This is a genomic window from Nitrospirota bacterium, assembly GCA_016180645.1.
Classification (GTDB): Bacteria; JACPQY01; JACPQY01; order JACPQY01; family JACPQY01; genus JACPAV01.
In genome coordinates this window covers 1-57,671 of sequence record JACPAV010000016.1, presented here as the reverse complement: position 1 = coordinate 57,671, position 57,671 = coordinate 1, and the positions used below count along the sequence as shown (strand labels likewise).

The following is a 57,671-nucleotide window of genomic DNA, read 5'->3' as shown; positions in this document are numbered from 1 at the left end:
GAGATGCGCAGGGATTCGAAGTGTCCTCCGCCGCCTCGATCACGGCCCTGGAGAATGTCGCCTTCCAAAACGCGCAGGCGTCAAGCTGCCCGTGCGCACATATGAGCATCACCCGTTCGGGCAATTTCACCAAGAACCTCATGGGGCTGTCGTTCGACGCGGCGAACGCGTCGGGAACTCCGTACAACATCTCGCTGACCAACAGCGGCGCGGCCGGCACGATCGCCAAGCTGCAAGTGGCCAAGGCTGCGGTGCCGGGAGCCGGTTGGGGCGAGAATTTCGAGCGGGAGATCAACGATTGCCCGTCGGGCGACCCGAAGGCATGCGTGAACTGGCTGGAGACGATCTCCAATGACGTGGCGGGGAAGACACGAGGTTTCCCGGCGCCCATCCTGGACTCCAGCGGGAATCTCCTTGGGATCATCGTGGCGGATGATCGCGGCGTCGGGAGCGACTGGATCGTCGCGATGGATGCGAACGGAACCAAGACGAGCGAGCAACAGGTCAGCGGTGACATCACCACCGCGCCATATGTCTTCAACAGCTCGGCCTTCGGCGGAGCCCAAATCTGGATCGGGACGAATTCGGGCAACCTCTACAGGTTCCTTTGGAGCGGAGGCACACTCACTCTGGCCACCGGGTTCCCGGTGGCGGTCGGCAACTCCATTACCACCGGCCTGTCGGGTGGGATACCCTCCGGATGGACGTCGCCGTCGTGCGCGGCCGACGATCCGACCGGAAGCGGCGGGACGTTCTTCTTCGCCGGCACGTTCAACACGGACAGCGGCGTGAAGCCCGCCGTGTTCGGCTACAACATCTGCGGGGGCTGCCAGCTTCGCTATTACGATTGCATCGGGGGATCGTGGACGACGGCCTCCACGCCCACACTGCTCAACAACAAGATTTGGATCGGGACCGACAGCGAGGGCGTCCTCCGCATCAGCAACGGCGGCGGAACGCTGGATGAAGGAACCGGATGCGGTGTCTCGACTTGCCCGTACTCCGGAACAGCGACGATCAGCGGCTACCACGACGCCGGCCCGGGGGGCCGTGGGGCCGCCAACAACAGCGTGGTCAATGGAGCCATGGTGGCCAATGCGGGTCTGGTGGAGTTCTTCTTCGCCTCAGGCGACGATGCGCCGACAGATTCGAGATTGTACTCGATCGATGTGGCGACGCTGAATTCCTCCGCCAATTTCCCCGTCAACTACGCGGACGGGGCGAACAGTGGAGTGGAATCGAGCGTCGGGCGGATCGGCGGCAATATCTACTTCGGCGCCAACAACGGAATCTTGTACGGATACACGTTCAGCACGGGCGCGGTGATCTCCGGCGGGGGAAGAAACCTGAACGCCACCAACCCCAGCGCGCCTCAGTCTTCCGGTGGGGCGGACAACGCCGTCAAATCCACGCCGCTCCTTTACAACAACATCGCCTACTTCGGGTCGAACAACGGCAAGTTCTATGCGGTGGACATCGGCGCGGGTTCAGCCCTTGGCCAGGTCTGCAAGAGCTGGGACCTCGGTAACCCGATTTCGTCGCAGCCTTCCCGCATGACCATCGGCGGGAATCAGAGAATCACCATCGGCACAGACAGTGGCGGCTGGTACTCCCTCGCCCCCGCCACCTGCCCGTAGCTTGACTTTCCGTCAGTAGGCCGACATTCTCAGCGCCATGTCGCTTCCGCTGTTTGCCGTCGTGATGCTGGCGCTTCTGATCGTCGGCTACACGCTGTACGGTCGAATCATCTCGCGGCAGTACGCGCTGAGCGATGCTTCGAAAACACCCGCCGAGGAGATCAACGACGGCGTGGATTTCGTTCCGACGAAGCCCTTCTATCTCCTGGGCCAGCATTTTAGTGCGATCGCGGCGGCGGGGCCCATCGTCGGGCCGATCGCGGCTTGCATCACCTTCGGATGGCTGCCGTGCATCCTCTGGATCGGCGTCGGAGTCATCTTCATCGGCGCGGTTCACGATTTCTCAGCCCTGGTGGCCAGTGTGCGCCATGGGGCCAAGTCGATTGCGGAAATCGTCCGTCAGAACCTCGGCAAACGCGCATGGCTCGCGATCATGGTCTTCATCTGGATCGCCCTCGTGTACGTGATTGTCGCGTTTGCGGACGTGACGGCCTCCACGTTCGTCGGGCAGACGGAGGAACTGGAGGGCACCACGGCCTTCAACCCTGGGGGAGCGGTGGCGGCTGCCGCCTCGATGTACCTCGTGATTTCCATCGTCATGGGACTCATTCAACGGAAATGGAATCCGCCGCTCTGGCTCCTCACGCTGATCTTCGTACCGGCCACTCTGGGCGTGGTGTTTCTGGGCACAAAACTTTCCACGCTCCTGATCTTCACCCAGAAAACGTGGGGGGTGACGATTCTCGCGTACTGCTTCGTCGCTTCCATCATTCCGGTTTGGCTCCTCCTCCAGCCGCGGGGCTACCTGGGCGGATTCATTCTCTACCTGGCGCTGGCGGTCGGTGTGATCGGCGTGTTTTTCGGCGGCCACGAAATACAGCAGCCGGCGTTCAAGCAGTGGACGGGCGCCAAGATGACCGATGCCTTGTTTCCGTTCCTGTTCGTGACGATCGCGTGCGGGGCATGCAGCGGATTCCACGGACTCGTGTGCTCGGGCACAACGTCGAAGCAGATCGCCCGCGAGTCGCACTGCAAGCCGGTGGGGTACGGAGGCATGCTCTTGGAGGGATTCGTGGCCGTGATTGCGCTTGCCACGGTGATGATCCGCGGCGCCGGGGAAGCGCTTCCAGGCCCGGGAAAGATCTACGGAGAGGGCATCGGAAGGTTCATGACCGTCATTACGGGGGAGGGGAGTCTCCGGTTCGCCATGACGTTTGGCGCGATGGCTTTTTCGACCTTCGTCTTTGACACACTCGACGTGAGCACCCGGCTCGGCCGACTGATCCTCCAGGAGTTGTTCGGGAGCCGCGGGGCCGTGTCCTCGGCCGTGGCCACGCTTCTCACCTTGACGGTGCCGTTCCTGTTCATCGCGATCCAGGCGCCGCCGCTCCCGGGACAGAAACCTTCCTATATGATGTATTGGACGCTTTTCGGAACGTCGAACCAACTCCTGGCGGCACTCACCCTGCTGGGCATTACGGTGTGGCTGAAGCGGAGCGGGAAACGGGTCTGGTTCACCGTGCTCCCCATGCTATTTGTCATGGTGGTTACCCTTTCGTCGCTCGTGATCCAGATCCAGGCCGCTCTCCAGGAACCCCCTTCGTTTTCGGCGGGTTTCGTCAATGGGATCGTGGCGATCCTGTTGACGGCTCTCGCTCTCCAGCTCGTCCTCGAATCCGCCCTCGTGCTTCTGAGGGCAAGGCCCCAACCCTCTCCAGCGCGGGGATAGGGCGGCCGGCTCCGCGTCAACGGGGCGCTCCGTTTGTTTGGGAACAGTGAGCACTCTATAATGTTGAAGGTGACGGCACGTCTAGCAGTCTATGTGGCTTGTCTCATCCTCCTCGCCCCGCGCGCGTTCGGCAAGACGGCGGAGGACTACACGGTTTACTCGACCGGGATCGCGGGCCAGGCGGGGCTGCTGCGTGTGCTGACGGCCACCAAAACTCCCGATGGCACGCTGACCAACCGGGGAAGCATGGGATACTTCAGGTGCCCCGGTCTCTGCGGTCGCAACACCTTCTTCAGCACTTCGGAAGGTCATGAGAGAATCGACGGGACGTTCTCCGCCACCTTTTCGCCCGACTTCGTGAAGAAACCGTTCGATCCCGCGGATGGATTCGAGTTTTCGTTTTCCTACATCGGGGCGTACCACGTGGTGGATGACATCAGCGCCGACACCCATCGCCCTTCGGCGGCCGTGGGGGACATCGAAGGGGGAGTGAAATACGTTCTGCCGAGACCGTGGCTGCCGGAGTTCCTCCACCTGGGAGTGAGCACCTTTGGGAAACTCTACAGCGCCCTCGGCGACGTCGGAATGCAGGCCGATTCGATCAGCCCGTCGGTCCGTCTCCTTACCACCGTGGATCTCCTCAAGTACGCCCCCGTGCAATTCCACTTGAACCTCGGTTATGGGATGGATAATTCCATGAAGATCTTCGATCCCAAGTCGCCGATACCGGACCGATCGCGGAGATTCGCACAGGGCGTGACGGGCGAGGACAGCGTCATCTTTGGGGCCGCTTTGGCCGCACCCCTGCCACGGGTGGTGCCCTACTTGGAGATCTACGGCTTGATCGACGCGGATGGCAGCGGGATCGACAGTTCCGGCGCGGCCGTCCCGATTCGGAACTTCCGCGAGAATCCCTGGACGATCACACCGGGGGTCCGGGGGTATTTCACGAAACGCGCCGCTGCCGAAGTCGCGGTGGACCTCGGCTATCTGAGCGATCGATTTCCGAGCTCGAGCGCCAACGCATCCAAGGCGCTGCTCGAGGACATCGTGCCTCCTATCCGGCTGAATGTGGCCGTCAGCTACAGCTTCACGCCCAAGATTCCGAAACTGATTCGGAGAGCACCCGTCGGCCGCATTCTTGGAAAGGTCGTCGATGCCGCTTCCAAGGAGGCCGTGGGTTTCGCGGTCCTCTCCTTTCCGGGGCGCGACATGGCCAATATCGCCTCGAACCGTGACTCTGGAGAGTTCGAGATCGAGAAGCTCAAGCCGGGGCCGTACACGCTCGTGGTTTCCCATCCCGGATACGAAAATGTGAGCTTGGATGCCGAGGTGAAGGCCAATCAGAACACCGAAGTCCAAGTCGAACTCAAGAAAGTCTTTACCATCGCCACGGTCACCGGTCGATTGACCGATCCGACGGGCCACCCCGTCCAGGGCGTGGTCCATTTTTTGAAGGCAAAGGAAAAGGTGCCGTCGACCTTCTCCACGGACCCCGCAACGGGCGTGTACTCCGCCTCTTTGCCGGAAGGGGAATTCAAGGTCCACGCGCAGGCCCCCGGCTTTCTCCCTTCGACGGATCAGGCCGCGGCGCTGAAGGCGGGCGAATCCTTCGAATTCAATTTCGTCCTCCAGCCCAAGCCCGAGCCGAAACTCGCAAAAGTCACCGAGAACAAGATCGAAATTCTCCAGACGATTCACTTCGAAACGGGCAGAAACATCATCAAGCCGATCTCTTTCCCCGTGCTCGACGATGTCTCGCAGATTCTTGTCGATCGAAAGGAGTTCAAGGTCCGGGTCGAAGGGCACACGGACAATGTGGGCGGGTTCCAAATCAACATGAAACTTTCTCAGGCGCGCGCGGAGTCGGTGATGCGGTACCTCATCGGAAAGGGCGTGGCTGCGGACCGGCTTGTGGCGGTGGGACTGGGGCCTCAGTTTCCCATTGCCGACAACACCACCGAGCGGGGGCGGGCGCAGAACCGCCGGGTGGAATTCATCATTCTGAGTGGAAACGTCAAGCTCCCCGTTCAGCTCCCGAAGCCGGCGGCGGCGCCGTCCTGGGTCACCACGGCGAAAGAGCCGTTTGCCCTGGTCTATGACGCGAAGGAGGGCAAGGCCGTGGCGCGTGCGAAAAAGGGACGGCGGTTTCGCTTTGTGGCGCGGGACGGGGATTGGATATCGATCCGCCTCCCCAGCGGGAAGACCGGATGGGTCAGGGAGGCCGACATCACGCTGGAGTAGCGGCGCGGCGCGGGCTGAAGCCCGCGGCTACCAAAACAGTTAGCATCGAGGGAAGCCAAGGGTAGGCGCAGGCTTTAGCCTGCGGCCTTGAGGCTCCGCCGGGCAATGTCCAGATTCCGCCTGAATCCCTCCCATTTCGGCCGTTTAACCGCACTGGTCCGGAAGATCTTGGAGAAACCTGCCTCGTCAAGGTTCTCCAGAGCAACGTCGCTCCATTCCATCGGCGCGTCCGAAAAGGCGGATTCCCGGCCACGGGGCGCCCGAGTGTTCCACGGGCATACATCCTGGCAGATGTCGCACCCGAAGATGTGAGTCCCCATCTTTTCCCGGAGCCCCGCCTCGATCTCGCCCCGGTGCTCGATGGTGAGATAGGAGATGCAGCGATTGGAGTCGACCACGTACGGCTCGACGATGGCCCCGGTGGGGCAGGCGTCGATGCACAGCGTGCAGTGCCCACAGGCGTCTTCCCCGGGTGGATCGGGGTCCAAGTCGATGGTGGTTAGCACCGCCCCCAACAGAATCCAGGAGCCGATCTCGGGGTTGATCAAGTTCGAATGCTTGCCGATCCATCCAAGCCCTGCCCGCTGCGCCCACGCCTTTTCCAACACAGGGCCGGTATCGACGTAGCCGAGCGAGGTGGATTGGGGTTCCTGCTCGCGGAGCCAGGCGCACAGATCGTCAATCTTGGGGCCCAGCACGCGATGATAGTCCGTCCCTTGGGCATACTTTGAGATGTGGTAGGCCCCCGTGCAGGCATCGGGATGAGAATAGTTCATGGCGAGGCTGATGATGGAACGGGCGCGGGGGAGGACCCGTGCCGGATCGCCGCGTTTCTCCGCCGTTCGGTCCAACCAAGTCATCTGCCCCTGACGGCCGGCCTCGAGCCAGGCGCGAAGCCGATCGGCCTCGGGCGTCAACGCATCGGCGCGGGCGATCCCCACGAGGTCGAATCCGAGTTCCTGGGCGCGTGCTTTGATTCGGTCGCGGAGAGGGGAGCGGGGCAGGGGGGACATGATCGCCGACTCGCGTCAGCGCGTCATGTACTTGATCTCTTTCTTCGCGCGATCCTCCATCAGGCGCACGTTTCGGCTTTCGCGGTCGGTGATCTGCTTGGTCGTTCCGATGGTGACGGTGACGCGGGGATAGAGCATCTCACGAACGAGCACGCTGCACTTCGAGGTGTCGACTTTCTTGCTGTCCAGCTCCGCGAGCGCCTCCGCGAGGGGGCGTTCCGTTTCCTTCAAGTTCCTCCAGGCCTCGATAATCTTCTGAATGGCGGGGCGCTTGGCCTCGGGCACCTTGGACAGATCGCCCGACTGGAGGATGGGAAGGGGCATGCTGGATTGGATGCGCTCGAGTTGGGCCTTGATGGAGTTCATCTGGGCCTGTTTTTCCTGGAGATCCCGTTCAAGAAAAAAATCCCGCCCCACCTCAATGGCCGTGGAAGATGAGAAATCGCTCCCGATCTTCTTGGCCTCGATGCCTTGGACCGCCTGGATCAAACCGCCCATGATTTCGCCCTTCCCTCCGATCGCCCGGACCCACCCTCCGGCCACGATCTTGGACTCAAGGATAACGTTCTTGACCTCCACGTTTCCCCGGGATTCCACGCGGGCCCGCTCGACGTACATGGCGGATACGTCTCCCTCGGCGATGATTTCACCCTTGTCTCCCCCCTTGACCCCGCTCTTAAGAACGACGTTGCCGCCTGCGTGAATCTTTCCCCCCTCTACGGTTCCCTCGACCAGGATGTCGCCCTCCGCATGAACTTCGAATCCGGCGCTGACACTTCCGCGAACGTGGACCGAACCCTTGGAGCGGATGTTGCCCGTGCTGTAGTTGACGTCCCCCTCGATGACCGCGGTCTGGGTCACCTCGATCCGATCGGCGTGGTGCGTTGGCGTTCCGTCCTCCTTGGCTCGGTACTCCACGGTCCCATCATCCTTCGGACTCACCACCACGCCCTTGCCGGCAACGAGTTTCGAGTCCTTCGCTTTTTCCATCTTGACGGCCTCGCCGTTGACCTTCCGCCCGTCCACGGCCTGAACAGGCGGCCGGCGAATAGCGAGAAGGTCCCCCCCGCGCACGCTCTTCAGAAAATCTCTCTCCTTGAAATCGATGTTTCCGGTCTTCTCATTCACTCGGCCCGCGGAGGAGGCCGAAATGTCGATTTTGAATTCGATCTCGGCGTCCCGCCCCGCTTTGGCCCTCTGGCCGACGGCCAGGAGGAGGCCCTCGAATCCGACGCCCTGCTCGATTCTTGAAATTGCGTCCTGGAGGGCTTTCTGGTCGATCCCGAAGGTCACGCTTCTTGCCTTCAAGGCAGCGGCGACCTGATCGCGGCCCAGCTTGCCTGCGGCCGCCTGCGGAGAAAACGAGAGGTAGGCCTGATAACCGTCGTCGCTCACGTTCAACGCGATGGGTTCCGAAGATCGCGGAGCGGCGGCAGGCGTCGCGGCTTTCTCGGTCTCGGGCGCGGCCGTCCGGGTGGATTTTGGCGCGACCTTGACGACGAACTTCTCACCCGCTCCGTGCGGCTCGGCAACGAGTTGGATGTCGACCTGATCGCGGGGGAGGTTGATCTGCTTGAGACCGGCCTTGACGGCCGCCGAGTACGTCTCCCCCTCACCCAGGATGAAATCGAGACCCTGATCGGGGGTATCCGGCATCGTGGCTTAGTAGAAGAAGGAAATCGTCAGACCCGAGGCCAGGATGATCCCCTTCGCTGTGAACGAGGGGTAGCCCGGATTATTCTCGAGGGCCTTTTCGATGTCGTCCTGGTTCTCTTCCTTTTCCAAATCGGCGGCGCTCATGCCTTTGAGTCCCATCGAGCTGGCGATGAGTTCCGACCGGCTCTTGTTATTCCTCCATGCGGGAAGCACCCGGAGTTGTCCGTGGAGATCAAGGCGCAGTTTCTGGTCCGGCGCGAACAGGTCGAGGACATGTACCCCCAGACCGATGGCCATGACATGCTCATCCGGCCAGAGCACGTTCGTCTCACCCGACTGTTTGGGGGCCGGTGAAGGCTCGAAGGAGTACCCCGTTCGCAAGGCCCACGCCGGGGCGGGCCGATACTCGAAACCGACGCGGGGCACCAAGGTATTCTTGAAATGAAACTCGATCGGGGGTCCGGCCACGTAGGGATCGATGACTTTGAGGAGATCGATTCCCGGGCCGGGTGGTAATTCCGGCTGCCCAAGAACGAGAATGGTCGGCGGGTAGGCCTTGTATTGGTAGTAGGTTACGTCGCCGGCTACCAGTACCTGGGTGGTTTGGAAGGCGAATCCCGCGGCGAGCTGTTCAGGTTCGTAGAATGTTTTCCCTTTCACCGGGAGATTGACTTCCAACGTTGAGGGGAGGCCGCTCAGAAGGGAGGATGGAATGGCCGATTCCTCGCCCTCCGGTGGCTTCAAGGCCGACGTGAGCGGAATTCCGATGTCCGTCTTTACGGGGCTGTCGATGCCCAGATAGATCTCATCCCGCCAGGCGATTCCGAGCCGCCAGTGCTTCGAAGGATACAGTTGGATGCCGAGAGCCGGGGCGATGGAGTAGTTGAGATCGATCTGAAAATTGTCGTCGGCTACGCGATTGTAGTGCGGGCTGTTGGGATCGCGTGTGCCGGACTGGATGGGAACCGTCGCGGCGATCGGTCCCCCGAACTTGGCAAACTGGTGCACGGCCACGCCCACGCTGAAGAACTTTCCCACCTTCCCGGCCAGGGCAAGTCCGGCGAAGATCCGGTTGATGTTCAAGTAGCGGGGATAATGTTCCTCTGTGCGCTGCGGCATCTTGACGAGAATGATTCCGGAGGTGGGCAGATTGACGAGGAAGCCGAACGCCAACCGGAATCGCTGCTGTTGCACAAACGTCTGAGTCCCGCCGAGGAGAAAGCCCTCCGGTCGCTGCTTGTATTCGATCTCCCGCGAATTGAATTTCAGGTTGGGCGTGGAACTGTAGTAGCTCAGTCCAACGTGGGCCTTCTCGATCTGGGTCAGTGCGCCGGGATTGTAGTAGACTCCGGAAAAGTCATCGCTCAGCGCCGTGTAGGCCCCGCCGAGGCCGATGGCCCGCGAACCGACGCCGAAGACGCTCATCGTGTCCGCCCGGGAGCGGGCGGGAGCAGCGCCGAAGGCCAGGAGCGTTGCGAGTGCGATAAGTCGTTTCACGCGGTTACGGTTCCTCTGAACCGGGATATAATGACATGCTTCTTGGGATCTTCAACAAATTTCACTTGTCTGAGCGCATCGTCGGTGACGAGCTTGGCATGACCGAGGCGGAGCTCGACCCTCGGCTCGATCTCTTCGAGGACGTCCACGGTCGCCGAAATCACGGTGTCCCGGTTGCCCATGAGGGCCACACGCTTGTCGATGTGTTTCTGTTTTTCGGCCAGCAGGTCCTTCCACGTTTTCGCCGCTTTCAGAAAGAGGCGTTGCTGGTATCCGGTGAATTTGCTCACGGCCGCATCGCCCTGGGACAGAAGATCCTTGGCGAAGCGGGCCTCCACGGCGTCGACCTTGACTTGGAGCTGTTCGATGACGCGTTCCAACTCCGCGATTCCGCGTTCCACGAAATAGTCGATCCCCGCCTCGATGACGGTGGTCACGCTGGTCATCTGGCCCGATCCGATCCGCTTCGCGACCACCCCCTTGGTGGCCGAAATGAATCCGCCCATGATCGACCCTTTTCCGGTGACGACCTTGACGGAACCGCCGCAGAGGACATGGCTGTCCAGAATGTCGTTGGCCACCAGCACGTCTCCCTTGGCTTCGACCTTGGACCTTTCGATGTACTTGGCGATCACATTCGCCTCTGAGTAGATGTAGCCTTTCCCGGCACCCTTGATTCCACCCTTCAGGATAATGCTCCCTTTGGCCTTGATGGTGGAGGCTTCGACGAAGTCGCCGACCTCCACGTCTCCTTCCGCCTCAATCGTAAATCCTGCAGCCACGCGGCCTTCGATGATGACCGGCCCCTTCGCTCGGATGTTGCCTACGGAATAGTCGAGGTCGCCCTTGATCTGCACGGCGGGCTGAACTTCGATCAGATTGCCGAGATTGACCGGCCGGCCGTTGACGAGCGAGACGTATTTGAATACGCCGTTTTCTTCCAGGACCTCGATGTTCTTCCCGGCGGTGAATTTCTTATCCTGGCCTTTGCGGGCCTTGAGCACCGAACCCGTCACGCTTCGGCCGTCTTTCCCGGCCGTCGGCATGGTCTTGGTGGCGATGACGAATCCCTGTCCCACCGACTTGACGAGGTTCCGTTCGCGGAAATCGATTTTCCCCGATTCATCGTTGACGATGCCGGCGACCGGATCGAAATCCATCTCCATGTTGACCAGGGCGTCCTTGCCGTCTTCAGGCAATTCCCCCTTGGCGATCAGGCGGTTGTTGACCTCCTGACCCTCGCGGGCGAGCTTGACCACCTCTTCCAGAACGGTCTGGTCGATTCCATGGGCGACGCGAGCCTCCTTCAGCTTGTCGAGGACGTCGTCCTTTGAGAGGTCCTTCATCAAGTCCGGATCCTTCTTGATGGAGATGTACGCCTCGATGTCGTCGGTGGAGACGGTGACGGTGATCGGATCGAGACCAAACGCCTCATCCACTTGGGTTGAAAGGTTGACCTCAGGGGCCGCGCCCCCTCCGCCGGGCTGCGGGGACGACGATGGGTTTTGCGATGGGGCCTTTGCATCGGGCGTGTTCCCCGGCTTCAGCAAGTCCGTCACCCGTTCATAGTAGCGGGGCAAACCGTGAAAATCCAGCATGGGAATTCCCGGGGAGATCCAAAAAGAAACATTTCGCCTCTTCTCCGTTGCGAAATGGGGTGCAACTTGGTATGGACACCCCGGCGGATCGAAAAAGTGACCACTCTCGACAACGTTCAGAGCCTCAGGCAACTGGGTCCCGAACTCATTCTTGGAACGGCCGCCCTGCTCTCGTTTTTCCTCGGTCTGGGATCGAAACGCACCGCGCTCGCGCCGGGGGTTGCGCTGGCGGCCCTCGCCACTGCCTTTATTCTCGTCTTGAGACAGTGGAATTCGGGAATCCCCATGGATCTGTTTGAAGGCCATTTGCGAATGGACAGTTTCACGCTCTTCTTCAAGGTCGTTGGCATTCTGGCCGTGGGATTGACGGTCCTCTTGTCCGTCCATTGCCGCGAGATGGAATCTGTCGCCCGCGCCGAATACTACTCTCTCCTCCTGGCCCTGGCCCTCGCCCTGTGCGTTCTCCCGGCGAGTGTTCACCTCGTTTCGATCTACCTCGCCTTCGAGTTCATCAGCTTGACGTCCTACATCCTGACCGGCTTCCTGAGGAAAAATCGCTGGTCCGCCGAAGCGGCTCTCAAGTACGCTCTCTACGGCGCGGCCGCCTCCGGCACGATGATTCTTGGGTTCTCCTACCTGTTCGCGCTCACGGGCACGCTCAAACTCCCCGAATTGTCCGCGGCCCTGGGCTCCGGACCCATCCCGACGCTCCCCTTGATGGCGGCCCTGGGCCTGATCGTGGCGGGAATGGGCTTCAAAATTGCCGCCGTGCCTTTTCATATGTGGTCGCCGGACGTTTACGAAGGGGCACCCACGCCGATCACGGCGCTTTTTTCGGTCGGACCGAAGGCGGCGGGCTTCGCTGTGCTGGTCCGGTTTGTCCTTACGGCCTTTCCCGTCGGTTCCGAAGCGGCGGGGGTGACCGATTGGCGCGCGCTCATGGCCGTCCTGTCCGTCGCTACGATGACGGTGGGAAACCTGCTTGCGATTCAGCAGACCGACCTCAAGCGTCTCCTCGCTTATTCGAGCATTGCGCACGCGGGCTACATGCTCATGGGATTGGCGGCGGCGAGCCAAGAGGGAGTGACGGCGATCCTCTTCTACCTCGTCGTTTACCTCATCATGAATGTCGGCGCCTTTCTCGTGGTGATCGTTGTGGGGAATGCGCGGGGCGACATGACGCTGAAAGCGCTGGAGGGGCTTGGCTGGGTGCCCTCGGGAAGTCTCCTTGCGGTCGGCTTCGTGATCTTTCTATTTGCGCTCACCGGCCTGCCGCCGACAAGCGGCTTCATCGGGAAGGTGTACCTGTTTGCCGCGGTGATCCATCAAGGGTACTACCTGCTCGCCGTTCTCGGGGCGCTCAACACGGTGCTCTCGTTGGTGTACTATGCGCGGATCGTCAAGATGATGTTTCTCGTCCAACCCAAGGAGCCGGTGGAGGTGGCGATTTCGCCGGTTCAAAAAGGTTCCCTCTGGGCGCTCGCCGGCCTGACCCTGGCCCTCGGCCTCTACTGGCGCCCGCTGATCGAGTGGGTCGGCCGGATCCGGTTGCAATAGGATTGCAGGCCGTTTTCTGCTAGGACACTTGCCGTGGAAGAAAAACACATTCGACTCGATGGAGCCGATATCTGCTACCTGGATGAGGGCCAGGGGGAACCCGTCCTCTTTGTCCACGGTCTCGGCGGCTACAAGGAGAACTGGGAACTGAATGTCCCCTATTTCGCGCGCGGCCGCCGCGTGGTGGCGCTCGATTTGCCGGGCTTCGGCCATTCTGAAAAGCCCCGCCGGGAATATTCCATGGATTTCTTTGTCGCGACGGTGAAAGGGCTGCTGGAGAAGTTGGGCATCGAGCGGGTCCACCTTGTGGGCAATTCGATGGGAGGGATGATTTCCGAAGCTTTTGCCCTGGCCCATCCTCTGAGGATCTCCAGTCTCACGCTGGTCGATGCGGCCGGGGTCAACATCTTCCCGGAGAAGCTTCTGTTTGGCGACCTCCAGGAGGGAGGAAGTGCCGCGAGAGGGCACCCTGAAGGAATCTATGGAATCGGGCAGGGTACTTCGCAGCCTCCCGGAGCGGCGGACTTTCTCGCGCAGGTCTTCGCCGTGGCCTCGGGCGTGGAGAAGGATTCCAAGAAGCGGGAGCAGGTTGTACGCGACTATATTCGGAGGCTCATCTTCTACACCGAGCCGCCGGTCCTGGAGAAGATGGTCCGGCACGCCCTCCAGGAGTTCTTCGGTTCGGATTTCGGAAACCGGGCCCATGCTTTCATGTCCTCGGCCCAAAATGCGCTCTTGACGCCCGTTCGGGCGCGCCTTCGTCAGATCGAAGCTCGAACCTGGATCGCATGGGGGGATCACGACGCGCTGCTCCCGATTGAGAACGCACACGTTTTTCAGAAAGAGCTTCCCCATGCCCGCCTGACCGTTTTCCCTTCCTGCGGGCACTGTCCCATGCTGGAATACCCGGATGATTTCAACCGGCAATTGTCCGCTTTCCTGGGCGAAAGGAACTGAGCGGGACTAGATCATGGAAGAGACACCTACGGCGATACTCCCGATCCGGTTCGAAGACGAACTAAGGAGGTCGTTCCTCGACTACTCGATGAGCGTCATCGTCAGCCGCGCGCTCCCCGACGTTCGCGACGGTCTCAAACCCGTGCATCGAAGAGTTCTTTACGCGATGTACGAGCTCGGAAATCTCCACAACAAGGCCTACAAGAAATCGGCCCGCATCGTCGGCGATGTCATCGGTAAGTACCATCCCCACGGGGACGTGGCCGTGTACGACACGATTGTGCGCATGGCGCAGGATTTTTCGTTCCGCTATCCGCTCGTCGACGGCCAGGGCAATTTCGGGTCGCTCGACGGAGATCCGCCGGCGGCCATGCGATACACCGAAATCCGGATGGCGCGGATCGCCGAGGAGCTCCTGGAGGACATCGAAAAGGAGACCGTCGATTTCGGGCCGAACTACGACGGTTCACTCAAGGAACCGAAGCTGCTCCCGGCGCGCATTCCGAACCTGCTGGTGAACGGGTCCACCGGCATCGCCGTCGGCATGGCCACCGAAATCCCACCGCACAACCTGAGGGAAGTGACGGAGGCCCTCGTTCATTTGATCGCGCACCCCGAGGCGGAAGTGAAGGACCTGCGGAAGTTCGTGAAGGGTCCCGATTTCCCCACGGCGGGGATCATCCACGGTCTGGAAGGGCTCAAAGAGGCGTATGAAACGGGGCGGGGAAAAATCCGCATCCGCGCCAAGGTCCACATCGAGAAGCAGGAAAAAGCCGGACGAGAGAGCATCGTGGTCACGCAGATCCCCTATCAGGCCAACAAGGCGAAGATCCTCGAGAACATCGGCCACCTCATCACCAACAAGAAGATCGAGGGCGTGGCGGACCTTCGGGACGAGTCGGACCGCGACGGGATTCGCATGGTCATCGAGCTGAAGCGGGACGTGCCCGGAAAGACGCTCATGAACCAACTCTTCCACAGCGCCGGGTTGGAGATCAGCTACAACATCATGATGGTGGCTCTCGTCAAGGGCCGTCCGGAAACCGTCAATCTAAGGAGCCTCCTGACGAATTTCCTCGATTTCCGGAAGGAGATGGTCACGCGCCGGTGCCTCTTCGATCTCCGCAAGGCGGAGGAGCGGGCGCACATTCTCGAAGGACTGAAGATTTGCGTCGACCATCTGGACGCGGTGATCAAGTTGATTCGAGCCAGCCAGGATGCCGAGGAGGCGCGCAACGGCCTCATGACGAAGTTCAAGCTCACCCTGGTCCAGGCGCAGGCGATCCTGGACATGCGGCTTCAGCGGCTCACCCAGCTCGAGCGCGAGAAACTCCTGAACGAGTACAAGGAGACCATCAAGGAGATCAACCGATTGAAGGAAATTCTGTCGAGCGAGAAGCTGATCATGAACCTCGTGCGCGAGGAATTGATCAAGGTGCGGGACACCTTTGGGGACGACCGACGCACGGAGATCCTGGAGAAGGTCGAAGAGGTTTCGTTCGACGATCTCATCGTGGAAGAGGACATGGTTGTCACGATTTCCCACCAGGGCTACATCAAGCGGAATCCTGTCTCGATCTACCGCGCGCAGAAGCGGGGCGGTCGAGGCAAGATCGGCATGAAGACGAGGGAAGAGGATTTCGTAGCCGATCTGTTTGTGGCGTCTACGAAGGACTATCTCTTGATCTTCACCGACCAAGGGCGCGTGTACTGGCTCAAGGTCCACAAGATCCCGCAGGCCGGCCGCGCCACGAGGGGAACGCCCTTTGTCAGCCTCGTGAGTTTCCAGCCGGGAGAGCGCGTTCAGAGTGTCGTGAACGTCCGCAATTTCGACGAGGACAAGTTTGTGTTTCTTGCGACTCAGAACGGCGTCATCAAGAAGACCGAACTCCGGGCGTTCTCGAACCCCATGTCGCGTGGCATCATTGCGCTGAACCTGAAGGACAAGGATTCGCTTGTGGGCGCCCAGATTACGGACGGCAAGCATGAGATCATCCTGGCCTCGGACCAGGGTAAGGCGATCCGGTTCAATGAAGAAGACGTCCGCCCGATGGGACGGGCCGCGGCGGGGGTGAAAGGCTTTAACCTTCCGAAGGGGGCCAAGGTGCTCGGTATGGCCGTCACGAAGGAGGCCAAGAGTACCGTGTTGACCGTCGCCCAAAAAGGTTTCGGAAAGCGGTCGATGCTGGAAGACTATCGGCTCCAAACGCGCGGCGGCTCCGGCGTCATCAATATCAACATCACCGATCGGACCGGCGGCGTCGTGGATATCCGCGTGGTCACGGATGAGGACGACCTCATGATCATCACCAACAAAGGAACGGTGCTGCGGGTTCCCGTGAAGGACATCCGCGTTACGAGCCGGGGCACGCAAGGCGTCAAGGTCATCTCCCTCGAAGAAGGCGAAACCGTCGCCGCCGTTGCCAAGCTGGCCGAAAAGGACGAAGAAGAGAACGGCGATTCCGCGTGACGCGGATCGCACTTTCAACCTCTCAGGCGGGCATGGATGCCCGCGATAGCGCAGAAAGTGCGAGCCGACGGCGTAGCGTAGTGCTTCTGTCCCGGGTGGCGATGTTGCCGCCGTTCTGGGAGTAGGATAGAGTGTGTTTATGAAAGCAAGGAGAGAGATGAAGGTCATTGTCCAGAGGCGTTTTCAAGCTCTCCTGTCCAAGATTGCGGAGGAAAAGGGCAAGCCCGCCGGAGCCCTCGTTTCTGAGGCCATCCGGCGCTACGTAGAGGGATATTTGGAAGAGAAGGAGGAAGCCGAATTCATCCGGCTCGCCCGGCATGGCGCGCGGAGACTTCGAATCCGCACTGAGGGAGACATTGAAAGGTTGATCGATTCCATCCGAGAATGATCCTTCAGGACGGCTCCGGGCCGTCCTTGACACAAACGTTCTGATCTCTGCGTTTCTGAATCGAAAAGGGATTCCCTACCGCCTTTATCGGGCCGCGAGAAGACGCGCCTTCACCCTTGTACTGAGTGAATCCGTTTTGGAGGAGTTGCGCCGCGTTTGGTTGGAGAAATTTCTTATCCCCAGGCAGAACGTCGAAATCAGGCTGAATCGACTCCGGGCGCGCTTCGAGTTGGTCGCCCCTCTCATCCGCCTGAGTCTTGTCAGGAGAAAAGATTCCGACAACCGTATCTTGGAAGCGGCGGTGGCGGGAAGAGCAGACTACCTTGTGACGGGTGATAAGAAGGACCTACTGACTTTGAAGCAGGTTGAGGGCATTCCCATCGTATCACCGATGGAGTTTCAGCGTATCCTCAACGAGTCGATCCCACGAACTCGCGTGAAACCATAGGTCGCAAGGTCCACGACGCACACACCTCCGGATCTTCCCGTTTCTGAAACGGAAGCCGCTCAGCCGCGGCGGGCGCGGAGTTGGTCGATGAAGGTGGTGTCGAACTCTCCGGAGCGGAACTCGCGCGTGTCCAGGAGTTCGAGCAGGAAGGGGATATTGGTCTTGATCCCGACGATCACGGTTTCGGACAACGCCCGTTTCATGATGTTGATGGCCTCCGGGCGCGTGGGCGCGTGCGTGATGATCTTGGCGACGAGCGGGTCGTAGTGAGGCCAAATAACCGTGTTGGCGGTGACAGCGGTGTCCACACGCACGTGGGGGCCTCCGGGGAGATGGAGGTACGCGATCGTTCCCGGGCAGGGCGCAAAGGTCACGGGGTCCTCGGCGTTGATCCGGCATTCGATGCTGTGTCCATCCACCTTCAAGTCGTTCTGGCCGAACCCCACGCGCTCGCGCGCGGCGATGCGGATCTGCGCCTGCACGAGGTCCCTCCCCGTGATGCTTTCTGTCACCGGATGCTCCACTTGGAGCCGCGTATTGGCCTCAATGAAATAGAATCGGCCTGAGGCGTCCACCAGGAACTCCACCGTTCCGGCATTGACGTACTTGGCCTCGCGGGCCACGGCGACCGCGGCCTGCGTGATCTGGTTCTTCAACTCCGGCGAAAGACTGGGAGAAGGGGCTTCTTCGATGACCTTCTGGTGGCGGCGCTGGAGCGAGCAATCGCGCTCGAAGAGATGGAGGATCCCTGCGCTCCCCGTCCCGAGAATCTGGACTTCGATGTGCCGGGGTCGCTCCAGATATTTCTCCAGATAGAGGTCGCCGTCGCCGAACGCGTTTTGGGCCTCCTGGTGCGCCTTGGCGAAGGAGGTTGCCAGGGCTTCCGGCGAGCGGATGATGGCCATCCCCCGGCCCCCCCCTCCGGCCTTGGCCTTCAGGATCACGGGGTAGCCGACCCGGCCGGCCCATCGGAGGGCTTCCTGGTCATCCACCAGTTTCCCGTCCGTGCCCGGCACGGTGGGAACGCCGGCCCTCGCGGCGGCCTTCTTGGCCTGGATCTTGTCGCCCAGCATGGACATGGTCTCCGGAGAGGGACCGATGAATGTGATTCCGTAACTTTCACAGACTTCTGCAAACGCGCTGTTCTCTGCCAGGAATCCGTAGCCGGGATGTACCGCGTTCGCCTTTTTAATCTGGCACGCGGCAAGAATCGGAAGTGCCGAGAGATAGGAGTGGGGCGGGTCCGGGGGGCCGATGCAGACTTTTTCATCAGCCAGAAGAACCGGAACGGAGTCCCGGTCGGCTTCCGAGTAGACCATCACGGTCTTCACGCGAAGCTCGCGGCAGGCGCGGAGCACTCGCAACGCAATTTCACCCCGGTTGGCGATCAGGACTTTCTCAAACATTCTGGATGAGGCAGGCTACCCGCCGTTGGGGCAGATGACCAGGCGTTGGGTCAGCCCCGCTTGATGATCATGAGGGGCTCCCCGAATTCGACGGTGGCACCGTTTTCTCTCAAGATCGAGACGATCTCTCCGTCTACTTCGGCCTCCACCTCGTTCATGAGTTTCATCGCCTCAACGATGCAGAGCGTCTGCCCCTTTTTGATCTTCTCTCCCGCCTCCACAAAGGGTTTGGCGTTGGGGGAGGGGGCGCGATAGAAAGTCCCGACGAACGGCGAGGTGACGAGAATCTGGCCGGGTTCGATCTCAAGGCGGGCGGGAAGGGGGGATGTCGCGGCGGGCCCGGCGGAGGGAACGGTCGACGCAAGAGGTGTCGCCGGAGCCTGCACGACCACGGCTTGGGCCGCCCCCGCCTTTCGGATCCGGATGCGGAGCTCGCCCCGGCGGACATCCAATTCCACCAGATCTGTACCTTCCATCAGCCGGGTCAGTTTCTGAATGGTGTCGATCAGGGGATCCGTTGAAGCGGAAGCGAAGCGAATTCTCCGAGGCTTGGTTGAGGCCGGGTCCCGGGATTTGGGCATTCGGCGATGCTATCGGCGGCCCCATCGAAAGTCAATGAAAGCGTGCTACACTTGAGGCGGGTAACTGGGTGATCGCTCTCCCCGATCGTGGCCCCGTGAGCCGTGACCCCGAAAGCCGGCCGCAGTCGGTGGTCGGAACCTCGGGCTCACCGGGTCACGGGTTCACGATTCGGGGGGGGAGGAAAGTCCGGACTCCGCAGGGCAGGGTGCTCCGTGTCAAACGGAGGCGGGCTCCCCGCTTAGGAGCGGGATCGGCTCGACGAATAGTGCCACAGAGACGAGTAGCCCCGCCCTTTCTTGGAATCAGCGTGCGGGCTAAGGATTGAGGTCAGGAAGACGTTTGGGACACAGGAAGTGGCGGCCGCACAAGCGTGCAGGCTGTTCTAGGAAAGGGCGGGGTGACGTGAAACGCGGTAAACTCCGCCCGGAGCAAGTCCAAGCATGCCCCGCTCCCCCCACCCCTTGGGGAATTTGAGATTCTTAATCTCAGATTTCAGAAGGGGTGGGGGGGAAGAGCGGCCCGCTCAAGTTTTCCCGCCGGCTGGCGGGGAGAGGCGGGGCGGGTAGGACGCATTAGAGGAATGATCACCGGGCAGGATGCAGACCCTTCGACACGCCATCCATGGCTTGCTCAGGGTGTCGGCTCCTGCCGACAGAATCCGGCTTACAGGTTGCCCGAAGGATTGGGGGCTCTCCGCTGAGAGGCGGGGGGTCCCCGCCGTTTTCTTGCGCTACGCCGGGACGGGGGTGGAAGGCTTTTCGCCCGCTTCGCTGCGGGCGGCGGCCATGTTGGCGAGGCGATCCGCCTCTTGATTCGCCTTCCGGGGGATGTGTACGATTTCCCACTCGAAAGGGCGAAGGAGCGATTGGATCTTGTCCCAGAGTGGGAGGATTCGAGGGTGCCGTACGCGATAGATGCCCGTGACCTGGTTCACCATGAGAAGCGAATCCGAGAAGACCTTGATCCGCTTGGCCTTTCGAATTTGGGCCTGTTCAAGGGCGGCAATCAGCGCGCTGTACTCGGCCACGTTGTTGGTGGTTTTCCCCAACGGGAGGACAATTTCCTGCGTCGTTTTTCCGGCGGCGTCCTTGAGGACGGCCCCCCCCCCGGCGGGTCCAGGGTTGCCCCGCGATGCCCCGTCCACGTAGATGATCAGGTCGGGCGCGGGTGGGGCGGCGGATGTGGGGAGGTCGGCCACTTAAGCCTGTGAGGCCGCTTTGGATGGGGCCGCCTCAGAGGGCCCTTCGTAATACAGGATCCGCTGGCAGTTGGGACACGCGATCAGCGTGTCGTCCTTCAGAATCTCGTTGTAGAGCTGGGGGGGGATGTTCCGATGACAGGCGAGGCAGAGTTCGTTGGCTGCTTTTGAGACCGCGATGCCTTCCCGTTTCTGCCGGATCATGTCGTACTTCTGAAGGAGCGATCGATCGACCTGGGCGGCCAGCCGGTTCCGACCGTCCACGACGCCATTGATATCCTTGTCCACTTCGGCCAGCTTTCGCAGAAGTTCCGCTTCCTTCTCTTTGAACTCCTTTTCTTTTCCGGCCGACTCGCCCTGTCTTTGGGTCACCAGGCGACGGCTTTCATCGAGGAGCATCATGGTTTTCAGAAGTTCATCCTCGCTTTCCTCTTTCATTTTTTTCGCGACCGAGATCTCCTTCAGCATGGCCTGATATTCCTTGTTCGTCTTGATCTGGCTGACGCGCTCTTCGTAGCGTTGAATCTGTTCCTTCTCAAGCTGGATCTCGTGCTCGATGGCTTTCTGTTCCGCCTCGTGTTTCGCAAGAGCCTGCCTGGCGTCTTCGGTGGTCTGGGAACAGAGCTCCAGCTCGCTCCGGTTGATATCGAGCTCGCGGGGGATCCGTTCTTTTGCATCGCGCATTTGCTGGATCCTGACGTCCACTTCCTGAAGCTGAAGGAGGATTTCGATCTGGGCGCGGATGTTCTTCATGCGGGGGATGTGGTGTCCAAGGCTGGCACTTGGCGTTGGAAGGGCAGGCTTCCTGCCTGCCGTATTGCGCCAAGTACCGCACCCTCCATGGCTGGTCCCATGCCAGGAAGGCCATGGGGCCACGAAAGGAAGCGGTCCAGGATGGACCGCATGTCACGTGGTCCCGCCTGGAGTCGAACCAGGATCAGCCGCTTATAAGGCGGCCGCTTTAACCGTTGAGCTACGGGACCCTCTGGATTCGCGCTCATTCCTGGCTGAAGGTTTTCAATTTTCGGCTCCGGGTGGGATGGCGAAGTTTGCGGAGGGCCTTCGCTTCGATCTGGCGGATGCGCTCGCGGGTCACCTGGAAGTCCCGCCCCACTTCTTCGAGCGTGTGGTCCGAGTCCACCCCCAGGCCGAAGCGCAGACGGAGCACACGCTCCTCGCGCGGGGTGAGCTGCCCGAGCGCCCGCTGAATCTGATCGTGCATGTCCCGCTTTTCCGAGGCCTGCTCCGGGCTGAGAATCTTGGGGTCCTCGATGAAATCTCCGAGGTGCGTATCCTCCTCGTCGCCGATCGGGGTTTCAAGCGAGACGGGTTCCTTGGCGATCTTCAGGATCTTCCGCACCTTGTCTTCCGGCATGTCCATCTTCTCCGCGATCTCGTCCGGTGTCGGTTCGCGACCCTTTTCCTGAACGAGCTGGCGGGAGACCCGAATGAGCTTGTTCAGGGTCTCGATCATGTGCACGGGAATGCGGATGGTGCGGGCCTGATCGGCGATGGCGCGGGTGATCGATTGCCGGATCCACCACGTGGCATAGGTGCTGAACTTGTATCCCTTCCGGTAGTCGAACTTCTCCACCGCTTTCATCAAGCCGATGTTGCCTTCCTGGATGAGGTCCAGGAAGGAAAGTCCGCGGTTGGTGTATTTCTTGGCGATGCTGACCACGAGGCGAAGGTTGGCCTGGATGAGATCCTTCTTGGCCGTGCGCGCCCGGTGCTCCCCATCCGCAATCCGGTTGATGGTTTGTTCGAGCTGTCCGGCCGAAAGTTCCGTCTCGGCTTCCACGCGCTTGATCCGCCGGCGTGCCCGATGGATCTGGTTCTCCAATTCGATCAGCGCGTCCATGCTGTAAAGCCCAAGGTCCCCCAGTTTGTCCAACTGGCTTTTCTTGGGCAGCCGCCGGATTTTTCGGAGCTGTTTGGCCAGTTGGTCGATGGGGATGTTCTTGGTTTTCTCCATGACTTGGAGCTCTTCCTTGCCCTTGTCGATCCGTCCGACGAGATCCTTGAGCTGTTGGGTGATCCGGCCCACCTGCTTCCAGTTCAGATGGATCTCCTTGAGCAGGTGGACGATCTTGTCATTGTTGGCGTCGACCTTGGACTTCAGTCTCGAGCGGGTGCGCTCCGAGAGCCCGCGTCTCCTCAGCCGGTCGTACCCCTTCTTGTTGGTCTTGTAAATGTTCTCGATCTTTCCGGTGCACCGGAGGATCCGCTTCATGTACACCTTCTCGTCGATCTCCTGATCCTCGTCGTCGATGTCCTTGATCACATCCCGGAGCTTGAGCTTCCCCTCCTTGAGCTTCCGTCCGATGCGGATGAATTCCTCGCAGGTGATGGGGCATTCGATGACGGCTCGGAGGACCTCATCCTCGCCCCGTTCGATCTTTTTTGCGATTTCGATTTCCCCTTCGCGCGTCAGGAGCGGGATGGCGCCCATTTCTTTGAGGTACATGCGGACGGGATCGTTCCGAACGAGGTCGTCGTAGTCTTCCGCCGGTTGGGCGGTGGTGGGGCCTTCGGGAGCGCCTTCGACGGGCGGCTTGGGAGCGGCCGGGTGGGACAGGGGATCCACCAATTCGAGCCCTTTGTCGCTGAGTTCGCTGATGATGTCGTCCAATTGGTCGGTGGTGAAATCTTCGATGGGTAGGAAGTCCATGAGTTCGTCCACGGTGATGTAGCCGCCCTTTTCGCGGGCGCGCTGGATCACCGCCTTCATGGCGTTCTTGTTCTTCTGCTCGTTCGGCTTGGCCGGTGTTTCCTTTTTCTTTTTCTTTGCCATGGTCATGCTCGCCCGGAAAGGCCGTCCAACGGCTCGGGTTCCTTTTCCGCGAAAAGATCCGGCGTTCGATCCAGCGGCCATTCGAGCTGCGAATTTTCGACGCGCTTCTTCGCGAGCAATAGCCGCTTCATTTCTGCATCGTCGTTGTGCTTGCCGGCTTTCTGAATAAGGTTCCTTACATAAACCAATTTCTCCTTTTTGGCAAGGTCAAAGAGTCCGTTGAGGGCGTTGTGCAGGCGCTCGTCCGGCGATGCCGTGACCGCTGAAGGTCGCTCCAAGGCGAGCCGGCTGAAATTCTCGCAATCGTCCTTCTCGGTGAAGAGCGTTGCGAACGCCTCGGGGCTCGGGGACCGACCTTCGAACCGGCGATGGGCGGTGTCGATCAGCTTGGCGCGCCACGGATCCTTGAAAAAAAGGCCGGCGTGAAAGAGAACGGACCAGAGGCGGGGATCGTCGAGTGCGGCTTGGAGGGCGGTCTTTTCCATGAGGTCGCGCTGCTTTTCGCGAAGGGAGGCGAGACGGCCGGCGCCCGGCATGGATCGGGGTGGAACGGGGGAGGGCCGAGGATCCGTGCCCGCTTGAACCGCCGGGGGGAGAGAACGCCAAAGCGCATCCTCGCGAATCCCAAGTCGGGGGGAGATCATCCGCACATAAGTGTCGAGAATGATGGAATCTGTTACCGGTCGAAGAAGGGCGAGGAGGCGGTCCGCGGCCGCTTTCTTGCCCTGGGGCGTGGTTGGGGGAGTGGCCTTGAGGACCACGTCGATGGCCATTTCGAAGAGATCCTGATCCGAGGCGAATAGGGCTCGGAGGGCATCCGCGCCACGCTCCCGAACGAAGGCGTCCGGGTCCAGACCCGCGGGCAGTCGCACGGCTCGTGCGAGGATGCCTTCCGCCAACAGCAGGGGGAGTGAGCGGAGGGCCGCCTTGACGCCGGCCTCGTCGGGGTCGAAGAGGATGCGAAAGGCGGGTGAGAAACGCTTGAGGAGCCGGATGTGGATCGTTGTGAGCGCCGTGCCGAGTGGAGCCACCGTGTTCGATAGACCGGCTTGATGGAGGCTGATGGCGTCCATGTACCCTTCTACGAGGGTGACTTCACCCTGCTTGAGGATCGAATCCCGCCCCGCCTGGAGGCCAAAGAGGATTTCGCCCTTGCGGAACACCTCGCTGTCCGGCGAGTTGAGATACTTGGGCTCCGCCCGGGAGGTGGGAGGCGGCCGCTCCGGGAGGCTGCGAAGTACCCTGCCCGATTCCATCGATTCCTTCAGGGTGCCCTCCCGCGGCACTTCCCCCGTCGTGGGGGTCGAGGGGCGAGAGGCGTGAGCTTCGGGAAGGACCCGGCCGCCGAAGCCGGAGAGTCGCCCTTGCGCATCCCGGATGGGGAAGATGATCCGAGCCCGGAAATAATCGTAATGGCCGGAGGCTTTTTTTCGCACGAGGCCGCAGGCTTCGGCCAGTGTGAGATCGATTTTCTTCCGCCGCAGATGTTGGGCCAGCGATTCCCACTCCGCCGGCGCCCAGCCGACCTCGAAGCGGTTGATGGTTTCCTCCGTCAGGCCGCGGTCGCGCAGGTAGGAGAGGGTGGCCGATCCCTCCCGCGAGTCGGACAGCTTCTCCCGAAAGAACGCCAGGGCCTCGCCCAGAGCCCGACGCATCGCGTCCCGCCGACTTTCGCGTCGGGCGTCCTGGGGAGAGGATGGAATCTCCACGCCCGCCCGCCTCGCGAGCTCTTTGACGGCCTCGGGGAATGTGACCCGCTCCATCTGCATGTAAAAGGTGAACAAATTACCGCCGGCACCGCAGCCGAAGCAGTGGTAAAGCCCTTTTTCGGCGCTGACGCTGAACGAGGGTGTCTTCTCCGAGTGGAAGGGGCAGAGCCCCGAATGCTGTCTACCGGAGAGCTTGAGGGGCGTGTATTTCTGGACGAGGTCGGGAAGCGAGAGTCGGTTGAGAATCTGGTCGAGAATTCGCTGCTGGTCCAAGGGGTCTAAAGCCGGCCTTGAACAGGAACCCTTCTCCTCGTCGGGCCGGGACGCAGGGTGGGCGGGCGCTCAGGAGCGGTGACGCCGACGATGTCTCTTCTTGCGTGCGGCGATGCTCTTCTTTTTTCGACGGACGCTGGGCTTGTCGTAATGCTCCCTCCGCTTGATTTCAGACAAGACCTCGGCGCGCTCGATCTGGCGCTTGAATCGTTTCAGCGCGACTTCGAGCGGCTCGCCTTGTTGAACCTTGATACCCGGCATTGTGATGTGGAGGTCGCATTGTAGTGGCGAAAGGGGAAAAGTCAAATGAAAGCGTTCAGCGGTCAGCTATCAGCCGTCAGCCTCGGATCAAAAAGCGACGCAAGACGCGTGGCGTGGGCCGTAATGAAAGACGCTCGCGTGGCGCCGATCGATCCTGCCTGCATCTTGCGTTACGCGTCTGTGTCTGAAGGCTGACCGCTGAGAGCTGAATTGAATGCTTGCCGACTGAAACTCACAATTGACTTCACATTTCCGCGCCGAAGTAGTATTAAAGTGAAAATGTTTGTCAAATTTGCACTATATAATGAATGTAACTGAATTACTTTGAAAAATTTTGTAACTATTTTGTTTGACAACATATCTTCAGTGCGGTAATCTTGTCACTCGGTGCTTAGCAGAGGAGTAGTCTAAGGATGGACATAGCAACCTTATTGGGCGCCGCCGCGGGCGCTGGGATGATTCTCTTCGGAATCTTGCTCGGGAGTCCTCTCTCGACTTTCTATGATTTGCCGAGCGTGTTCATCACACTCGGCGGCGCAACCGGATCCACCCTGATCAATTTTACCGTCGGCGAGGTGGTGGGGATCATGAAAGTTGCCGTGAACACGATTCGGAGCCAGCCGGCGTCGTCCGCCGTGCTGATTCCGCAGTTTGTGGATATGGCCCAGAAAGCCAAACGAGAAGGCATCCTCGCATTGGAGGCGGTGGTGGAACAGACGAACGACAAGTTTCTGGCCACGGGCGTTCAGCTGGCGGTGGATGGATACGATCTGGAGGCCATTGCGGACATTCTGGAGTCGGACATTGAACACATGCACATGCGCCACCAGTCCGGCGTCGACATATTCAACAAGATCGGCTACTACGCGCCGGCGTTCGGTATGATCGGAACCCTGATCGGTCTTGTGCAGATGCTCAAAAGCCTGAACGATCCCTCGGCGATCGGTCCCGGCATGGCGACCGCGCTCATCACCACCTTCTATGGAGCGATCGTGGCCAATCTGATCTGCCTCCCCGTTGCGGGAAAACTGGCGAACCGGTCGGATGGGGAAGTCATGACGAAACGCCTTATCGTTCAGGGCATCCTGTCGATCAGCTCGGGCGACAACCCGCGCGTGGTGGAGCAAAAACTGTTGACGTTCCTTCCCCCGAAGGAACGAAAATCATCGTTTGCAGGGAAGTGAGCGATGTCCGCAAAGGAGAGCGCATCATCGAGACCGACGCGGGGGGCCTGAGTGGCCCGGGCCAAGCACAAGGAGCTCGAGAAGCGGGGCGCCATCGAGACGCCCGGCTGGCTTCTTACCTTCGGCGATCTCAACAGCCTTCTCCTCACGTTCTTCGTGCTCCTGATTTCGCTCTCCGTTCCCAACCAGCCTAAGATGAAAGACGTCATCAGCTCCATGAACAACGCCTTCGGGCCGTCCCGCTCGAAATCGGCGGACATGACGAAGAGCCGGATGCCCCTTCACAAGGCCTCGGGTGTGGTGGACATGCCGGTCCACAAGAGGCAGGAGTTCCAGCGCAAGGTGGAGGATCGCGTTCACACCAAGGCCTTCGGGCCTTACGCCCAATTCGAGAAGACCCCCGAGGGGTTCAAGCTGCGTCTTGCGGAAAATCTGCTCTTCCCCGGCGGCTCGGTGGATCTTCAGCCTTCCGGAATCGCCTTCCTGTCGGAACTGGCGCCCCTTCTGCGCGATTCCAACGTGTTCCTCCGCGTCGAGGGCCATTCGGACAACGTTCCCTTCAGATCGGATACGGTCGGCTCCAACTGGGAATTGTCGGCCTTGCGAGCCGTGACGGTCCTGACCGCGGTTCAGAAATTGGGCGAAATCGACATGAGCCGTTTGTCGGCTGTCGGATACGGGTCTCACCGTCCTGTCGCTCCGAACGATACGGCGGAGAATCGCGCCAAGAACCGCCGGGTGGAGCTCAATTTCATCGAACCGCAGCCCGTGATCCTCCCACCGGAACAACGCTGGGCGCCGGGATCGAGCCTGCCGCTGCCCACATCCAAGAACTGACATGGCCAAACGCGAACCCAAGCCATTGCCCAAGAGGAAGAACATGGAGACTCCGGGCTGGCTGCTCACCTTCGGCGATCTCAACAGCCTCCTCCTCACGTTTTTCGTGCTCCTTCTCTCGCTCTCGACGATCGATCGGGAGAGGACGAGCAAGGCGATGATTTCACTCGAACGGGCGTTCGGCATTCAGATCGGCACGTGGTCCGTGGAGCCGGCCCCTGCCAAGGTTGATGGGATCACCAAGACGGGCGCGTTTGACTTTCCGGCGTTCCGTGCGCATGAATATCAGAGGAAGATCGATGAGGCGGTGAAGAAAACGGACCTGGGGGAATTTGTGGATGTGGAATCGGGCCCCGGGGGCATCCTGTTGCGCTTGAAAAGCGAGATTCTGTTCGATGCCGCCGGGATGAATCCGGGAGGCGAAGGATTGGCCTTCCTGGGCAGGCTCGGAGACATCATCAAGGACTCCCCCTACGAGGTTTTTGTCGAGGCTCATACGGACGACCGCCCCATTCACACCGATTCGATCCGGGACAATTGGGATCTCTCGGCCCGGCGGGCGACCCGCGTCGCGGGCATTTTGGAAAAGTTTTCGGGGATCGATCCGAGCCGGATGGGCGCCGTCGGTTACGGCGAATCGCGGCCTCGCGTTCCGAATGTTTCGGATGAGAATCGCCGGATGAACCGGCGGGTGGAAATTCTTCTGAGGGAGCCGCAGGCTCCTCGGTAGTGGAAAGGTAGGTATGACGAATGGCGGATGAGGAACCCCAGGCGGAAGCAGAAGCGGCGGCGGCGGCAGGGCCGGGCGTCGGCGCGAAAATCCGCAAGATCGTCATCATCGCCGTTTCGGCGGTGGTGGGGCTTGCGGTGGTGGTGGGTGGCGGATTTTTCGCCTACAAGAAAATGCTCAGCCAGAAGGCGAACCCCGAAGATGTCATCCAGGAGATCGGGCCGACTTTCAAGCTGGAGAACATCATCGCGAACCTGGGCGACGAATCCGGTGATCGCTTCGTGAAGCTGACGCTCGAACTTGAAATGAGCGATGGCCTGTTGCAGCCGGAACTCGAGAAACGCCTGCCCCAGATCAAGCAGATCATTCAGCTCACGCTCCGCAGCAAGAAGGCCGCGGAGCTCAACACGCCCACGGGGATGAGCCTGTTTGCGGAGGAGATCCTGCACCAGATCAATTCGGTGCTCACCGGAGAGAAAACCGTGCGGCATGTATACGTGCCGGAACTGGCCATCCAGTAGGAGAGGACATGACCGATAAGCTGCTCACCCAGGACGAGATCGATTCCCTCCTCAAGGGAATTTCGTCCGGTGAGATCGGCGACATGTTGGAGACGAAGAAGGAGACCAAGCCCAAGGCGGGGCGACCGGCGGCGGCGGCGGGGCCGGACGCCCAGAATTACGATTTCACGCATCATGAGCGTTCCGTGGTGGGGAAGTTCCCCGGCATGGAGCGTGCCATGGAACGGTTTTCACGGGCCTTTCGCACCACCCTCTCGAATTCGCTCAGGGCGGTGGCGGACATCAACGTCAGTTCCCTCAAGGTGGGCAATTTCGGCGAATTCATGTCCAAGTTGCCGCTTCCCTCCAGCATCCATGTCTTTCGGCTCGATCCGCTCAAGGGTAACGGTCTTGTCGTCCTGGAAACCAATCTCGTCTTCGCCCTGGTGGATATCTTTTTCGGCGGCTCTGGAAAACCCTCGATGAAGATCGAGGGCCGGGAATTCACAACGATCGAGAGCCGGATCATCCAGCGCGTGGTTTTCATGCTCCTGGAGGATCTCGAACGGAGCTTCAGCGATGTATCGAAAGTGAAGGCGCATTATCAGCGCAGTGAGATGAATCCACAGTTTGCCAAGATTTGCCACGACAATGAGCCGGTTTTCGTCATCCAAAACGTCATGGATTTGGACCAGCATTCCGGCAAGATGTTTTTCTGTTTCCCGCAATCGTTATTCGATCCCATCCGCGACCGGTTGAAAATCCAAATGGCCGAGGAGGAGGGATCGGACGACAGGTGGAAGCCGGCCATGCAGAAGGAAATGCAACACGTGGCGGTGGACGTTCGCGTGGAGCTGGGCCACGCGCACACGACGGCCCGGGAACTTCTCAGCCTCAAGGTGGGAGACATCGTTGAGCTGGACCGACTGCACAACGAAGAGCTGACCATCTTGGTGGGCGGGGTTCCGAAAATGAGGGGCGTACCGGGCGTTTTCCGGGGCAACCTGGCAGTCAAGGTATCCAAGCTACTCGAAGAGGAGAAGAAGACCAATGGCGGATGATCCAACCAAGGAAGGCGAAATCCCGTCGCTGGACGATTTCTGGTCCACCGGAGGGGAGGAAGCCAAGCCCGAAGGCGGAGGCGCTGCGGCGCCCGCGGAGGGTGCCGCGGCGGCCGCGCCCCCGGGTGATGTGAAGATGGACGCGGGATGGGACTCGATGATGCAGGAAGTGTCGGGATCGGAGGCCAAACCTGCGGGGGCCGCGCCGGTCTCGGACCGGCAGGTCCAGGCCAAAACGTTCGCCACGATCGAGGCCTCCGGTGGCGGGCTGGGGGAGCCCCGGAACCTGGAAATTATCCTGGATATTCCGCTGGAGGTTACGGCCGAATTGGGGAAGGCGCGGGTCATGGTACAGGATTTCCTCCGGCTGGGCCTGGGGTCCATCGTTGAACTTCAGAAACTGGCCGGGGAACCGGTGGAAGTCATGGTGAATGGAACCCTGGTGGCGAGGGGCGAGGTGGTGGTGGTGAACGAGAAGTTCGGAGTTCGGTTGACCGATATTATTTCTCAAGCGGAGAGGGTGAAGAAACTGGTCTAGGACGCGAAAGGGGATGACGAACATGGGGGTCAAAGGGTGGATCTTGGTCTTGGTGTTGGCGGCGACGCCCGCGTGGGCGCAGGAAGCCGACTCCGATTTCTTCGGAAGTCCGACGCCGTCCCCTTCGTTCCGTTTCGGAGAAGGCGATTCGAGCGGCCACCCTGTCGCCGCGCCGCAGGCGGAACCCGCAGCGGCGCCGGCCGACACGGGGGAGGCCTTGGGGATCAATCCGAGGTTTGAATCGTCCGCTTTTCCCATGGCGGAGGATGGGGGCCTCCTCAGGAGCGCCCTGCGCACCGTAACCGCCGTCGGCTTTGTCCTTGCGCTGATCTTCGGACTGGCGTTTTTCGCGAAGAGATACATCCTGAAGGGAACGGCCGTGGGGTCGCGGGGTAAGTTCATACGGGTGGTCGATACCCTGTTCCTCGGCCCGCGAAAGAATCTGATGGTGGTGGAGGCCTTCGGCGACAAGTTCCTGCTGGCGACCGTCGGGTCGGGCGTGCAATTTCTTTCCCGCGTGAACGAGCATCGCCGTGAGGCGCGACCGGTGGCGATTGAAGAAGAGGCGCCTGCGGCGGCGAAGCCGACCGAACGGCGGGCGATGGGAGGCGGCGCAGAGTCCCGATGGTCTGTGGGGTCACCGTCTCCGAAGCGTGGAGAAGGCGGCGGGATGCCGCTGGCCGCCTGGAAGAAAACCATGCTGGAGGAAATTCAGAGGCTCAAGAGACAAGCGTAGGCCAATCGGAGAAACGTCCCGGCCCCCAGCGAAGACACGAGGGGTAGAGAGGGGTGGCGGGACCGGAGGTAGGGTCATCATGCGAAGGAACGCACTGAGATCGGGGTTGCTCCTGATGCTGCTCCTGCCCGGAGCCGCATGGGCGCAAAACGTTCCCATCCCCAAAATCACGTTCGGTCTGGATGCGGCGCAAAATCCGCAGGATGTCGCCATGACGCTCCAGATCGTCCTGTTGATGACGGTGCTCAGCCTCGCTCCGTCCATTCTGGCCATGATGACCTCCTTCACCCGCATCATGGTGGTGCTGCTTTTCATGCGGCAGGCTCTGGGAACGCAGCAGATGCCGCCGAACCAGGTCCTCGCCGGCCTGGCCATGTTCCTGACTTTTTTTACGATGGGGCCCGTGTGGGACGAAATCAATGAGAAAGCCCTCCAGCCGTACATGAAGAAGGAGATCTCGCTCAAGGAGGCCTATGACGAAACCATGGGGCCTCTCCGGAATTTCATGTTCAAGCAGACGCGGGAGAAGGACATCGGGCTTTTCGTTTCGGTGGCGAACCTCGAACGGCCGCACACCAAGGACGATGTCCCCAACCGTATCCTGATCCCGGCCTTCATCATCAGCGAGGTCAAGACCGCGTTTCAGATCGGATTCCTCATCTACATGCCGTTCATCGTGATCGACATGGTCGTGTCCAGCATCCTGCTTTCCATGGGCATGCTGTTCCTTCCGCCCGTTCTGATTTCTCTCCCGTTCAAGCTCATGCTGTTCGTCTTGGTGGACGGGTGGCATCTCGTCATCACGTCCCTCGTGAAAGGTTTCCGGATGTGACTCTGAAATTTCACATTTCAAATTGGAAATGCACCGGAGGTGGCGGGTGACCCAGGAATTCGTCATGACCATCGCCCGGCGCACGATGGAGATGACCTTTCTGGTCGCGGCGCCCGCCCTGGCCGTGGCCATGATCGCGGGGGTGCTCATCAGCCTTTTCCAGGCCGTCACCCAGCTCCAGGAAATGACGTTGACGTTTGTGCCGAAAATCGCCCTCACCGGCATCGCACTCATCGTATTCGGTCCGTGGATGCTCCAAATGCTTCTGGACTTCATGGTGCAGATGCTGAGCACGTATCCGCTGATGTTGGCGCAGTAGGCGGACATGGATCTGATCACGGTCGATCTCTCCCAGGTTGAACGGTTTGCCCTGGTGGTGTTCCGGATCAGCGGCATTATGTTCGTGGCGCCCATCCTGGGGGCCCGGAATCTTCCGCTCCTGGCAAAAACCGGACTGTCCTTGGTGCTCTCTTTTCTCATCTTTCCGACGGTCGATCCCGAGAGCATCCGTCCTCTGGGGGGACCGATCGACCTCCTCCTCGGGCTGGGCTCGGAGTTGTTGGTGGGCGTGACCGTCGGCATGGTCATCGAGTTCTTCTTTGCCTCCGTCGAAATGGCGGGCGAATGGCTGGGCGTCCAGATCGGGTTCGGCATGGCCAACATCTTGGATCCTCAGGGCGAGCGGCAAATCACGATTCTGGCGCAGGTCAAGATTCTCATTGCCTTCATGTTGTTCCTGTTGGTGGACGGTCACCACATGATCATTCGGACCGTTGCGAAAAGTTTCACCCTGGTGCCGCTCATGAGCGCCCATTTCAGCGGGCGCATCATCTCCTATCTGTTTTCGCTGGCGGGCGATCTGTTTGTGTTGGGAGTCAAGCTTGCGGCGCCCGTCATGGGAATTCTGCTGATGGTAGAGGTGGCCATGGCGTTGGTGGCGCGCACCGTGCCGCAAATGAACATCCTGATGGTCGGTATTCCCGTCAAGCTGATGATGGGTGTCATCGCTCTCGGCGCGATGATTCCGGTGGTGAGCTTCATGATCTTGAAAAACATGCCGTCGATCGAACGGAATTTGGCGATGGCCTTCCGGCTGATGGGGCAATAACCGATGCCGATTTTCGGTCGAGATCCATCCAAGACGGAGGCCCCTACCGCCAAACGCCGCTCGGAGGCGCAGAGCCAGGGCCAGGTGGCCCGGAGCAAGGAAATCTCCAATGTCGTTGTACTCTTCGCCAGTCTTCTGGCGCTGTATTGGTTCGGCTCCAAGATGTTCGAGGGATTGGGCGCCTTCATGGGGCAGACCTTCAGTCACCTCCACCAGCCGGATTTCACCCTTCAAGGTTTCTACTCGTACGCCATCGGCATCGCGACCATCTCCGCCAAGATCATCGCCCCCATCCTGATCGTTCTCTTGATCGCCGGCGTCCTCGGCAACATCGCCCAGGTAGGCTTCATCTTCAGCACGGAGTCGCTTACGCCCAACCTCGCGAAGCTCAATCCGCTGATGGGACTCCAACGTCTCATCTCCCTGAATGGATTTGTGGAATTGGCGAAATCCTCGGTGAAACTGGTCGTCGTCGGCGCCGTCGCGTACCTGGTGGTGAAGAAGGAACTGAAGCTCATTCCTTACATCACGGACATGTCCGTTCCCGCGATCGCGGCCTACATCTTGAAGGTGGCCACCAAGTTGTTCATCTACATCGGTCTGATCATGGTCGTGATCGCCATCCTGGACTACGCCTACCAGAAATGGGAGCACGAGCAGAGCCTCAAGATGACCAAGGAGGAGGTCAAGGACGAATTCAAGCAGAGGGAAGGTGACCCGCAGGTCAAATCGAAGATGCGTCAGAAACAGCGCGAGGCGGCCATGAAACGAATGATGCAGGAAGTTCCCAAGGCCGACGTCGTGATTACGAATCCGATTTTTCTCGCGGTGGCCATCAAGTATGACTCAGGTTCCATGACGGCCCCGGTGGTCGTGGCCAAGGGCGCGCGACTGATCGCCGAGCGCATCCGGGACCTCGCGAAGGCCAACGGGGTTCCCATCTGGGTGGACCAATACCTCGCCCGTGAACTGTACGATCGGGTGGATATCGGCGGCCAGATCCCCGTGGAAGTCTTTGCCGCCGTGGCGCAAGTTCTGGCGCACATCTACCGGATGAAAAACAAGGCGGCGTAAGATGTTCATGGTTTTTCATTTCGCTGTCCCCGAAGTAGAACGGAGAGGGGCGGCGTAAGGAATGGCAACCCCCGTTCCCGCACCGTCCCTTCCCGGGATCATGACTCCGAAGTGGATCACCCGGAATTCCGACATCATCCTGTCCCTCTTCGTGGTCGGCAGCATCAGCGTTCTCATGATTCCCCTCCCGGCTCCGGTGCTGGACGTGCTCCTCACGATCAACATCACCACGGCCCTCCTGATCCTCCTCGTGACGATGTACACGTTCAAGCCGCTCGAGTTCTCCGTTTTCCCGACGCTCCTCCTGATGACGACGCTGTTCAGGCTCTCCCTGAACGTGGCCTCCACGCGGCGAATCCTTCTTTACGGCGATCAAGGACTCGATGCGGCCGGGACCGTCATCATGGCCTTCGGCCAGTACGTGGTGGGGGGCAGTTACATCGTCGGCATCGTCATCTTCATCATTCTCAACGTCATCAACTTCGCGGTCATCACGAAGGGCTCGGGCCGTATCGCGGAGGTCGCCGCGCGATTCACTTTGGACAGCATGCCCGGCAAGCAGATGGCCATCGACGCGGACTTGAACGCGGGACTCATCAACGAACAGGAAGCCAAGGATCGGCGGAAGGAAATCCAGCAAGAAGCGGATTTCTACGGCGCCATGGACGGCGCCAGCAAGTTTGTCCGGGGTGATGCGGTGGCCGGAGCCATCATCACCGTGGTGAACCTCATCGCGGGCCTCATCATCGGGGTCGTCATGAAGGGGATGGACATCATGCTCGCCCTCCAGACCTACACGATCCTGACGGTGGGGGACGGGCTGGTGGCCATCATTCCCTCGTTCCTCATCTCCGTGGGGTCCGGCTTGATCGTCTCCCGAACCGTCGGGGCCAGGGACCTGGCGGGGGAACTCGCGAAACAGATGTTCAGCTATCCCCGCGCCCTCAGCATCGCCGCCGGGTTTCTGTTCACTGCGGGGGCGATCCCCGGCCTGCCGACCATTCCGTTCGTGCTCATGGGTGCCCTGACCGGCCTCTCGGCCTACATCACCTTCCAAACGGATCGTCGAACTCTGTCAAAGGAGGCCGACGAGAAGAAAAAGGCCGCGAGGCCGGAAGGGCCGGAAAAAGTCGAAAAACTGCTGGCCCTCGACATGATCGAGCTCGAAGTCGGATACGGCCTCATCCCACTCGTGGATGCCGGTCAGAACGGTGAGTTGCTCGACCGGATCAAGGGCATTCGACGGCAATTCGCGCTTGAGATGGGCATCGTCGTCCCGCCGGTGCACATCCGCGACAATCTCCAGCTCAAGCCGCACGAATACACCATTTTGGTGAAGGGAATCGAAGTGGCGCGGGATCAGGTCCAGCTCAAATCGTTCCTGGCCATGGCGCCTCCGGGCGTAAAAGGGGAGATCGAAGGCACGAAGACCAAGGATCCGGCCTTCGGCATGACGGCCTACTGGATCAACGAGAACCAAAAGGAAAAGGCCATCATGGCCGGCTACATGGTGGTCGATGTGCCGACGGTGGTGGCCACGCACCTCACCGAGGTCATTCGCGCGCACGCGCATGAACTATTGGGACGCCAGGAAGTCCAGAATCTGCTCGACAATCTGGCGCAGAAGTTCCCGAAGGTGGTTGAAGAGGTTGTCCCGAAGGTGGTAACGTTGGGCGATGTCCACAAAGTCCTCCAGAACCTCGTTCGGGAACAGATTTCCATTCGCGACCTGCTGACCGTGATCGAAACGCTGGGGGACCATCCGAACGTCAAAGATCCATACGCTCTCACGGAAGGGGTCCGGCAGGCGCTCAAACGAGTCATCTCCAAACAGTTTGCCACGAAGGGGGTCTTGAAAGTGATCACGCTGGAACCGAAGTTGGAGGAGTACCTGACGGCCACGATTCAGCGGGCGGAAGGTCAGTCGACCATGAGCATCGAGCCGCAGGTGGCGCAGAAGCTGCTCCTGGTTCTGCAGAAACAAGTCGAGAAGCTCATGTCGACGGAATATCACCCCGTCCTACTCGTCGCCCCTCTCATCCGCCGCCATCTCAAGAATTTGACGGAGCCCTTCATGCCCCACCTCGTGGTGCTGTCCTACGGCGAAATCGAACCCAAGGTGAAACTGGAGAACCTTGTCACCATCCGGATGGATGATCTTCAGAAGACGGATCTGCGGGCTCCATCATGAGAATCAAGACGTTCGTCGGACCCGACACGGAAGACGCGATCAAGAAACTGAGGGAGGAGTTCGGCCGCGACGCGGTCATCCTCGGCATGCGCACGGTCAAGCGCGGGAAGGGGACCTTTGGAATCCTGGGTCGATCCTTTGTGGAAATCACCGCGGGAATCGACGATGCCGTGGCGGGCGCCCCGGGCCTCGTGGAAGAAGAGATCGACGGCGATGGCATTCCGGGTCCAAACCCCGCCCCATGGAAAGGGATGGACCGTCTCAATGCCGTGGCCCAGAGCATGGAATTGATCCAACCGATCCAGGATGGGCTTCAGGAGATCAAGGATTTGGTCGAGAAGGTGCTTCATTCCCGGCAGGATTCCGGCACCCCACGATCCGAGGAGGTGGGCGAAGTGAAGGCCATGTTGCGGGCGTTGATCAAAGACCAGAAGAATCTCCGCGTTCCTCAGTTGCCGCCGCGCCTGATGGAATGGTGCGAACGGCTCATCGAGCGCGGAATCGAAGAGCGCCTGGCCAACAAGCTCATTGAAGAAATCCACTCGAAGGTGCCTTCGGCCAAACTATCCGACGCCCCCTATCTCGAGGGTTACATTCAGAAGGTGCTCGCCCATCTCATCCAGGCGTCCGGCCCGATCTTCCTCGAGGAGGGGCGCACCAAGATCGTCGCCATCGTCGGCGTCACCGGCGTGGGAAAGACCACCACCGTGGCGAAATTGGCCGCGGAATTTTCCATCCACCAGAAGAAGAAGGTCGCCATGATCACCATCGATGAGCGCAAGGGCGCCTTCGAGCAGGTCCGCTTCTTCTCGAAAGCAATCTCGGCCGTGAGCCAGATTCCGATACCGGCCGAGCTGGTGTACGAGCCGAACGAGCTTCGCGTGCTTCTGAACAGCTTTTCCGGATATGACGTGATCTTCCTGGATACAGTGGGCACGCCTCAGTTCAACGAGATCCAAATGAAGCGGCTGTCCGAATTCCTGGCCGTGTGCCCGGATACGGAGAATTATCTCGTTCTTTCATGCCCGACGCGCGACCGGGACCTGCTCGATATCCTCCGCCGGTTCGACCAGGTGCGATTCGACCGGATCATCTTCACGAAGGCGGACGAATGCTCGTCGTTCGGGCACATCTTCAACGTGCTGATGTACGCGAAGAAACCCATCGCGTACCTGACCGTGGGACAGCGCGTTCCGGAGGACATCGAGGTCGCCTCCTCGGACCGGCTGGCGGAACTGATCATCAAAGGGAGGCGGTAGCCCCGCCTTCCGGCGGGACGCTCCCGCGCTGAGCGGCCGATGACCACGTCTCGAGCCTACGCCCAACAGAGCCCCGACGAAAAGAAGAAAATCGTCGATGAGCACCTCCCGCTGGTGCGGCATGAAGTCGCCCGATTCAAGGCCCGTCTCCCCCAGCACGTCTCCGCCGACGACCTGACCAGCGCCGGAGTGCTCGGACTCATCGATGCGGTGGACAAGTTCGACCAGACCAAAGGCGTTCCCTTCCGGAACTACGCGGCCCTCCGCGTGCGTGGCGCGATTCTGGATGAGCTTCGTTCGCAGGACTGGCTCAGCCGGCCGATGCGACAGGACATTCGCGCACTCGAAGACGTCTACACGGAGCTTGAGAACCGGCTCGGCCGGCAGCCGGAGGACGAGGAAGTGGCAAAAGAACTCCAGATGAGCCTCGAGGATTTCTACGAAATGCTCGGCCGCACGCAGGGGGTCTCCCTGATCAGCCTGGAAGAATTGCAGGCGTTGCGGGCCGCCTCCGATGACGATCGCGACATCCTCGAGACCCTGATGGACCCGACCGTCAATGACCCTCTTGCGGAACTCCACATGACCGAAGTCCGCGACCTCCTGGGAGAAGCCATCGAGAACCTACCGAAGCAGGAGCGGATGGTCCTCACCCTCTACTATTATGAAGATCTGAACATGAAAGAGGTGGGAGAGGTGCTCGGAGTGACCGAGAGCCGGGTCTCTCAGATCCGCACAGCGGCCCTCTTCAAACTCCGAGGCCGGTTGAAATCCTATTTCGAACGGGGCGAATACCAGAAGCCCGCGCCGCCAAAAGAAGGAAGGGAACGCAAGAAAGTTCCCGTTGCCTGAGTCGGGGCCCGGCCGAAAACCCCGGCTTGACACTCGGAAGTGAAGCTGCTACACGTGTGGGATCGTGAGCGCAGGTTTGTACGAAACCATGTTGATTTTTGAGCCCGGCTTGGCGGAGTCCGCCCTGGAGCAATTGACTCAACGGATTTCCAAGGCGCTCACGCGCGTGGAGGGCGGCCGAATCGTCCGGGAGGACAGATGGGGCCTGCGCGAGTTGGCCTATCCGATCCGGAACAAGGAGAAAGGCTACTACCTCCTCCTCACGCACGAAATGGAAACCATCGACCTGGCGAACGTGCGCAAGGAACTGCGGCTTTTTGAAGGCATTCTTAGGTTCATGACCATCCGCCTGGACGAAAAAAAGTGGAAGGCGAAGCAGCAGGCGGGCAGTCTCAGACGGTCTCCCTCAGCCCCGGCCCCGTCCGGAGAGCGTTCCCAGCCTCAACCGGCGTAGGCCGTGGCCAGCTACAGCAAGGTCATTCTCATCGGAAACTTGACCCGGTCCCCCGAATTGCGGTTCACGCCCAGCGGATTGGCGGTGGCCACCTTGGGCGTGGCAGTGAATCATCGCACCAAGAAGAACGATCAGTTTATGGACGAAGCCAGTTTTTTCGATGTTGTCGTCTTCGGCAAACAGGCCGAGAACTGCGCGGACTACCTGACCAAGGGAAGAAGCGTCCTGGTGGAAGGTCGGTTGCGGCAGCGTCGGTGGGAGAAGGACGGCCAGAAGCGATCCAAGGTCGAAGTGGTTGCCGACCGCGTCCAATTCATGGGGCCGGCCAAGGGCCGGGCCGAGGGCGAAACAACCATCGACACGGGCGGGGAGGGGTTGGAAACGGCTCCAACCGCTCCGGCGCCAGTTGAAGAGCAGGCCCCGCCTGCCGAGGAGGACATACCGTTTTGAAACCACGAGGCATGCCCCGGAAGCACATCCGCCGGTGCCGGTTCTGTTCCGACCTCCAATTGGAAATTGACTGGAAGAATGTAGCCCTGCTCCGGCATTTTGTGACGGAGAGATTCAAGCTCAACTCCGCGCGGCAATCGCGAGTATGCGCCTGGCACCAGCGCAAGGTGAAGGAAGCGGTCAAACGCGCGCGCAAGATGGCCTTGATTCCGTACACCGTCAGCAAGAAGCTCCCGCCGGATGTCCTCTTCGGATAGCGATCCCGCCGGAGCGCCGCCGCAGGCGCATCCGCCCGGTCCCATGGAATCGGCGCGAACCCTTCCACGCCGAGGCCTTCCGTTTCATCTGGCCTCCGGGTTCATGGCGGCGATGCTGACGCTCCTCACGGCCTACCTCCTGCCTCGAACCTCTTTCCCGCTGAGTGTGGCTCTGGCCTGCTTCTCTCCTTTCCCCATCGTGGTGATGATGCTCCAGGGCGCGCCGTCGTCCTTGGCTCCGGTGGTGGTCGCCGCCGTCTCCGGAGTTCTGGCGATTCTGGGGGGATGGACGGAGGCGCTCTCCTATGCCGGTCTGTTTGGACTTGTGGCCCTCTTGGCGGCCTTCGGAATCGCCCGGAAGATGGAAGTGCCAAAGTTGGTGGCGCTCTCCGCCTTGGGCACCGCGCTGGCGCTTGGCCTATCGTGGGCTGCGTTGCGAGGCATCGTGGGCATGAAATGGGCGGTCCCCCTCGCCGGCGATCTGATGCGAGGGTTGGAGGCGTATCTCCGGCCGGACCTGAACTTGCCCGAGGCCGCGCAGTCGGGGAGTCCGTGGCTTGCGGCGCATCGCGACTGGGTGATGGGAACCGCGGCACGGGTATGGCCCTCTCTCCTGGTGATGAATTTGGCAGCGACGGTCTGGTTGAATCTCGCCGCGTGCCGGCTGCTCTTCCCCAAGGCGGCGTATTTCGCCGCGGCCTCCCCTTCGGGCTGGAAAGCCCCCGTGGCATTGGTGTGGATTTTCATCGCCTGCGGCCTGCTGACTCTCTCGGAACGAAACGACGTTCAAACCGCGGCCTGGAACGGCATTCTCCTTGGAGGCGCGGTTTTCTTTGCGCAAGGGCTGGCGGTTGTGACATTCTATTTCGCGAAGAAGCAGATACCCTGGGCTCTGCGATTCTTCGGATACCTGTTGATCCTGTTCCAATACGTTTTGGCGCTGGCTGTCGCTTTGGTCGGCTTGTTCGATCAATGGTTCGATTTCCGGCGCTTGGAACGGGCGGAAGAACCCGGGACTGAATAGGGGTACAAGATGGAAGTCATTCTCCAGAAGGACGTTGAAAAGGTCGGTCGCGCGGGCGAAATCGTAAAAGTGCGAATGGGGTTCGCGCGCAATTTCCTCCTGCCGCGCGGATTGGCCGTGTTGGCCACGACGCGAAGCGTCCGCCAGGTGGAGCACCTTCGGAAGACTGCCGAGGCCAAGGCCAAGCGCATGCTGCGCGATGTCCAGGAATTGGCCAAGCAGATCGAGCAGGCCGAAATCCAACTCAAGGTGAAGGTGGGCGATCAGGGCAAACTGTTCGGCTCGATCACATCCAAAGATCTTGAGGAAGCCCTTCAGAAAACGGGCATAACCGTTGATCGAAAGGCGATTCTTCTCGGGGAGCCCGCAAAGAGCGTTGGGGCGTATTCCGCGGATGTCCGGCTCCATACGGACGTCACGGCAAAGCTGAAGTTCTGGGTCGTCGCCGAGTAGACCCGGCTCGCACTCCATGGACGGCATCACCCCCCCCTCGCTCCGCTCGGGGCCATGCTCATGCCGCGCCATCCTGGCTGCGGCGACATCTCATGGCCCCATGCCGTCCTAAGCATGGGGGACGGCGAGGCGAATCGCCATGGGGTCTCTACGCCGCATGCCCCGGCGATCCCGCAGGACAGGGAGGCGGAGGCGCTTGTCCTGGGATCCGTTCTCCGCAACCGCGATCACCTCCTGAAAGTTCAGGAGATTCTCCGCGCGGACGATTTCTACTCGCAGGCCCACCTCCATATCTTCCAGACGATGCTGGAGATGTCCGACAAGCTTCGGGACATCGACCATTTCACGCTCAGCGACGCGCTCAAACGAAAGGGGATCCTGGAAGAAGTCGGGGGCATGTCCTACATCGCCGAGCTGGAGGACCTCGTGCCGGCATCGGCCAACGTCGAGGAATACGCCCGGATCGTGCGCGAAAAGGCGATGCTGCGAAAAGTCGTCGAAGTGACGCAGGGGATTCTCCAGAACGCCAACGGTCGAGTAGAGGACGCGGAGAAATTTGCGGACGAAGCGGAGCGCCGGCTCTTCGAGGTGACACAACGATATTTCCGGACCTCCTCCAAACCCATCAAGACGCTGGTGAAAGACTACATCAAGAAACTGGAGTATGTCTCGGAGGATCCCACCCGCGTGATGGGTGTGCGGACCGGATTCCACGACCTGGACAAGATTACGCACGGTTTCCAGAAAGGGGACTTGATCATCGTGGCCGGCCGACCGGGCATGGGAAAAACGAGTTTCTGCCTCAACGTGGCCGCCCACGCGTCGATCCGCGAGCGGGTTCCCGTGATCATCTTCACCCTGGAAATGTCGGCTGAGCTTCTTGTGATGAGGATGTTTTCCTCGGAGGCGCGGGTGGACTCGATGGAACTTCGGCGCGCGGTGTTTCCGCCGGACACGTGGGAGAAGCTGGTGCGCGTGGCCAGTCCGGTTTCCGAATGTCCCATGGAGATCGAGGATTCGGGCGCGATGACCGTGCGGGAAATTCGGTCGCGATCCCGCCGGCTCAAGACCGAGAACCGGTTGGGGCTGATCATCATCGACTATTTGCAGCTCCTCGGCGGCGGGCAGGATGGCGGTCGCTATCGATCCACCGACCGGGAACGCGAGATCGCGGAGATCTCCCGTTCGCTGAAGGGTCTTGCGAAGGAGCTTGAAGTTCCGTGTATCGCGGTTTCACAGCTCAACCGACAGGTGGAGTCGCGCGACGACAAACGGCCGCATCTGGCGGACCTCCGGGAAAGCGGTGCCATCGAGCAGGACGCGGACCTGATCCTGTTCCTCTATCGAGATGCCTTCTACAACCGGAAGGCGGATCAGGAGGATCGCACGGCGGAGGCCATCATCGGCAAGAATCGCAACGGCCCGACCAAAACCATTGAACTGACCTTCTTCCCTGAGTTCAACCGCTTCGAAAACAAGTCGGACATGCAGAGCCCGTTCTAGGCCGCTCGGCAAAGCGCGGGCGGAGCCGGGGAAGGGACTTGAACCCCCAACCTACGCATTACGAATGCGATAATGACATATTGTCATCGTTTCCTGTAAGTCCACGTTGATCGTGGTTTCCCCGTTGCCACTTGAGGTTACGTCGATCACGCGGTAAGATGGTGACAACATGCGAAAGCCAAGGAAAGGCCATCGTAGCCACACTGTAGCCACACGGAAGAAACCGACACGCCCCCCTGGTTTCCGTCCCTCCCCACCCGCGCGAGAACTTCCCCCGAATTTCGGCCAAGGCAGGGAGGGGCCGGACCCGAACCTACCCGGACGAAAGAGAACGCGCCTACGGCCACGCAGAAGCCCACGGCGGGGCATTCCGTGAGCGACGCCGGTTCAACCGTCTCCACCGGGCACGTAACAAGGCAAGAGATGAACCGGGTGATCGGCACTGTGGTAGGCGATATGGATGTGAAGGGTGGAACCGCAAGGGCGCTCGTCCGCGACTTGAAGCGTCGGTTCGCATTGCTCTACAAGGAAATTCCAATCGCTCTCAAAGAACGGAAAGAGGGGCCGAAGCATCTGAACGACTATCAGAGGATGTGCAAGGAGGCGGATCGTATCCTCCACGACAGGCACTTCAAGAGGGTTCCAGCGAGGTACATGCCGGAATTCAGAGACCGACTGGTAAAGGCGGCCATCCAGTATGCGCAAGAGGAGGTTATGCCTCTTGGGTGGGTGGCCGGGGAGAGGCCCAAGGGCGGGCGACCCGCCAAGATCACCGGGGCTGTACTCTCGTATGTTTGTGAGGCGTTTGAGATGCACACCAAAAAACCGAGGTACGCGGATGTCGAGAGCCTTGCAAGGTCTTGCTTCCCGAATCTCCCTTTCAAGAAGGGAGCCACAAAAGGCTTAATCCGCGATTACAGGAAACTACTCAAGAGAAATCCGCCTCTTTCTCCCGATGCGGCCGCTCGGGCCGCCGCAGGCCTCCCCCGGAAACGACCGATTCCGGCGTAGTAGCGCTCCGTAGTCGCCGGACCCCGTGGGGGGAAAACTCTCTCAATTCTGAAGGGGTTTCCCCCCCAGGTGTTTTCGTCGTCGTGCGAAAATCAGTGCATGAACGTACAAGACAACGACATCCTGCTCGATGTGAAGGATCTAGGTCGCCTCCTCAAGCTGAGTGCTCAGGCCGTTTTTACGCGGCTCTGCCGTGGCGGGGATTTGCCGCCTGGCATCCGGATCGGCAAACTTAGACGCTGGCGCCGCCAGACGGTGGCCGCGTGGCTCGCGGAACGAGAGGGTAGGGCCGGGACGTGACGCCGACGGAAATAGCCGAGGAGCGATTTGCGGAGATCCGGGACGCGCACGCGACGCTCGACCCGACCAGCGACGAAGCGCGGGGACTGCTTACTGAAGCCTTGCAGATCCGGCAGAAAATCGAGAAAACGAGGCGAGCGGGTGAGTTCCCGTCTGAAATCCTGCACGGGGGGCTTTTGGGCGAGTACCTTGAGGCAGTCGGACCTGTCACCCAGGCCCCGGACTCCTACCATGTCCTGAATTTTCTCACGGTTGCCGGTCTCACGCTAGGTCGCAATATTTGGGTGCAGACCCCAGAGCCGATTTATCCAAACCTCTACGGACTCCTGATCGGACAAACGGCCACAACGAAAAAAACGACCGCGGTCCGGCTGGCTCGCCGACTTCTGCGCGACGTGGCCCCGGAAGTAGTGACTCTTCCCGGAGTCGTTTCGACAGAAAGCGTTTACGATGTGCTGGCCGTCCAACCCAGGACGCGGGCACTCATCGTGTTTGATGAATTTCGCGCCCTGTTCTCCATCGGTAAACGGCAATCTACGGGGGACCTCATTCCGAAATTGGGGAGCCTCTATTACTGCCCCGACTACGACGCGATCAATCGACGTGAACCGGGCAAGGAGACCAAGCGCACCACTGAAATTCATGAGCCGTTTTTGTCGATGATCGGAAATTCGCCTTCCGGTTGGCTGGAGGGTGAGATCACCAGCGGGCATATCGCGGGAGGATTTGTCAATCGCATCTGCACCGTCTACGGCGAAGGGAAGTCTGCAATTCCATTCCCCCCGCCCGTCGATCAAGGCCGATGGTCGCGCCTGGCAGCTTCGCTGAAAGAAGTGGCCGCCTACTGGGCGCAGAACCCCGGAGCGATAGGTTGGAACGCCGACGCCAAGGGCATGTACGAGCGTTACTACAAGCAGACCGATGCGGCGAGGCGGAAGCAGGACGACCGGACGACGGAAATCACGGGCCGTGTGGACGAGCATACCCTCAAAATTGGCGTCATTCTGTCCGGCTTGGAGCGGTCGCGGACGATGACAAGGGATGCCTTGTCAAGGGCGATTCTATTTGGGTCGTACCTTGAGGGAGCGGCCTTGCACATTTTCGGAAACATCACGGCGTCTGCCGTCGGTCGCGTCGAAACGAAGATCATCGAGCGGTTGCGGGGCTACGGGGGGCGAGTGAAAAAACGCCAACTCCAGAATTCCCTCAATGGGGGCTGTCGGGATGCCGGTGAATTCAATCGAGCGTGGTGGAACCTGAATGAAGGGGGACGAGTCAGGCAAGAAACCCCGGATGGAAGCCGTGAGGTATGGGCGGTTTTGGTATGACGATGCACCGTACACCGTACAGTCAAGCCCTTGAAAGTACATCGTTTGAGTGTACGGTGTACGGGGACACATCCCCTGTTGACCCCATCGAAGAGGCCCGGCGGTATCTTCGGGAGCGGGCGGGTGAGAAGGCACAGGAAGTGCCCCGCGAAGTTGAGCCTTCCGCGTCCATCATCCGGGAACGGATCAACGACAAGGCTGGGCGGACGCTGGCCGTCCGGTGGGTGTCGGGGATCGTCGGGGATATGTGGGTGACCTTGGATCGGGCGACGGCGCTATGGTGCGGATTGGTTCGCCCCGGTGGTTCGCCGATCTTCTACCTGGCGACGGACGACGCGGAATTCTTCAAGGACGCCACGCGGGATCAATTGGAGCGGCTGGCGGAGTTCAAGAAAATGTTTCTATCGCCGGAGATGCAGTGACGGTAACCGAGAATTAGTCAGGCCGGGCGGCTCTTGCGGATGCCCATGTAGGCGTAAATTGAAATGCCCACGCCAAACAGGAGAACGGTGGTGAAGGCCAAGAAGAGAAACGTCCCTGCATCCATGGGCTACAGTTTATCCCCGTTGGTGTACCCCGTCAACCAAATGGCGAGCACCAAGAGAACGATCCCCGTGCCGATTCCATACAAGTCAACGGTCTTCCGGGTACCATCAACCACGGCATCGGCAAACCCGCCGATGACTGCGGCAAGTCCAAGCTGCGTGAGAACCTCAACGACCTTTCCCAAACGCTTTCGACCCATGACGGCACTCGTACCACGCCCCCAAAGAACGGGCAACCCATGAGCTGCGCGAAGGGCCGACGGTTGGAGTGCCAGGCGTTTGGGATTCCGGGGTGAGGAGGTGATCCATGTCGGATGACGTGTGGAACAAACCCAGTTTCGTCCCCCCATGGGCGGACCCGGAGAGGCGGTGCGACTACATGAGGCCCTACGCCGGACGGTGCGACTACTTCGCCCGGCAGGGTGGGACCCGGTGCCTTTCACACAAGGGGAAACCCCAGCGCGATCCGAGCCGGACCTGTGAAGCCGAGGGATGTCGCTACGTCCCCATCCAGAGCAATCCTTTCTGCCCCCGTCACGATCCAGAGATCCAGGCGGCCAAGCTCAAGGAGCGCCAGAAGCGGAAGCAATTTGAAATGCGGATTGAGAAAGCGAAGGAGGCGTCGGAGCGGGCTTTGTGGAAGGCCGTGACGGACCTGTGCAGGCGCGGTGTGCTACCGAAGGATTTTCACCTTCTGGTCAATTGCGGTCGGTTGCGATCCGTGGACGTGTGGACGATGCTCCTATCCCCGCTTCTAGCCCTTGCCCGTTCACGTGATCCCAAGACACAGGCGAAAGGGCGAGCCTAATTCCCCAACTATTTCGGATGCCAACCCCTTCACGATACGCGAGGATGGTGGAAATCGCCGGTGTTCCCACCCTGCGGGTACGCGACGTGATCGCGGGACGGGTTCAGCCCCAGGGCGTCACGACCACCACCGTTCCCCGCGTGTGGGGTCGCCCCATGCGCCTGTTCGTCTGTCTTGACTGTTCCAAGCGGCGCCGGACGCTGTACGAGACCGAAGAGGGTTGGCGGTGCCTTCGATGCGCAGGGTTCACGTACATGAGCCAGTGGACGACGTACCGGCCCGTGGGTGGGATCGGGAGCAACTTCGGGTGGCACCGTCGAAGCAAGCGTTACGCGGAGGAACTTTATCGGCGTCTTTCCCGTCCTGGCCGTCCGGGTCGTCGGGTCGCATGGCTTTCCGCGTGGTTGGAGCGATACGCCCCCCGCGTGGAGGAGTCGGGAAGGGCGTTCATGGCGTGGAAGCCCAAGGGGGGGGCTTGACAGGTTAGCGTACTAGTTATATAGTTGCACCATGCTTAGGAACATGACATTGACATCGTTCCCGATCCGTGGTGAAGAACTCGCCCAGGTGAAGGCCACGGCGAAGCGGCTGGGGGTGAGTCAGGCGGAAGTGATCCGGCGGGCGGTGCAGGCGTTCGTCAAGGTCTGTCCACTGTGCGGACAAGCGATTCCGAAGAAGAAAAGGGGGAAGGTATGAGCGTCTACAAACGCGGTGAAACGTACTGGGTGCAGGTGTGGTACGGGAGCGGCGAGAACCTTCGGCGCTACCGCTCTCCCGCTGGAACGTCGTTCAAAGAGGCGTGCAAGGCGGAAGCGGCGATCAAGGCCAAGATCGCGGCGGGGGACTTCGCGTTCCTCACCCCCAGGTCCGCCGGTGTGTCATTCTCCGAGTTTGCCGACCGCTACCTTGAAACGTGGTCCCGGCCCCACAAGGCCGCCAAGAGCCACGAGCGGGACAAGGGCATCCTGGACGACAACCACTTCAGGGGGTTCTTCGGGAAGAAATTGCTATCCGACATTACGCGGAAGGACATTGAAGCCTACATCACGCGGCGTCTGGACGATTCATCGAGAAAGGGCGGATCGGTCAAGCGGGATACGGTCAACCGGGAACTCGCGGTGCTGAAACACATGTTCACCAAGGCTGTCGAATGGGGCGAGTTGGAACAGAACACGGCACACAAGATCAAACCCTTGAAAGGCGCTCCCGGACGGCTCCAGTATCTCAAGCTTGAGGAAGCCCGCAAGTTGCTTGCGGAATGTTCCGCGAGTCCATCCCCCCACCTGTTCCCCATCGTGTTGACGGCGCTTCACACGGGGGGGCGCCGGGGGGAAGTTCTCTCGATGAGGTGGGAACAAGTGGACTTCGACAATCGCGCCATCAAGATCGTGGCGACAAAGAACAACACCGTTCGCATTGTCCCCATGACGGATGAAGCACGGGAATGTCTTTCCAAGAAGCCCCATCACATCAAGTCCGACTTGGTGTTCTTCAACCCGGAGGGAAAGGAATTAGACAACTTCAAGTTGTCATGGGCGTCCGCCCTGAAACGGGCCGGACTTGAGGGCTTCCGCTTTCACGATCTGCGCCACACCTACGCCTCTTGGCTGGCGATCAACGGGGTGGACATCCTCACGATCAAGGAACTGCTCGGTCACAAGGACATCAAGATGACGCTCCGGTACGCCCACCTGTCGCCGTGGAACTTGAAACGGGCCGGGGGCATCCTCAATGCCTATTGGCGGGGTGAGTCGGGGGCTGCTCTGGCCCATGCACCGGCCCAAGCCGGGTAGCCACAAGCCCCCAATTTCGCCGGTCGTAGCCACACTGTAGCCACATCGGGCTACCGGCCTTTTCACGATCCCGGCCTAACTCACCGAAATCATTGAGCCGGGGAAGGGACTTGAACCCCCAACCTACGCATTACGAATGCGCCGCTCTGCCGTTGAGCTACCCCGGCGTGATTTCTTCGACGTGGAACATCGGAAAGGTACACCAACCGTGTCCAACTGCAAGCGACACGCCATGTCCTAGTGGGCGGAATTCCGAAATCCCGAGGCTTGACACCAACGGTCGTGCTTCCGTAACATGACTTGACCAGGAAGGACGAGAGCGAGGAACCGCCGAGAGGCGCAGGAGGATGCGGCGCGGCGGGGTAGGGAGACGGGAAAGCGGGAAGGGGAGCTCGCAGCTCATCGATGGTGGGAACCCTGAAAAGCGCACCCCAGTCGGGTTGTACATCTCATCGTGCCTGTTTTTCAAACGACCGACGTTGCGAGTCCTCACACGGGCTTCCCGCGAGAATCGACGAAGGCGAGGAATCATTCGTAGGCCTTCACCCCCACCCTGACCCTCCCCCGTCAAGGGGGAGGGGGAAAAGGGCGAGGCGCGCTCTTTGCTGTCCCTCCCCCCCTTCCGGCCTTCGCAGCCGGAGCTGCTACGGCGGAGTAGGCTGAGGGGGAAGGTGAGGATGGGGGGAACAATCACGATCATTCTTTTTCTCCATTCGGGAAAATTGAGAAGGAGGGAGCAATGAAAACATCTGACATGATTATGTGGGTTCTGGTGGCCGCAGTGGCCGCGACATTCCTATTGGTAGGCTGTTCCGGTGGAGGCGGTGAGGCCGACACCGTCAGGGTCGAAATCCCGACCAGCAAGGCTGTAGCCGGACTGGTTCAATCGACCGACGGCGTCGCCACGGTGGTCTACAACAATGCCGTGGTGGCTGAGAAACTCCGGCTGAGGATCGAGGAAGACCGAGACGCTGACGCGGCAAGATTGATCGTGGAGGTCCCAACCCAAGCGTTGGCGGGGGTTCGAGGAGCGCCGGCCAGAAGGCAGGACGCCGCCTTGACGGGTATCCTCGCGATCGTGATCACCGATGCGTCCGGCAGCGTCATTTACGTATCGGTACAGGCCTCGGTCGACTTCTCCGGCCAAAAGCCCACGGTTGCCATTGCGGAGGGGGGTGTCGTCACCCCGGATTCCGATTCGGATGGTGTGCCGAACTGGTTGGAGGTCCAGCTACAGACGAATCCCAACAACGCTTCCGACGCGCCGACGGCTGCGGCAGTGCAGGAGGCGACCGATTCACTCACGCAGAGTTTCACGCAGGCGATTGAGTCGGGCAAGACGACCACGGCGGGCGCGGACCCGCAGAGTGCGACGACGACGGTTCAGCCCGGATCGACCACACCGGCCGCCACGGCAACGGGCGAGCCGAGCACCACGCTCACCGCCAAGCCGGGGGCGTTTTCGAAGGTGAATTCCGTCTCCTTCAAGTTTGCAACGGACTCCGGGATCAAGTTCGAGTGCTCGTTGGATGGGACGGAGTTTGCCCCGTGCGCGTCTCCGCAGTCCTACTCGGCCCTGAGCGAAGGCCGCCACACGTTCAAAGTGCGCGCCGTGTCGGCTACAGGCACGCCCGACGCGACGCCGGCCGGCCACACGTGGACCGTAGACACCATCTCACCGGCGGCCTCCATTTCGGGACTACCGGTCACTCCCGCCGGCGCCACGAGCGTGACCGCTACACTCTCTTGCTCGGAGGCGAATTGCGCGTTTCTCTGCTCTCTGGATGGATCCGTTCTCGCGGGTTGCAGCGCCTCGCACGAGATGAGCGGACTCGGCGACGGTGACCACACGCTCAAGGTGAGCGCCGTGGACGAGGCGGGGAACGAGCAGTCTGATCCTGCTGTGGGCGTGTTCAAGACCGACACGACCCTGCCCGCGAAACCGGATGCCGCGAAGGTGGCCGTGGCGCAGAACGCCCCGGGTACGGAAGACCAGATTTCGGGATCGGCCGGCGCCGTTGAAGGCAAGGCAACCGTTGAAGTCTATGTGGACGGTCTTCTTACGAGCAACGTGTCACGTGTCACGAGTAACGCCGACGGGTCTTTCGGACCCGTCGGGATCGGCGACAACAAGGGCGACTCGTCCGACCTGATATATGTCGTCCAAATCGACCTGGCGGGGAACCAGAGCACAGTACTCTCGCTCACGAATGACAAGACGGCTCCGGCCGCCCCCACGTTGGCCCTGAAGGATTCAACCAGCGATTCGGCCACCCACACGAATTCGACCTCCGTTTCCGTGACGCCAGGGAACGACACGGGCGCAGCGGCCTGGTTCCTGACGGAAGGATCGGCGCCGGCGCCGACGGCATCGGGATGGGCGGCCACGAAGCCCGCCAGCTTCACCCTCTCCACCACGGACGGATCGAAGACGGTGAAGCTCTACCTGAAGGACGCCGCGCACAACGTGAGCGCGGCCGCGAGCGCCTCGATTACGCTGGACACGGTGGCCCCGGCGAACCCGGCGCTGACGCTGAGCGATGCAGACTGCCCGGCGTGCACGGCAAGCAACGCCGTGGGGATCAATGTGAGTGTTACGAACGATGCGGATGCCTCGAAGTGGATCGTGAGGGAAGGCCAGCCCACCGCGCCTGCCGAAAGCGACGCCGGGTGGGGAAGCGAACCGGTATCGGCGACACTCTCCACCGTCGACGCAACGAAAACCCTCTACGCCTGGGTCAAGGACGCCGCCGGCAACATCAACGCCGGCCCGGTGAGCGCGGCGATCATCCTGGACACGGCAGTTCCCTCGGTGACGGCGGTGGCCACGGCGAACGCGACCGTGACGTGCGGAGCCTCGACATGCGTCGATGAGACGTTCGACATCACGGCAACCCTCAGCGACGGGTCTGGATCCGGGGGCGCCTCCTGCCAGTACTCCAAGGACGGCGGTCTGAATTGGGCCAATGCCACATTGACCGGTGTGAATTGCAGCACTACGAGCGCGGCCTGCACGGACAATGGCAACCTTCTCGTCAACGTGCGGGGTACCGACAACGCGGGGAACGTCGGGACGGGTGAGCAAATCTCCCGCAAGTGCGACGCGGCGGCACCGTCGTTTGACGGTCTCACCTCTGCCACGACTATTTCAACCACGCAGATCAACTTGGCATGGCCGGCCGGGACCGACGCGAACAACGTAACGGCGGCAGGGGACTTGGTCTACGAAATCTGCCAGTCCACGACGTACCAAGGATGCGTTTCATCGTTTGCGGCGACGTACACGTCAACGGCGGGCGCGACGAGCTACAGCGTCAGCAGTCTCACGAAAGGAACCCGCTACTACTTCGTCGCCCGTGCAAAGGATCAGGTCGGCCACGTGAGCACGGCAACCGTGGAGAAAAGCGCCATCACGTGGACGTACAACGTGGTCTCGGTGGCGACAGGCTGGCACCACACCTGTTTCCTCCTCGCGGATGGGACGGTTCGGTGCGTGGGAATGGGTACGTCAGGCCAGCTCGGGGACGGGACGACTACCGGTCGGACGAGTCCCGTCCAGGTATCGACACTCACAAGCGTGGGAATGCTGGATTCGGCTCGGTGGTCGAATTGTGCCGTGCTGGGGAGCGGTGCCGTCAGGTGTTGGGGGGCCAACGACTACGGCCAGCTCGGAGACGGAACGACGGTGACCAAGAGTACGCCTTCGGCGGTCACCTTCATCGCGGCGACGGCGGTGTCGGCCGGGTACACAAGCTGTTTCGTCGGCAAGGAATCCAACGGGGGAGGCCACGGCTACTATTGCGGTGGATACAATGTCGACGGCAACGTCGGCCATGGGGATACCAACACAGGCTTCTGGAGCCCGGTTGGGATAGGCGGCCTTTCCTCCGGAATGATCGATGCGGGCAGCGGGCCGGGACCGACTGGACCGATGTGTGGCATGGACGGGGGCGACCACAAGGTGAAGTGCTGGGGGTACAACGCCTTTGGCGCGGTCGGGGACGGAACGACGAACAATGCCCTGGCGCCGGTGGTGGTGAGCGGCCCGGTCTACGCCCGCGACATCGGGGTGGAAAGTGAATCCTGTGCGGTGACCCCGGACGGCCTCGTGAAGTGCTGGGGCCGCAACGTGGGGGGGGCCCTCGGGGATGGAACAACCGTGGAGAAACATACGCCTGTGGTCGTGAGCTCCCTTACGGGGGCGCTCGCCGTGGACGGCCTCCAGTCGGCGAACTGTGCGCTTTTGGCGGACGGGCGCGCGGCATGCTGGGGACAAAATGCGAATGGGAAGCTCGGTGATGGGACGACGCTGGACCGGTGGACACCCGTGGTCGTGACGTCGTTGACGGGGGCCCTCCAGATCACGACAGGCCACAGCAATGGCTGCGCCATCGTGGCCGATGGGTCCGTCCGGTGCTGGGGACTGAACGACTCCGGCCAGCTCGGAGACGGAACGACGGTCGACCGGTACGTGCCGGTCACTACTAGTTTCACGATCGGGGCGCCGGGGATGATCGTGCCTCGGATAGACCGCAACCGGGGCGCAGGCCCATCGGCCCTCCCGTTTCATGAGGGGCTGGTCGCTGGTGGGGCCTTTACGTGCGGGCTGGTGTCGGACAGGACCGCCCGGTGCTGGGGCGCGAACGCGAGTGGGCAACTGGGCGATGGGACCACAATGAATCGGGCTGCCGTCGTGCCTGTCACATCGCTGACGGGCGTGATGGCCTTGGCCGCGGGTGGGTCGCATGCCTGCGCCCTCGTGGCAGGCGGCAATGTGAAATGCTGGGGACTCAATGGGAGCGGCCAGATCGGCGACGGAACGGTGGTGAACCGGTCCTTCCCCACGGCCGTAACGTCGCTTTCGAACGCCCTCAATGTCGGGGCGGGCCTCAACCACTCCTGCGCCATAACCGTCGATGGCTTCGTCAAGTGCTGGGGGAAGAATGACGCCGGCCAGGTGGGCGATGGATCGACGGTGGATCGGTACGCACCGGTCGCGGTCACTACGTTGACCAACGTGGTGGCCCTGAGTCTGGGGGGCGATCACGCCTGCGCTTTCAATGCGAGCGCGGGGAAGGCGGTGGTGTGTTGGGGACTCAACGCCAACGGCCAACTCGGCGATGGAACGAACACCAATCGGAGCGTCCCCGTAGCCGTCAGTTCGCTCACCGTGAATCTGGTGTATCAGATCGCCTCAGGCGGGTCCCACACTTGCGCGAGGATGATCAACGACACGGTCAAGTGCTGGGGAAAGAACGACGGCGGGCAGGTGGGCGACGGGACGACGACCGACCGGAACTTCGCGGTGGCGGTGACGTCGCTGACCAGCGGGGCGGTCTACCTTGCCGCGGGCGGCGCTCATACCTGCACCCTCATCGATGACGGCACGGTGAAATGCTGGGGGAAGAACGTGAAAGGCGAGCTTGGTGATGGCTCGACCGCCAGCAGCACAATTCCAGTGACCGTCTCCAGCCTCACGAATGTGATTGCCATCGCCGGCGGCGAGGACGTTGGCGCGGGGGGGGGCCACACTTGCGCGTTGATCTCGGATGGCGCCGTCAAATGCTGGGGCGCGAATGCAAGCTACCAGCTCGGCGATACCACCACCGTGAACAAGCTAATACCGACTGCCGTGTTGAACTTGCCCTGAATGAGGAGGTAGAATATGCCCGTGGCGAAGAAGGGAAACGGAATGGACTTGGCAAACGACTACCTGCGGCAGATCGTTGGGAAGTTGGACGGCATGGAAAAGGGTCTGGCTTCCGTACGGGAGGGATTGGACACCGTTCGCGAGGGACTGGATGGCGTTCGCCAGGAGCAGATAGCCATGCGCAGGGAGCAGGAGGCCATGCGACTTGAAATGGCGGGCATGTCCACGGAACTCAAGCAGCACGGCGTGCGCCTCGACCACATCGAGGAAGCCGTTCGCCGGATCGCCGCCGTTGCCGGCCAAGAGTTCCAGGACCTCAAGCGCCGCGTCGAAGTCCTCGAACGCAAGCCTGCCTGAGAACATCCCCCTCGGAGATCTACGAGGGGAGCGAAAATAGTCCAATTATTGGACGATCCAGGAGCTGACTGTCCTTCCCGGATCGACCGTGGTATCCTCCGGGCCAATCGTTCGCCATGTCGCCTATGAAAGTTGCGGTTTTGGGCTCCGGATACTGGGGGCGCAATCTCGTTCGCAATTTCGCCGAACTCGGCGTGCTGGCGATGGTATGCGATCCCTCAGAGGAGGCCCGCGAAAATGCCGGGAAGATGGCGCCACGGATCGACTTGGCCTCCGATCCGGCCCAGGCATGGGTCTCAAAGGTGGACGGGATCGTGATCGCGACCCCCGCCTCCACCCATTTCGAATTGGCGCGTCAATCGCTGATGGCGGGCAAGCATGTGTTCTGCGAGAAACCGCTGGCGCTCGACTACGATCAGGGCGCGGAACTCGTGAAAATGGCGCGTGATCGCCGCCTGATTCTCATGGTCGGTCATGTTCTCGAATACCATCCCGCCGTCGCCGAGCTGATGAACGTGGTCGAGTCCGGCCGGCTCGGCAAGATCCAGTATATCTACTCCAACCGGCTGAGCTTCGGAAAAGTTCGCCGCGAAGAGAACATCCTGTGGAGTTTTGCGCCGCACGACATAGCGATCACGCTCCGGATTGCGAATTCCATGCCGTTTGAAGTCGTGGCGTGCGGAGGGAACTACGTTCAGCCCAACGTGGCCGACGTCACGATTACGAACCTTCTGTTCGACAACGGCGTCCGGGCGCACATTTTCGTGTCCTGGCTTCATCCCTTCAAAGAGCAACGGCTTGTGGTGATCGGCACTCAGAGAATGGCGAGCTTCGACGACCAATCGAAGAAACTTCTCCTCTACGATCGACGGGTGGAAGTGAAGGATGGCGTTCCGATGCCCGTGGACGGTCGGGGAGAGGAGATCCCCTTCGCGGCCGACGAGCCGTTGCGGATCGAGTGCAAGGCATTCCTTTCCGCGATGGAGTCGGGGAAACCTCCGCTAACGGACGGCGCGAGCGGACTTCGCGTCCTGCGCGTCCTTCAAGCCGCCCAGCGATCCCTCATCACCCATGGCGAGCCGGTCCGTCTCCCCATAGAGGCAACCGCATGAGCCGGGCGGCGTTCTACGCTCATCCCTCGGCTGTGATCGATCAGTCCTGCGAGATAGACAAGGGAACGCGCATCTGGCATTTCAGCCATGTGATGCAAGGTGCACGGATCGGTGAGAACTGCATCCTCGGACAGAATGTATTCGTCGGCAAAGGCGTAAGGATCGGGAACGGGGTCAAGATACAGAACAACGTTTCCGTGTATGAGGGGGTCGAATTGGAGGACTTCGTTTTCTGCGGCCCCTCCGTGGTCTTTACGAACGTGGTCAATCCGCGGAGCGAGATCGAGAGAAAAAGCGAGTTCCGCGCGACTCGCGTGAAGCGGGGAGCGACGCTCGGGGCGAACGCGACGCTCCTATGCGGCGTAACCATCGGCCGCTACGCTTTCGTGGGTGCCGGAGCCGTGGTTACGAAGGAGGTGCCTGACTACGCCCAGATGACAGGCATACCAAGCCGGATCTCCGGCTGGCGCTGTATCTGCGGAGAGTCCCTCCGATTCGCCAGGAATCGGGCTCGATGTTCAAGGTGCCGGAAAGTGTACAAGAAGCATGGACTTCAGGTTACGAACACGGGCAACAGGTAGAAACTCCCTTTCCTGCCTTGTCCGGAAGCTGATCGCTGACCGCTGATGGCTGATCGCCGACACGAAGTAAGATCCTTGAAAATCGCCACCGTCGTGGGGGCGCGGCCCAATTTCATCAAGGCGGCAGCCGTATCGCGGGCCATCGCCGCCCACAACAAGAGCCGCCGGCGAAAGATCCGAGAAATCCTGATCCATACCGGCCAACACTACGATTACGAAATGTCCGCCATCTTTTTCAGGGAACTCCGGTTGCCCAGGCCGAAATATCATCTCGGCGTTGGATCGGGATCGCACGGCCACCAAACCGCGAAGATCCTCCTGAAAATTGAACCGGTGCTGATGAGGGAAAGACCCGACCTCATCCTCGTGTATGGCGATACCAACAGTACATTGGCCGGCGCGCTGGCGGCCGCCAAGCTGGGCGTGCCCATCGCACACGTCGAAGCCGGTCTGAGATCCTTCAAACGCTCCATGCCCGAGGAGGTAAACCGCGTCCTGACCGATCACCTCTCCACATTCCTGTTCTGTCCCTCCCGGCTGGCCGTTCGGAATTTGCGGAGAGAGGGGATCAGTCAAGGCGTCCATGAAGTCGGGGATGTCATGCATGACATTCTGGAGTCCTGTCGGTCCAGGTTGAAAAGCGTCTCGCTGACTCCTGCCTTGATAGGCGTCACCGGCGGCGATTACGCCCTGGCAACAATTCATCGCGCCGAGAATACGGACAATCCGGATCGATTGCGTGGCATCTTGGAGGGCCTCCATCGAATTGCCAAGTCGGGGTTGGCGGTCGTGTTCCCCCTCCATCCACGGACCCGGAAAGCCACCAGAAAGAACCGGATATCGCTTTCGGACTTGCATGTGATTCCGCCCGTCTCCTACCTTCAGATGTTGTCCTTGGAATCCCGGGCAAAGGTGATCCTGACCGACTCGGGCGGCGTCCAAAAGGAGGCCTATTGGCTCGCGGTGCCCTGCGTCACGCTGCGGGACGAAACCGAATGGACTGAAACCGTGCACTCCGGCTGGAACACCCTCGCCGGCTTCGATCCCACCCGCATATGCTCTGGTACACTCCGAATGCCTGCCCCTCAAGGTCAACCTCGTCTCTACGGGAACGGGACGGCTTCCACGGGAATTGTCCGGAGGCTCCTGCAGTCTGAAGATCCCCGTCATGGCCCGATGGCAGGCCCGCCGCGCCGTAGCCGATCATTCCGGTAGAATGCTAGAATGGCAAGGATTGATGTGGAAAATCTGAATCTTCGGCGCGAGAAAGCCCTGAAAGCGCTCGCCACGCTCGAAGCGGCCTTGACCGAACCTTTCTCTCTTCTCGTCAGGGATGCAACCATTCAACGATTCGAATACACCTTCGAGTCCCTGTGAAAATTCGTGCGGGCGTATCTCCGGCAGACGAAGGGTCTCTCCGGCCATGGTCCGAAGGACTGCTTCCGGGAGTTGCTGGGCGCGGGGCTACTCAACGAGGCGGACGTTCGTTGCCTCCTCGAGATGACGGACGACCGCAACTTGACCTCTCACGCTTACGAGGAGGAATTGGCCGCGAAGATTTTCAGCCGAGTGAGGGAATACGCCCGCCTCATGCGCCTCGTGCTGTCCAAATTGAGCGTCAACGCTTAGCTCGACTTTTGCCATTTTTCCATGCTGTGTGAACATCACTTCACGAGGGAAGGCCATTTCCACGCCGTGAATTTTGAGACAGGAGCCGTTTTCCGGT

53 protein-coding genes, 2 tRNA genes, 1 other RNA gene and 1 pseudogene (1 of these 57 running past the window's edge) are annotated in these 57,671 nt (G+C 60.7%); 43 read left to right on the top strand and 14 right to left on the bottom strand.

The features are described 5' to 3' along the window. The 3 genes from HYT87_10685 to HYT87_10675 all read left to right on the top strand — a co-directional run. Positions 1 to 1,637, top strand: partial view of a hypothetical protein gene (locus HYT87_10685; protein MBI2060224.1) — the end only. Its footprint begins 11,641 nt before the window's first position; only the last 1,637 of its 13,278 coding nucleotides appear in the window; the start codon falls outside the window, past its left edge; the stop codon is at positions 1,635 to 1,637. A 37-nt stretch (positions 1,638 to 1,674) separates the two neighbouring features. Continuing rightward, positions 1,675 to 3,366 (top strand): carbon starvation protein A, encoded by a 1,692-nt coding sequence (locus HYT87_10680; protein MBI2060223.1) that lies wholly within the window; start codon positions 1,675 to 1,677, stop codon positions 3,364 to 3,366. A 69-nt stretch (positions 3,367 to 3,435) separates the two neighbouring features. Further along, positions 3,436 to 5,610, top strand: coding sequence for a carboxypeptidase regulatory-like domain-containing protein (locus HYT87_10675; GenBank protein MBI2060222.1), 2,175 nt, complete (start codon positions 3,436 to 3,438; stop codon positions 5,608 to 5,610). A gap of 74 nt (positions 5,611 to 5,684) precedes the next feature. Here the strand turns inward: HYT87_10675 and queG are convergent, their stop codons facing one another. From queG to HYT87_10655, 4 genes are read right to left on the bottom strand one after another with little or no spacing between them, the layout of a single operon-like run. Next, on the bottom strand, positions 5,685 to 6,623 hold the full coding sequence (queG, locus tag HYT87_10670; GenBank protein ID MBI2060221.1) for a tRNA epoxyqueuosine(34) reductase QueG: 939 nt from the start codon (positions 6,621 to 6,623) through the stop codon (positions 5,685 to 5,687). Between the two features lie 15 nt (positions 6,624 to 6,638). Continuing rightward, positions 6,639 to 8,279 (bottom strand): DUF342 domain-containing protein, encoded by a 1,641-nt coding sequence (locus tag HYT87_10665; GenBank protein MBI2060220.1) that lies wholly within the window; start codon positions 8,277 to 8,279, stop codon positions 6,639 to 6,641. A gap of 6 nt (positions 8,280 to 8,285) precedes the next feature. Then, positions 8,286 to 9,776 (bottom strand): hypothetical protein, encoded by a 1,491-nt coding sequence (locus HYT87_10660; GenBank protein ID MBI2060219.1) that lies wholly within the window; start codon positions 9,774 to 9,776, stop codon positions 8,286 to 8,288. Next, the gene (locus HYT87_10655) at positions 9,773 to 11,374 is read right to left on the bottom strand and encodes a DUF342 domain-containing protein (protein ID MBI2060218.1); all 1,602 of its coding nucleotides are present in this window, start codon (positions 11,372 to 11,374) and stop codon (positions 9,773 to 9,775) included. The genes HYT87_10660 and HYT87_10655 overlap by 4 nt, the downstream gene beginning before the upstream one ends. A 66-nt stretch (positions 11,375 to 11,440) precedes the next feature. On the opposite strand from HYT87_10655, the gene HYT87_10650 reads away from it, so the two are divergent. The 5 genes from HYT87_10650 (at position 11,441) to HYT87_10630 (ending at position 17,194) form a co-directional block, all read left to right on the top strand. Continuing rightward, a complete protein-coding gene (locus HYT87_10650) occupies positions 11,441 to 12,931 on the top strand; it encodes an NADH-quinone oxidoreductase subunit N (GenBank protein MBI2060217.1) in 1,491 nt (496 codons plus the stop codon). A gap of 33 nt (positions 12,932 to 12,964) precedes the next feature. After that, entirely contained in the window at positions 12,965 to 13,888 is a 924-nt protein-coding gene (locus tag HYT87_10645; protein MBI2060216.1) for an alpha/beta fold hydrolase, read from the top strand. Between the two features lie 13 nt (positions 13,889 to 13,901). Further along, entirely contained in the window at positions 13,902 to 16,358 is a 2,457-nt protein-coding gene (gene gyrA, locus HYT87_10640) for a DNA gyrase subunit A (GenBank protein ID MBI2060215.1), read from the top strand. Positions 16,359 to 16,497: 139 nt separating this feature from the next. Beyond that, positions 16,498 to 16,746 carry a hypothetical protein gene (locus tag HYT87_10635; GenBank protein MBI2060214.1) on the top strand — a complete coding sequence of 83 codons (249 nt, stop codon included), beginning with the start codon at positions 16,498 to 16,500 and terminating at the stop codon, positions 16,744 to 16,746. Further along, positions 16,730 to 17,194, top strand: a complete 465-nt coding sequence (locus HYT87_10630) for a putative toxin-antitoxin system toxin component, PIN family (GenBank protein ID MBI2060213.1) — start codon at positions 16,730 to 16,732, stop codon at positions 17,192 to 17,194. Before HYT87_10635 ends, HYT87_10630 begins: the two co-directional genes overlap by 17 nt. 59 nt (positions 17,195 to 17,253) lie before the next feature. Here HYT87_10630 and HYT87_10625 read toward each other — a convergent pair whose 3' ends face one another. Further along, complete coding sequence (locus HYT87_10625) at positions 17,254 to 18,600, bottom strand: acetyl-CoA carboxylase biotin carboxylase subunit (protein ID MBI2060212.1); 1,347 nt, start codon at positions 18,598 to 18,600, stop codon at positions 17,254 to 17,256. A gap of 50 nt (positions 18,601 to 18,650) precedes the next feature. Next, positions 18,651 to 19,181, bottom strand: a complete 531-nt coding sequence (gene accB, locus HYT87_10620) for an acetyl-CoA carboxylase biotin carboxyl carrier protein (GenBank protein ID MBI2060211.1) — start codon at positions 19,179 to 19,181, stop codon at positions 18,651 to 18,653. A gap of 56 nt (positions 19,182 to 19,237) precedes the next feature. Between accB and rnpB the strand changes: the two genes are divergently transcribed. Further along, positions 19,238 to 19,864: RNase P RNA component class A (gene rnpB, locus HYT87_10615), an RNA gene on the top strand. Positions 19,865 to 19,912: 48 nt separating this feature from the next. Here rnpB and HYT87_10610 read toward each other — a convergent pair. From HYT87_10610 to rpsU, 6 genes are all read right to left on the bottom strand, one after another. After that, on the bottom strand, positions 19,913 to 20,338 hold the full coding sequence (locus tag HYT87_10610) for a ribonuclease HI family protein (GenBank protein MBI2060210.1): 426 nt from the start codon (positions 20,336 to 20,338) through the stop codon (positions 19,913 to 19,915). 42 nt (positions 20,339 to 20,380) lie between these two features. Beyond that, positions 20,381 to 21,133 carry a hypothetical protein gene (locus HYT87_10605; protein ID MBI2060209.1) on the bottom strand — a complete coding sequence of 251 codons (753 nt, stop codon included), beginning with the start codon at positions 21,131 to 21,133 and terminating at the stop codon, positions 20,381 to 20,383. Positions 21,134 to 21,291: 158 nt separating this feature from the next. Further along, a tRNA-Ile gene (locus HYT87_10600) sits at positions 21,292 to 21,363 on the bottom strand. Between the two features lie 14 nt (positions 21,364 to 21,377). Next, complete coding sequence (rpoD, locus tag HYT87_10595; protein MBI2060208.1) at positions 21,378 to 23,180, bottom strand: RNA polymerase sigma factor RpoD; 1,803 nt, start codon at positions 23,178 to 23,180, stop codon at positions 21,378 to 21,380. Further along, positions 23,177 to 25,156 carry a toprim domain-containing protein gene (locus tag HYT87_10590; protein ID MBI2060207.1) on the bottom strand — a complete coding sequence of 660 codons (1,980 nt, stop codon included), beginning with the start codon at positions 25,154 to 25,156 and terminating at the stop codon, positions 23,177 to 23,179. The genes rpoD and HYT87_10590 overlap by 4 nt, the downstream gene beginning before the upstream one ends. A gap of 69 nt (positions 25,157 to 25,225) precedes the next feature. Then, complete coding sequence (gene rpsU / locus HYT87_10585) at positions 25,226 to 25,417, bottom strand: 30S ribosomal protein S21 (GenBank protein MBI2060206.1); 192 nt, start codon at positions 25,415 to 25,417, stop codon at positions 25,226 to 25,228. Between the two features lie 413 nt (positions 25,418 to 25,830). On the opposite strand from rpsU, the gene HYT87_10580 reads away from it, so the two are divergent. From HYT87_10580 to HYT87_10465, 24 genes are all read left to right on the top strand, one after another. Beyond that, positions 25,831 to 26,601: a MotA/TolQ/ExbB proton channel family protein gene (locus tag HYT87_10580; GenBank protein ID MBI2060205.1), complete on the top strand. Its 771-nt coding sequence runs from the start codon at positions 25,831 to 25,833 to the stop codon at positions 26,599 to 26,601. Between the two features lie 51 nt (positions 26,602 to 26,652). Further along, positions 26,653 to 27,438 (top strand): flagellar motor protein MotB, encoded by a 786-nt coding sequence (locus HYT87_10575; protein ID MBI2060204.1) that lies wholly within the window; start codon positions 26,653 to 26,655, stop codon positions 27,436 to 27,438. Between the two features lies 1 nt (position 27,439). Beyond that, positions 27,440 to 28,168 (top strand): OmpA family protein, encoded by a 729-nt coding sequence (locus tag HYT87_10570; protein MBI2060203.1) that lies wholly within the window; start codon positions 27,440 to 27,442, stop codon positions 28,166 to 28,168. A 20-nt stretch (positions 28,169 to 28,188) separates the two neighbouring features. Continuing rightward, entirely contained in the window at positions 28,189 to 28,689 is a 501-nt protein-coding gene (locus HYT87_10565) for a flagellar basal body-associated FliL family protein (GenBank protein MBI2060202.1), read from the top strand. Positions 28,690 to 28,697: 8 nt separating this feature from the next. Next, positions 28,698 to 29,729, top strand: a complete 1,032-nt coding sequence (gene fliM / locus HYT87_10560; GenBank protein MBI2060201.1) for a flagellar motor switch protein FliM — start codon at positions 28,698 to 28,700, stop codon at positions 29,727 to 29,729. Continuing rightward, on the top strand, positions 29,719 to 30,267 hold the full coding sequence (gene fliN, locus HYT87_10555; GenBank protein MBI2060200.1) for a flagellar motor switch protein FliN: 549 nt from the start codon (positions 29,719 to 29,721) through the stop codon (positions 30,265 to 30,267). Before fliM ends, fliN begins: the two co-directional genes overlap by 11 nt. Positions 30,268 to 30,289: 22 nt before the next feature. Beyond that, complete coding sequence (locus tag HYT87_10550; protein ID MBI2060199.1) at positions 30,290 to 31,003, top strand: FliO/MopB family protein; 714 nt, start codon at positions 30,290 to 30,292, stop codon at positions 31,001 to 31,003. Between the two features lie 79 nt (positions 31,004 to 31,082). After that, positions 31,083 to 31,835 (top strand): flagellar type III secretion system pore protein FliP, encoded by a 753-nt coding sequence (fliP, locus tag HYT87_10545; GenBank protein MBI2060198.1) that lies wholly within the window; start codon positions 31,083 to 31,085, stop codon positions 31,833 to 31,835. A 46-nt stretch (positions 31,836 to 31,881) separates the two neighbouring features. Continuing rightward, entirely contained in the window at positions 31,882 to 32,154 is a 273-nt protein-coding gene (gene fliQ / locus HYT87_10540; GenBank protein MBI2060197.1) for a flagellar biosynthesis protein FliQ, read from the top strand. A 6-nt stretch (positions 32,155 to 32,160) separates the two neighbouring features. Then, entirely contained in the window at positions 32,161 to 32,943 is a 783-nt protein-coding gene (fliR, locus tag HYT87_10535) for a flagellar biosynthetic protein FliR (protein ID MBI2060196.1), read from the top strand. A 3-nt stretch (positions 32,944 to 32,946) separates the two neighbouring features. Continuing rightward, positions 32,947 to 34,017, top strand: coding sequence for a flagellar biosynthesis protein FlhB (gene flhB, locus HYT87_10530; protein MBI2060195.1), 1,071 nt, complete (start codon positions 32,947 to 32,949; stop codon positions 34,015 to 34,017). Between the two features lie 61 nt (positions 34,018 to 34,078). Then, positions 34,079 to 36,208, top strand: coding sequence for a flagellar biosynthesis protein FlhA (gene flhA / locus HYT87_10525; protein ID MBI2060194.1), 2,130 nt, complete (start codon positions 34,079 to 34,081; stop codon positions 36,206 to 36,208). Further along, positions 36,205 to 37,467, top strand: coding sequence for a flagellar biosynthesis protein FlhF (flhF, locus tag HYT87_10520; protein ID MBI2060193.1), 1,263 nt, complete (start codon positions 36,205 to 36,207; stop codon positions 37,465 to 37,467). Before flhA ends, flhF begins: the two co-directional genes overlap by 4 nt. A 39-nt stretch (positions 37,468 to 37,506) precedes the next feature. Next, complete coding sequence (locus HYT87_10515; GenBank protein ID MBI2060192.1) at positions 37,507 to 38,319, top strand: RNA polymerase sigma factor FliA; 813 nt, start codon at positions 37,507 to 37,509, stop codon at positions 38,317 to 38,319. Positions 38,320 to 38,407: 88 nt separating this feature from the next. Continuing rightward, positions 38,408 to 38,773 (top strand): 30S ribosomal protein S6, encoded by a 366-nt coding sequence (gene rpsF, locus HYT87_10510; protein MBI2060191.1) that lies wholly within the window; start codon positions 38,408 to 38,410, stop codon positions 38,771 to 38,773. Between the two features lie 3 nt (positions 38,774 to 38,776). After that, positions 38,777 to 39,223 carry a single-stranded DNA-binding protein gene (ssb, locus tag HYT87_10505; GenBank protein ID MBI2060190.1) on the top strand — a complete coding sequence of 149 codons (447 nt, stop codon included), beginning with the start codon at positions 38,777 to 38,779 and terminating at the stop codon, positions 39,221 to 39,223. Between the two features lie 11 nt (positions 39,224 to 39,234). Continuing rightward, positions 39,235 to 39,480, top strand: coding sequence for a 30S ribosomal protein S18 (locus tag HYT87_10500; GenBank protein ID MBI2060189.1), 246 nt, complete (start codon positions 39,235 to 39,237; stop codon positions 39,478 to 39,480). Continuing rightward, entirely contained in the window at positions 39,464 to 40,504 is a 1,041-nt protein-coding gene (locus HYT87_10495) for a DUF2232 domain-containing protein (protein MBI2060188.1), read from the top strand. Before HYT87_10500 ends, HYT87_10495 begins: the two co-directional genes overlap by 17 nt. A 9-nt stretch (positions 40,505 to 40,513) precedes the next feature. After that, positions 40,514 to 40,957, top strand: a complete 444-nt coding sequence (locus HYT87_10490) for a 50S ribosomal protein L9 (protein MBI2060187.1) — start codon at positions 40,514 to 40,516, stop codon at positions 40,955 to 40,957. Between the two features lie 114 nt (positions 40,958 to 41,071). Next, positions 41,072 to 42,460, top strand: coding sequence for a replicative DNA helicase (dnaB, locus tag HYT87_10485; GenBank protein MBI2060186.1), 1,389 nt, complete (start codon positions 41,072 to 41,074; stop codon positions 42,458 to 42,460). A 372-nt stretch (positions 42,461 to 42,832) separates the two neighbouring features. After that, complete coding sequence (locus tag HYT87_10480; protein MBI2060185.1) at positions 42,833 to 43,471, top strand: hypothetical protein; 639 nt, start codon at positions 42,833 to 42,835, stop codon at positions 43,469 to 43,471. A 99-nt stretch (positions 43,472 to 43,570) separates the two neighbouring features. Beyond that, positions 43,571 to 43,771 carry a helix-turn-helix domain-containing protein gene (locus tag HYT87_10475; GenBank protein MBI2060184.1) on the top strand — a complete coding sequence of 67 codons (201 nt, stop codon included), beginning with the start codon at positions 43,571 to 43,573 and terminating at the stop codon, positions 43,769 to 43,771. Next, complete coding sequence (locus HYT87_10470) at positions 43,768 to 45,099, top strand: DUF3987 domain-containing protein (protein MBI2060183.1); 1,332 nt, start codon at positions 43,768 to 43,770, stop codon at positions 45,097 to 45,099. Before HYT87_10475 ends, HYT87_10470 begins: the two co-directional genes overlap by 4 nt. A gap of 56 nt (positions 45,100 to 45,155) precedes the next feature. Next, positions 45,156 to 45,521, top strand: coding sequence for a hypothetical protein (locus HYT87_10465; protein ID MBI2060182.1), 366 nt, complete (start codon positions 45,156 to 45,158; stop codon positions 45,519 to 45,521). A 128-nt stretch (positions 45,522 to 45,649) separates the two neighbouring features. Here HYT87_10465 and HYT87_10460 read toward each other — a convergent pair whose 3' ends face one another. Then, positions 45,650 to 45,844 (bottom strand): hypothetical protein, encoded by a 195-nt coding sequence (locus tag HYT87_10460; protein ID MBI2060181.1) that lies wholly within the window; start codon positions 45,842 to 45,844, stop codon positions 45,650 to 45,652. 107 nt (positions 45,845 to 45,951) lie between these two features. Between HYT87_10460 and HYT87_10455 the strand changes: the two genes are divergently transcribed. Genes HYT87_10455 through HYT87_10440 form a run of 4 tightly spaced genes read left to right on the top strand, consistent with a single transcriptional unit; the run spans position 45,952 to position 48,245 of the window. After that, the gene (locus HYT87_10455; GenBank protein MBI2060180.1) at positions 45,952 to 46,452 is read left to right on the top strand and encodes a hypothetical protein; all 501 of its coding nucleotides are present in this window, start codon (positions 45,952 to 45,954) and stop codon (positions 46,450 to 46,452) included. 17 nt (positions 46,453 to 46,469) lie between these two features. Next, positions 46,470 to 46,931, top strand: a complete 462-nt coding sequence (locus tag HYT87_10450) for a hypothetical protein (GenBank protein ID MBI2060179.1) — start codon at positions 46,470 to 46,472, stop codon at positions 46,929 to 46,931. A gap of 31 nt (positions 46,932 to 46,962) precedes the next feature. Further along, positions 46,963 to 47,148 (top strand): ribbon-helix-helix protein, CopG family, encoded by a 186-nt coding sequence (locus tag HYT87_10445; protein MBI2060178.1) that lies wholly within the window; start codon positions 46,963 to 46,965, stop codon positions 47,146 to 47,148. Beyond that, the gene (locus tag HYT87_10440) at positions 47,145 to 48,245 is read left to right on the top strand and encodes a site-specific integrase (protein MBI2060177.1); all 1,101 of its coding nucleotides are present in this window, start codon (positions 47,145 to 47,147) and stop codon (positions 48,243 to 48,245) included. Before HYT87_10445 ends, HYT87_10440 begins: the two co-directional genes overlap by 4 nt. Before the next feature lie 95 nt (positions 48,246 to 48,340). On the opposite strand, the gene HYT87_10435 is transcribed toward HYT87_10440, so the two are convergent. Continuing rightward, positions 48,341 to 48,412: transfer RNA gene (locus HYT87_10435), tRNA-Thr, on the bottom strand. A 572-nt stretch (positions 48,413 to 48,984) separates the two neighbouring features. On the opposite strand from HYT87_10435, the gene HYT87_10430 reads away from it, so the two are divergent. The 6 genes and pseudogenes from HYT87_10430 to HYT87_10405 all read left to right on the top strand — a co-directional run bounded on the left by HYT87_10430 (position 48,985) and on the right by HYT87_10405 (position 57,574). After that, positions 48,985 to 53,895, top strand: a complete 4,911-nt coding sequence (locus HYT87_10430; GenBank protein ID MBI2060176.1) for a hypothetical protein — start codon at positions 48,985 to 48,987, stop codon at positions 53,893 to 53,895. Between the two features lie 21 nt (positions 53,896 to 53,916). Then, positions 53,917 to 54,252 (top strand): hypothetical protein, encoded by a 336-nt coding sequence (locus tag HYT87_10425; protein ID MBI2060175.1) that lies wholly within the window; start codon positions 53,917 to 53,919, stop codon positions 54,250 to 54,252. A gap of 116 nt (positions 54,253 to 54,368) precedes the next feature. After that, complete coding sequence (locus HYT87_10420; protein MBI2060174.1) at positions 54,369 to 55,364, top strand: Gfo/Idh/MocA family oxidoreductase; 996 nt, start codon at positions 54,369 to 54,371, stop codon at positions 55,362 to 55,364. Beyond that, positions 55,361 to 55,945, top strand: a complete 585-nt coding sequence (locus HYT87_10415) for an N-acetyltransferase (protein ID MBI2060173.1) — start codon at positions 55,361 to 55,363, stop codon at positions 55,943 to 55,945. Before HYT87_10420 ends, HYT87_10415 begins: the two co-directional genes overlap by 4 nt. A gap of 75 nt (positions 55,946 to 56,020) precedes the next feature. Continuing rightward, positions 56,021 to 57,160, top strand: a complete 1,140-nt coding sequence (gene wecB / locus HYT87_10410; GenBank protein ID MBI2060172.1) for a UDP-N-acetylglucosamine 2-epimerase (non-hydrolyzing) — start codon at positions 56,021 to 56,023, stop codon at positions 57,158 to 57,160. A 9-nt stretch (positions 57,161 to 57,169) separates the two neighbouring features. Next, a pseudogene (locus HYT87_10405) lies at positions 57,170 to 57,574 on the top strand (nucleotidyltransferase substrate binding protein). Positions 57,575 to 57,671 lie beyond the last annotated feature (97 nt).

Coding starts and splice junctions, on each gene's coding strand:
- HYT87_10680 (MBI2060223.1), top strand. CDS start 1,675: ATGTCGCTTCCGCTGTTTGCCGTCGTGATGCTGGCGCTTCTGATCGTC.
- queG (MBI2060221.1), bottom strand. CDS start 6,623: ATGTCCCCCCTGCCCCGCTCCCCTCTCCGCGACCGAATCAAAGCACGC.
- HYT87_10665 (MBI2060220.1), bottom strand. CDS start 8,279: ATGCCGGATACCCCCGATCAGGGTCTCGATTTCATCCTGGGTGAGGGG.
- HYT87_10655 (MBI2060218.1), bottom strand. CDS start 11,374: ATGCTGGATTTTCACGGTTTGCCCCGCTACTATGAACGGGTGACGGAC.
- gyrA (MBI2060215.1), top strand. CDS start 13,902: ATGGAAGAGACACCTACGGCGATACTCCCGATCCGGTTCGAAGACGAA.
- HYT87_10635 (MBI2060214.1), top strand. CDS start 16,498: ATGAAAGCAAGGAGAGAGATGAAGGTCATTGTCCAGAGGCGTTTTCAA.
- HYT87_10625 (MBI2060212.1), bottom strand. CDS start 18,600: ATGTTTGAGAAAGTCCTGATCGCCAACCGGGGTGAAATTGCGTTGCGA.
- accB (MBI2060211.1), bottom strand. CDS start 19,181: ATGCCCAAATCCCGGGACCCGGCCTCAACCAAGCCTCGGAGAATTCGC.
- HYT87_10605 (MBI2060209.1), bottom strand. CDS start 21,133: ATGAAGAACATCCGCGCCCAGATCGAAATCCTCCTTCAGCTTCAGGAA.
- rpoD (MBI2060208.1), bottom strand. CDS start 23,180: ATGACCATGGCAAAGAAAAAGAAAAAGGAAACACCGGCCAAGCCGAAC.
- rpsU (MBI2060206.1), bottom strand. CDS start 25,417: ATGCCGGGTATCAAGGTTCAACAAGGCGAGCCGCTCGAAGTCGCGCTG.
- HYT87_10580 (MBI2060205.1), top strand. CDS start 25,831: ATGGACATAGCAACCTTATTGGGCGCCGCCGCGGGCGCTGGGATGATT.
- HYT87_10570 (MBI2060203.1), top strand. CDS start 27,440: ATGGCCAAACGCGAACCCAAGCCATTGCCCAAGAGGAAGAACATGGAG.
- HYT87_10565 (MBI2060202.1), top strand. CDS start 28,189: ATGGCGGATGAGGAACCCCAGGCGGAAGCAGAAGCGGCGGCGGCGGCA.
- fliM (MBI2060201.1), top strand. CDS start 28,698: ATGACCGATAAGCTGCTCACCCAGGACGAGATCGATTCCCTCCTCAAG.
- fliN (MBI2060200.1), top strand. CDS start 29,719: ATGGCGGATGATCCAACCAAGGAAGGCGAAATCCCGTCGCTGGACGAT.
- HYT87_10550 (MBI2060199.1), top strand. CDS start 30,290: ATGGGGGTCAAAGGGTGGATCTTGGTCTTGGTGTTGGCGGCGACGCCC.
- fliP (MBI2060198.1), top strand. CDS start 31,083: ATGCGAAGGAACGCACTGAGATCGGGGTTGCTCCTGATGCTGCTCCTG.
- fliR (MBI2060196.1), top strand. CDS start 32,161: ATGGATCTGATCACGGTCGATCTCTCCCAGGTTGAACGGTTTGCCCTG.
- flhB (MBI2060195.1), top strand. CDS start 32,947: ATGCCGATTTTCGGTCGAGATCCATCCAAGACGGAGGCCCCTACCGCC.
- flhA (MBI2060194.1), top strand. CDS start 34,079: ATGGCAACCCCCGTTCCCGCACCGTCCCTTCCCGGGATCATGACTCCG.
- flhF (MBI2060193.1), top strand. CDS start 36,205: ATGAGAATCAAGACGTTCGTCGGACCCGACACGGAAGACGCGATCAAG.
- HYT87_10515 (MBI2060192.1), top strand. CDS start 37,507: ATGACCACGTCTCGAGCCTACGCCCAACAGAGCCCCGACGAAAAGAAG.
- rpsF (MBI2060191.1), top strand. CDS start 38,408: ATGTTGATTTTTGAGCCCGGCTTGGCGGAGTCCGCCCTGGAGCAATTG.
- HYT87_10500 (MBI2060189.1), top strand. CDS start 39,235: ATGCCCCGGAAGCACATCCGCCGGTGCCGGTTCTGTTCCGACCTCCAA.
- HYT87_10495 (MBI2060188.1), top strand. CDS start 39,464: ATGTCCTCTTCGGATAGCGATCCCGCCGGAGCGCCGCCGCAGGCGCAT.
- HYT87_10490 (MBI2060187.1), top strand. CDS start 40,514: ATGGAAGTCATTCTCCAGAAGGACGTTGAAAAGGTCGGTCGCGCGGGC.
- dnaB (MBI2060186.1), top strand. CDS start 41,072: ATGGGGGACGGCGAGGCGAATCGCCATGGGGTCTCTACGCCGCATGCC.
- HYT87_10475 (MBI2060184.1), top strand. CDS start 43,571: ATGAACGTACAAGACAACGACATCCTGCTCGATGTGAAGGATCTAGGT.
- HYT87_10460 (MBI2060181.1), bottom strand. CDS start 45,844: ATGGGTCGAAAGCGTTTGGGAAAGGTCGTTGAGGTTCTCACGCAGCTT.
- HYT87_10455 (MBI2060180.1), top strand. CDS start 45,952: ATGTCGGATGACGTGTGGAACAAACCCAGTTTCGTCCCCCCATGGGCG.
- HYT87_10450 (MBI2060179.1), top strand. CDS start 46,470: ATGCCAACCCCTTCACGATACGCGAGGATGGTGGAAATCGCCGGTGTT.
- HYT87_10445 (MBI2060178.1), top strand. CDS start 46,963: ATGCTTAGGAACATGACATTGACATCGTTCCCGATCCGTGGTGAAGAA.
- HYT87_10440 (MBI2060177.1), top strand. CDS start 47,145: ATGAGCGTCTACAAACGCGGTGAAACGTACTGGGTGCAGGTGTGGTAC.
- HYT87_10430 (MBI2060176.1), top strand. CDS start 48,985: ATGAAAACATCTGACATGATTATGTGGGTTCTGGTGGCCGCAGTGGCC.
- HYT87_10420 (MBI2060174.1), top strand. CDS start 54,369: ATGTCGCCTATGAAAGTTGCGGTTTTGGGCTCCGGATACTGGGGGCGC.
- HYT87_10415 (MBI2060173.1), top strand. CDS start 55,361: ATGAGCCGGGCGGCGTTCTACGCTCATCCCTCGGCTGTGATCGATCAG.